55 protein-coding genes and 1 CRISPR repeat array (1 of these 56 cut by a window edge) are annotated in these 57496 nt (G+C 55.9%); of the genes, 21 read left to right on the top strand and 34 right to left on the bottom strand.

Going from position 1 to position 57496, the window contains the following annotated elements:
• Positions 1-15, bottom strand: the beginning of a protein-coding gene (gene macB, locus AB8846_RS00275; RefSeq protein ID WP_370731751.1) for a macrolide ABC transporter ATP-binding protein/permease MacB. 1926 nt of this gene lie to the left of the window's left edge; 15 of the gene's 1941 nt are visible here — the first part of the coding sequence; the start codon lies at positions 13-15; its stop codon lies beyond the left edge, outside the window.
• Positions 12-1127: a macrolide transporter subunit MacA gene (macA, locus tag AB8846_RS00270; protein WP_032658226.1), complete on the bottom strand. Its 1116-nt coding sequence runs from the start codon at positions 1125-1127 to the stop codon at positions 12-14. The genes macB and macA overlap by 4 nt, the downstream gene beginning before the upstream one ends.
• 159 nt (positions 1128-1286) lie before the next feature.
• Here macA and AB8846_RS00265 point away from each other — a divergent pair, with 159 nt between their 5' ends.
• Positions 1287-2243, top strand: a complete 957-nt coding sequence (locus AB8846_RS00265; RefSeq protein ID WP_370731750.1) for a VirK/YbjX family protein — start codon at positions 1287-1289, stop codon at positions 2241-2243.
• Here AB8846_RS00265 and AB8846_RS00260 read toward each other — a convergent pair.
• Entirely contained in the window at positions 2240-3898 is a 1659-nt protein-coding gene (locus AB8846_RS00260; RefSeq protein WP_063144443.1) for an ATP-dependent endonuclease, read from the bottom strand. The genes AB8846_RS00265 and AB8846_RS00260 overlap by 4 nt on opposite strands.
• A gap of 290 nt (positions 3899-4188) precedes the next feature.
• Here AB8846_RS00260 and aqpZ point away from each other — a divergent pair, with 290 nt between their 5' ends.
• The 4 genes from aqpZ (at position 4189) to hcr (ending at position 8685) form a co-directional block, all read left to right on the top strand.
• Entirely contained in the window at positions 4189-4884 is a 696-nt protein-coding gene (gene aqpZ, locus AB8846_RS00255; protein ID WP_014883193.1) for an aquaporin Z, read from the top strand.
• 125 nt (positions 4885-5009) lie between these two features.
• Positions 5010-5909 (top strand): lysine exporter LysO family protein, encoded by a 900-nt coding sequence (locus tag AB8846_RS00250; RefSeq protein ID WP_063144444.1) that lies wholly within the window; start codon positions 5010-5012, stop codon positions 5907-5909.
• 144 nt (positions 5910-6053) lie between these two features.
• The gene (gene hcp, locus AB8846_RS00245; protein WP_033145071.1) at positions 6054-7706 is read left to right on the top strand and encodes a hydroxylamine reductase; all 1653 of its coding nucleotides are present in this window, start codon (positions 6054-6056) and stop codon (positions 7704-7706) included.
• Between the two features lie 10 nt (positions 7707-7716).
• Positions 7717-8685: an NADH oxidoreductase gene (gene hcr / locus AB8846_RS00240; RefSeq protein WP_370731749.1), complete on the top strand. Its 969-nt coding sequence runs from the start codon at positions 7717-7719 to the stop codon at positions 8683-8685.
• A 250-nt stretch (positions 8686-8935) separates the two neighbouring features.
• Positions 8936-9983: direct repeats of the CRISPR family, unit length 28 nt; unit sequence TTTCTAAGCTGCCTGTACGGCAGTGAAC.
• Positions 9984-10146: 163 nt separating this feature from the next.
• Here the strand turns inward: hcr and AB8846_RS00235 are convergent.
• On the bottom strand, positions 10147-10581 hold the full coding sequence (locus AB8846_RS00235) for a DoxX family protein (protein WP_063144446.1): 435 nt from the start codon (positions 10579-10581) through the stop codon (positions 10147-10149).
• A 151-nt stretch (positions 10582-10732) separates the two neighbouring features.
• Here AB8846_RS00235 and poxB point away from each other — a divergent pair, with 151 nt between their 5' ends.
• The 4 genes from poxB to AB8846_RS00215 all read left to right on the top strand — a co-directional run bounded on the left by poxB (position 10733) and on the right by AB8846_RS00215 (position 16044).
• Positions 10733-12451, top strand: coding sequence for a ubiquinone-dependent pyruvate dehydrogenase (poxB, locus tag AB8846_RS00230; RefSeq protein WP_047346936.1), 1719 nt, complete (start codon positions 10733-10735; stop codon positions 12449-12451).
• A gap of 38 nt (positions 12452-12489) precedes the next feature.
• Positions 12490-13491 (top strand): low-specificity L-threonine aldolase, encoded by a 1002-nt coding sequence (gene ltaE, locus AB8846_RS00225; RefSeq protein ID WP_370731748.1) that lies wholly within the window; start codon positions 12490-12492, stop codon positions 13489-13491.
• 10 nt (positions 13492-13501) lie between these two features.
• Positions 13502-14938: a DUF2867 domain-containing protein gene (locus AB8846_RS00220; protein ID WP_370731747.1), complete on the top strand. Its 1437-nt coding sequence runs from the start codon at positions 13502-13504 to the stop codon at positions 14936-14938.
• Positions 14939-15030: 92 nt separating this feature from the next.
• Positions 15031-16044 (top strand): NAD-dependent epimerase/dehydratase family protein, encoded by a 1014-nt coding sequence (locus AB8846_RS00215; protein WP_370731746.1) that lies wholly within the window; start codon positions 15031-15033, stop codon positions 16042-16044.
• A 143-nt stretch (positions 16045-16187) separates the two neighbouring features.
• Here the strand turns inward: AB8846_RS00215 and AB8846_RS00210 are convergent, their stop codons facing one another.
• The 15 genes from AB8846_RS00210 to gspC form a co-directional block, all read right to left on the bottom strand.
• Positions 16188-18002 carry a glycoside hydrolase family 19 protein gene (locus AB8846_RS00210; RefSeq protein ID WP_063144449.1) on the bottom strand — a complete coding sequence of 605 codons (1815 nt, stop codon included), beginning with the start codon at positions 18000-18002 and terminating at the stop codon, positions 16188-16190.
• A gap of 139 nt (positions 18003-18141) precedes the next feature.
• Positions 18142-18588: a type III secretion system invasion protein IagB gene (iagB, locus tag AB8846_RS00205; RefSeq protein ID WP_063144450.1), complete on the bottom strand. Its 447-nt coding sequence runs from the start codon at positions 18586-18588 to the stop codon at positions 18142-18144.
• A 138-nt stretch (positions 18589-18726) separates the two neighbouring features.
• The gene (locus AB8846_RS00200; protein ID WP_370731745.1) at positions 18727-21456 is read right to left on the bottom strand and encodes a glycosyl hydrolase family 18 protein; all 2730 of its coding nucleotides are present in this window, start codon (positions 21454-21456) and stop codon (positions 18727-18729) included.
• 254 nt (positions 21457-21710) lie between these two features.
• Positions 21711-22508: an A24 family peptidase gene (locus AB8846_RS00195; RefSeq protein ID WP_331412862.1), complete on the bottom strand. Its 798-nt coding sequence runs from the start codon at positions 22506-22508 to the stop codon at positions 21711-21713.
• Positions 22505-22990: a type II secretion system protein GspM gene (gene gspM / locus AB8846_RS00190; protein ID WP_063144453.1), complete on the bottom strand. Its 486-nt coding sequence runs from the start codon at positions 22988-22990 to the stop codon at positions 22505-22507. The genes AB8846_RS00195 and gspM overlap by 4 nt, the downstream gene beginning before the upstream one ends.
• Entirely contained in the window at positions 22987-24120 is a 1134-nt protein-coding gene (gspL, locus tag AB8846_RS00185; protein ID WP_370731744.1) for a type II secretion system protein GspL, read from the bottom strand. Before gspL ends, gspM begins: the two co-directional genes overlap by 4 nt.
• Before the next feature lie 15 nt (positions 24121-24135).
• Complete coding sequence (gene gspK / locus AB8846_RS00180) at positions 24136-25146, bottom strand: type II secretion system minor pseudopilin GspK (RefSeq protein WP_370731743.1); 1011 nt, start codon at positions 25144-25146, stop codon at positions 24136-24138.
• Positions 25143-25802: a type II secretion system minor pseudopilin GspJ gene (gene gspJ, locus AB8846_RS00175; RefSeq protein WP_370731742.1), complete on the bottom strand. Its 660-nt coding sequence runs from the start codon at positions 25800-25802 to the stop codon at positions 25143-25145. The genes gspK and gspJ overlap by 4 nt, the downstream gene beginning before the upstream one ends.
• Entirely contained in the window at positions 25799-26179 is a 381-nt protein-coding gene (gspI, locus tag AB8846_RS00170; RefSeq protein WP_370731741.1) for a type II secretion system minor pseudopilin GspI, read from the bottom strand. Before gspI ends, gspJ begins: the two co-directional genes overlap by 4 nt.
• Positions 26172-26657, bottom strand: coding sequence for a type II secretion system minor pseudopilin GspH (gene gspH, locus AB8846_RS00165; RefSeq protein WP_063144458.1), 486 nt, complete (start codon positions 26655-26657; stop codon positions 26172-26174). The genes gspI and gspH overlap by 8 nt, the downstream gene beginning before the upstream one ends.
• The gene (gene gspG / locus AB8846_RS00160; RefSeq protein WP_063144459.1) at positions 26657-27106 is read right to left on the bottom strand and encodes a type II secretion system major pseudopilin GspG; all 450 of its coding nucleotides are present in this window, start codon (positions 27104-27106) and stop codon (positions 26657-26659) included. Before gspG ends, gspH begins: the two co-directional genes overlap by 1 nt.
• Positions 27107-27109: 3 nt before the next feature.
• Complete coding sequence (gene gspF / locus AB8846_RS00155; protein ID WP_370731740.1) at positions 27110-28318, bottom strand: type II secretion system inner membrane protein GspF; 1209 nt, start codon at positions 28316-28318, stop codon at positions 27110-27112.
• The gene (gene gspE / locus AB8846_RS00150) at positions 28318-29796 is read right to left on the bottom strand and encodes a type II secretion system ATPase GspE (RefSeq protein WP_063144461.1); all 1479 of its coding nucleotides are present in this window, start codon (positions 29794-29796) and stop codon (positions 28318-28320) included. The genes gspF and gspE overlap by 1 nt, the downstream gene beginning before the upstream one ends.
• A gap of 15 nt (positions 29797-29811) precedes the next feature.
• Positions 29812-31737, bottom strand: a complete 1926-nt coding sequence (gspD, locus tag AB8846_RS00145; protein ID WP_370731739.1) for a type II secretion system secretin GspD — start codon at positions 31735-31737, stop codon at positions 29812-29814.
• A 13-nt stretch (positions 31738-31750) separates the two neighbouring features.
• Complete coding sequence (gene gspC, locus AB8846_RS00140; RefSeq protein WP_331412873.1) at positions 31751-32482, bottom strand: type II secretion system protein GspC; 732 nt, start codon at positions 32480-32482, stop codon at positions 31751-31753.
• Between the two features lie 300 nt (positions 32483-32782).
• Between gspC and AB8846_RS00135 the strand changes: the two genes are divergently transcribed.
• Both AB8846_RS00135 and AB8846_RS00130 read left to right on the top strand, forming a co-directional pair.
• Positions 32783-34348: a peptidoglycan-binding protein gene (locus tag AB8846_RS00135; protein ID WP_370731738.1), complete on the top strand. Its 1566-nt coding sequence runs from the start codon at positions 32783-32785 to the stop codon at positions 34346-34348.
• Complete coding sequence (locus AB8846_RS00130) at positions 34348-34977, top strand: hypothetical protein (RefSeq protein ID WP_331412876.1); 630 nt, start codon at positions 34348-34350, stop codon at positions 34975-34977. The genes AB8846_RS00135 and AB8846_RS00130 overlap by 1 nt, the downstream gene beginning before the upstream one ends.
• Here AB8846_RS00130 and AB8846_RS00125 read toward each other — a convergent pair whose 3' ends face one another.
• The 3 genes from AB8846_RS00125 to AB8846_RS00115 form a co-directional block, all read right to left on the bottom strand.
• On the bottom strand, positions 34978-35601 hold the full coding sequence (locus tag AB8846_RS00125) for a helix-turn-helix domain-containing protein (RefSeq protein ID WP_063144466.1): 624 nt from the start codon (positions 35599-35601) through the stop codon (positions 34978-34980).
• 272 nt (positions 35602-35873) lie between these two features.
• Complete coding sequence (locus AB8846_RS00120) at positions 35874-36704, bottom strand: N-acetylmuramoyl-L-alanine amidase (protein WP_370731737.1); 831 nt, start codon at positions 36702-36704, stop codon at positions 35874-35876.
• The gene (locus AB8846_RS00115) at positions 36701-37024 is read right to left on the bottom strand and encodes a heavy metal-binding domain-containing protein (protein ID WP_023310944.1); all 324 of its coding nucleotides are present in this window, start codon (positions 37022-37024) and stop codon (positions 36701-36703) included. Before AB8846_RS00115 ends, AB8846_RS00120 begins: the two co-directional genes overlap by 4 nt.
• Before the next feature lie 97 nt (positions 37025-37121).
• Between AB8846_RS00115 and AB8846_RS00110 the strand changes: the two genes are divergently transcribed.
• The 6 genes from AB8846_RS00110 to artJ all read left to right on the top strand — a co-directional run bounded on the left by AB8846_RS00110 (position 37122) and on the right by artJ (position 41642).
• Positions 37122-37640 carry a lipoprotein gene (locus AB8846_RS00110; protein WP_370731736.1) on the top strand — a complete coding sequence of 173 codons (519 nt, stop codon included), beginning with the start codon at positions 37122-37124 and terminating at the stop codon, positions 37638-37640.
• Between the two features lie 226 nt (positions 37641-37866).
• On the top strand, positions 37867-38595 hold the full coding sequence (artP, locus tag AB8846_RS00105; RefSeq protein WP_023310942.1) for an arginine ABC transporter ATP-binding protein ArtP: 729 nt from the start codon (positions 37867-37869) through the stop codon (positions 38593-38595).
• A 19-nt stretch (positions 38596-38614) separates the two neighbouring features.
• On the top strand, positions 38615-39346 hold the full coding sequence (gene artI / locus AB8846_RS00100; protein ID WP_008500032.1) for an arginine ABC transporter substrate-binding protein ArtI: 732 nt from the start codon (positions 38615-38617) through the stop codon (positions 39344-39346).
• A 6-nt stretch (positions 39347-39352) separates the two neighbouring features.
• Positions 39353-40069, top strand: a complete 717-nt coding sequence (gene artQ / locus AB8846_RS00095) for an arginine ABC transporter permease ArtQ (RefSeq protein WP_025756069.1) — start codon at positions 39353-39355, stop codon at positions 40067-40069.
• The gene (gene artM / locus AB8846_RS00090) at positions 40069-40737 is read left to right on the top strand and encodes an arginine ABC transporter permease ArtM (protein WP_063144469.1); all 669 of its coding nucleotides are present in this window, start codon (positions 40069-40071) and stop codon (positions 40735-40737) included. Before artQ ends, artM begins: the two co-directional genes overlap by 1 nt.
• A 173-nt stretch (positions 40738-40910) precedes the next feature.
• On the top strand, positions 40911-41642 hold the full coding sequence (artJ, locus tag AB8846_RS00085; protein ID WP_370731735.1) for an arginine ABC transporter substrate-binding protein ArtJ: 732 nt from the start codon (positions 40911-40913) through the stop codon (positions 41640-41642).
• A 79-nt stretch (positions 41643-41721) separates the two neighbouring features.
• Here the strand turns inward: artJ and AB8846_RS00080 are convergent, their stop codons facing one another.
• The 11 genes from AB8846_RS00080 to nfsA all read right to left on the bottom strand — a co-directional run bounded on the left by AB8846_RS00080 (position 41722) and on the right by nfsA (position 52487).
• Positions 41722-43191 carry a sensor histidine kinase gene (locus tag AB8846_RS00080; RefSeq protein WP_370731734.1) on the bottom strand — a complete coding sequence of 490 codons (1470 nt, stop codon included), beginning with the start codon at positions 43189-43191 and terminating at the stop codon, positions 41722-41724.
• Positions 43175-43882, bottom strand: a complete 708-nt coding sequence (locus tag AB8846_RS00075; RefSeq protein ID WP_063144471.1) for a response regulator transcription factor — start codon at positions 43880-43882, stop codon at positions 43175-43177. The genes AB8846_RS00080 and AB8846_RS00075 overlap by 17 nt, the downstream gene beginning before the upstream one ends.
• 105 nt (positions 43883-43987) lie before the next feature.
• Entirely contained in the window at positions 43988-45127 is a 1140-nt protein-coding gene (gene rlmC / locus AB8846_RS00070) for a 23S rRNA (uracil(747)-C(5))-methyltransferase RlmC (protein WP_370731733.1), read from the bottom strand.
• 40 nt (positions 45128-45167) lie between these two features.
• The gene (locus AB8846_RS00065; protein WP_029739448.1) at positions 45168-45641 is read right to left on the bottom strand and encodes a YbjO family protein; all 474 of its coding nucleotides are present in this window, start codon (positions 45639-45641) and stop codon (positions 45168-45170) included.
• A 65-nt stretch (positions 45642-45706) separates the two neighbouring features.
• Complete coding sequence (gene potI / locus AB8846_RS00060; protein WP_023310934.1) at positions 45707-46552, bottom strand: putrescine ABC transporter permease PotI; 846 nt, start codon at positions 46550-46552, stop codon at positions 45707-45709.
• Entirely contained in the window at positions 46549-47502 is a 954-nt protein-coding gene (potH, locus tag AB8846_RS00055) for a putrescine ABC transporter permease PotH (RefSeq protein WP_331412884.1), read from the bottom strand. The genes potI and potH overlap by 4 nt, the downstream gene beginning before the upstream one ends.
• Before the next feature lie 9 nt (positions 47503-47511).
• Positions 47512-48645 carry a putrescine ABC transporter ATP-binding subunit PotG gene (gene potG / locus AB8846_RS00050; protein ID WP_024907855.1) on the bottom strand — a complete coding sequence of 378 codons (1134 nt, stop codon included), beginning with the start codon at positions 48643-48645 and terminating at the stop codon, positions 47512-47514.
• A gap of 143 nt (positions 48646-48788) precedes the next feature.
• Positions 48789-49901, bottom strand: a complete 1113-nt coding sequence (potF, locus tag AB8846_RS00045; RefSeq protein WP_213328418.1) for a spermidine/putrescine ABC transporter substrate-binding protein PotF — start codon at positions 49899-49901, stop codon at positions 48789-48791.
• Between the two features lie 351 nt (positions 49902-50252).
• Positions 50253-50729 (bottom strand): YbjN domain-containing protein, encoded by a 477-nt coding sequence (locus AB8846_RS00040; protein ID WP_063144476.1) that lies wholly within the window; start codon positions 50727-50729, stop codon positions 50253-50255.
• Positions 50730-50792: 63 nt separating this feature from the next.
• Positions 50793-51695 carry a 30S ribosomal protein S6--L-glutamate ligase gene (rimK, locus tag AB8846_RS00035; protein WP_063144477.1) on the bottom strand — a complete coding sequence of 301 codons (903 nt, stop codon included), beginning with the start codon at positions 51693-51695 and terminating at the stop codon, positions 50793-50795.
• A 69-nt stretch (positions 51696-51764) separates the two neighbouring features.
• Complete coding sequence (gene nfsA / locus AB8846_RS00030; RefSeq protein WP_370731732.1) at positions 51765-52487, bottom strand: nitroreductase NfsA; 723 nt, start codon at positions 52485-52487, stop codon at positions 51765-51767.
• A gap of 184 nt (positions 52488-52671) precedes the next feature.
• Here nfsA and AB8846_RS00025 point away from each other — a divergent pair, with 184 nt between their 5' ends.
• A complete protein-coding gene (locus AB8846_RS00025; RefSeq protein ID WP_006809455.1) occupies positions 52672-52941 on the top strand; it encodes a GrxA family glutaredoxin in 270 nt (89 codons plus the stop codon).
• Between the two features lie 30 nt (positions 52942-52971).
• On the opposite strand, the gene AB8846_RS00020 is transcribed toward AB8846_RS00025, so the two are convergent.
• On the bottom strand, positions 52972-53346 hold the full coding sequence (locus tag AB8846_RS00020) for an inner membrane protein YbjM (protein WP_063144479.1): 375 nt from the start codon (positions 53344-53346) through the stop codon (positions 52972-52974).
• 273 nt (positions 53347-53619) lie between these two features.
• Here AB8846_RS00020 and AB8846_RS00015 point away from each other — a divergent pair, with 273 nt between their 5' ends.
• From AB8846_RS00015 to AB8846_RS00005, 3 genes are all read left to right on the top strand, one after another.
• On the top strand, positions 53620-55305 hold the full coding sequence (locus AB8846_RS00015) for an aspartate:alanine antiporter (RefSeq protein ID WP_014169303.1): 1686 nt from the start codon (positions 53620-53622) through the stop codon (positions 55303-55305).
• Between the two features lie 331 nt (positions 55306-55636).
• A complete protein-coding gene (locus tag AB8846_RS00010; protein WP_370731731.1) occupies positions 55637-56236 on the top strand; it encodes a GIY-YIG nuclease family protein in 600 nt (199 codons plus the stop codon).
• A gap of 98 nt (positions 56237-56334) precedes the next feature.
• Positions 56335-57496 (top strand): P-loop NTPase fold protein (locus AB8846_RS00005; RefSeq protein ID WP_370731730.1); only part of this gene is annotated, 1162 nt, incomplete at its 3' end.

Genomic DNA, 57496 nt, shown 5'->3' with positions numbered 1-57496 from the left:
AAGCAGCGCCGTCATTTGGCGGCTCCGGGCAGGCTTTCGCTGACAACAACCTCCTCGCCCTCTTCCAGCCCTTTCACCACCACCACGTCGGTGTCGTTGCGCGCGCCGATCACGACCTCGCGCTCGCGCGTTTCGCCGTTGCGCAGCACTTTCACTTTATAACGGCTCTCCCCGGCGGATTCGCCGAGCGCAGAGAGCGGAATAGTCAGCACGTTCTTCACGCCGGTCAGCTGAATATGCACCTGCGCGGTCATATCCAGGCGCAGCACGCCCTGCGGGTTTGGCACCTCAAAGCGGGCATAGTAGAAGATAGCGTCGTTCACTTTTTCCGGCGTCGGCAGAATGTCTTTCAGCACGCCTTCGTAGCGCGTCTGCGGGTCGCCCAGCACCGTAAACCAGGCGTTCTGCCCCGGCTTAAGATGGATCACATCCGCCTCGGAGACCTGGGCTTTAACCAGCATGGTGCTCATGTCCGCCAGCGTCAGAATGTTTGGCGCCTGCTGCGCGGCGATCACCGTCTGGCCCTGCAGCGTGGTGATCTGGGTCACTTCGCCCGCCATCGGCGCGACGATTTTGGTGTAGTCGAGGTTGGTTTTCGCCGTATCCAGCGAGGCCTGATTGCGTTTGATTTGCGCGTCAATCGTGCCGATCTGCGCCTGTTTCACCGCCAGTTCAGTGGTGGCAGTATCGAGATCTTGTTTCGAAATAGCCTGGGTTTTGGCCAGCGCCTGCTGACGGGTCAGCGTTACCTGGGCCAGGTTACGTTCTGCCAGCGCCTGCGCACGCTGCGCGCGCAGCTCCATCAGCGTGGCTTCCACCTCGCGGATCTGGTTCTCAGCCTGCTCGGGATCGATAACGCCGAGCAGCTGGCCTTTTTTCACCTTGTCGCCAATCTCAACCGACAGCGTTTTCAGCTGGCCGCTGACCTGAGCGCCGACGTCAACCTTGCGCAGCGCGTCAAGCTTGCCCGTCGCGAGGACGTTTTGCTGCAGTTCGCCCGGGCGAACAATCAGCGTCTGATACTGTGGCACCGGCGCATTCAGCACCTGCCATAGCCAGTATCCACCGGCTAAAACTACGACCGCCAGCAGCAGAAACAGCGTTCTGCGTTTTCCCTTGAGGTTCATAAATATTCCAAATAAATGTTCTGGCAATGATAAGTGTTGATTCTAACTAAACGACTCTTCAACGAAACCCCTGTTCTCCGAAATCGTCCTAATTTGTTTACGAGATGTTGACATTTCCCCTGCTGAAATAGCGATATTCCAAAAGGATCAGGATCTACCATGTCTTCTATCGTCGATACATCACTTTCAAACCTGCCGCAGCCAAAATCCGGCTGGCAGCTCTTCAAAAACCTGGCTTTCGGTGAGATCGCACCCGGGCTGGCATGGGAAAAAACCGCCTACCGACGTAAGTTCATGCTGCGTTCACTGGCGACACCGCTCAGCACCGCGCGTCTGCTGTCTGAGCTTGCAAAACATCCGCACCTGATGCAAATGCTCCAGGTTCAGCCGGGTCTGCCCTGCCGCCTTCATCGTCCGTGGTTGACGGTCAATATGGATCGACAGCGTGCGCTGGAATCGCTGTCCTGGCACTATCAGATGATGTGTCGCCAGCTGCCGGCGACGCTGACTCATGGTTACCTTTCAAAGCAGGGCGTGACTCTGCTGACCTTAACCGGAAAAGATGAACAGCAATTTACCGTCCGTCTGTGTGCCGACGCGTTTATGGATAAAGAGGGAGAAGCTACCCTCGTTTTCTGTGACGGTCAAAATACGGCGCTGGCGGAGATGACCTTTACGCTATGCCCGTTTGAGGGAAAATCGACGCTGTTCATTGGCGGTTTGCAGGGCGCAAAAGCGCATGTTCCCCATGAGCTGATCCAGGGCGCGACGAAAGCCTGCCACGGTCTGTTCCCGAAACGTCTGCTGGTCGAGGCCGCAATGACGCTCGGCGCCGCGTTCCCGGTAGAGCAGATTGTCGCCGTCAGTAACGATACCCATATTTATCGCAGCTGGCGCTACCGCAAGAAAAAAGAGGGCAAACTGTTAGCCGATTACGACAGTTTCTGGCTCTCCATCGGCGGTGAAAAACAGGATAACGGTAACTTTATGCTGCCGCTCGTCATGCCGCGTAAACCGATGGAAGAGATCGCCAGCAAAAAACGCGCCGAATATCGCCGCCGCTACGAACTGCTGGATAGCCTGATTCAGCAGGTGAAACAGGCGACCCAACGCTAATCCGCTTTTCCGCGTGCCAGCCACAGCACGCGGGAGAACATCTTCCGCAGCAGGGTCGGTACCGCCTCCACGCCCCGCCTCCCCGCTTCCGTCGCCACTTCAATGGCTAAATCCGGTTTTGACGAACGATGAATGGCTTTGGCGATCACGCGCCGCATGTTCATCGGGACATCGACCGGCACCATGGCAATGCGGTGAAAGACGTCGTCGAACCCCTGACGATACATAAAGTGTTCCATGTCCATCGCAGGGAGCATGGTTAAATGGTCGCGCTCTTCCTCTCGCTCGTTATTCAGCAGGCTCCGCACGGTCGAGGCATATTTTTTACCCGCCTCATCACCGTCTACCAGCACGTGCCACTCGATCCCCATCCGGCGGGCAAATTTTATCAGCGGCTTTAATCCCGACTGGGCGAATTCAATCACCTTAATGCCTTCCGCATCAAAATGGTGGCCGCACTGGCGCGCCAGCTCGTTGATGACCCAGGTTTCCGTTTCCCCCTCCACCAGCAGCCAGCAGCGGGCAAAGAGCGACGACGCGCGGTTAAAGCGAATATGAAACGCGATGCGCCGTCCGTCTTCCGCGCTCAAACCGCCCGGCCCAAGGCGGAAAGCGGAGACGCGGGAGGATTCACGCACCAGGCGACAGACGTGTTCTACCGGCGTCAGCGATAATAACTCCCCGGAATTGGTGGTCGTAATGCGCTGGAGCGGCAGCAGATTCAGCAGATGCCATGCCACGGAGAGCATGATGGGATGCAGGCGCGTTTCCGGGTCTTCCACCAGCAGCAGCGGCCGGGCGTCCCGGTCAAGACGAACGGTGCCTTTGGCCTGCAGAAGCGTTGAAAACAGCCCCAGCAAAATCACCCGATGGGTACGACCGCCGGGCCGGTCGATCATCCGGTTAATGATGTCGAGATAACGCCAGCTTCGCTGCTCGTCATGAGAACGGCGGCGCATCAGACGATGGCGCGACGCCGAGGTTCCCTGCTCGGAAAAATAGTGCTCCAGGAGTTGCACCATTGCGGACAACCCCTGACGGATTTGACCATCGGTCAGATTCTGCGGGCGCGACACCAGCTCTCTTGCCAGAAAATCCAGCTCGCGGGCGGTGACTTCCACTTCCGGCATATTCGGTACGGTACCGTTACGAATACGCCGCATAAAGCGCGCATCGCGCAGGCGTAACACCGGCGTCAGGCGGATCAGGTGACGGGCCAGATCGTCGATATTGTCCAGCGGGATCGGGTTGGCTTTTTCATCGAGAAAATCACGCAGGGTGAGAACGCCCTCGTTCTCCGCCATCTCCCCTTCCAGCCGATAGAAAATCCGGTGGAAACCGTCATCGCACGGCACCCAGCAAGGTGACAGCGGGCGGAAGCGACGCACGCGATGACGTCCAGGCTCGGATTCGCGGAACGTCAGGATGATATGCAGGTGCTTCTCGCGCCCCGTCACGTCGCCGGGCGGGAACCAGAAATCGTCGCGGACGAAGTGATACAGATCGTCTTCGGGCGAAAGCAGTAGCGTCAGCGCATCCAGCAGGCTGGACTTACCCCACGCGTTCTCGCCGATCAGGACGTTGTTCTGCTCAAGCTGGAGCGACAGACGGTTAATACCGCGAAATCCGACAATTTCCACACGTTCGAGAAGCATAAATCCCCCGACAAATGATCACTTTTTCCTTTAAGTTATCAGCAGTATAGCGGGAGGATGGTGGCGACGACAGTACAACATTCACCCATTCAAAAATGAGCTATGCTCTATTTACCGCCGGCTCGAACAAGGAATGACATCACATTGCCTAAAATCAAACCCATCTAATTTATTTAAGTGGCGAAGGGGTGTGGTTATTTTTTAAAATAGAGACTCTTTGAGTCGTCATCCCTTTTTGACGATATAACCCACACGCAGGAAAGCGTGCGGATAATTATTTTGAGGTGGTTATGTTTAGAAAATTAGCGGCAGAATGCTTTGGTACATTCTGGCTGGTATTTGGTGGCTGCGGTAGCGCCGTTCTGGCAGCAGCATTCCCGGAATTAGGCATTGGTTTTGTCGGCGTCGCGCTGGCGTTTGGTTTAACCGTATTAACCATGGCGTTTGCCGTGGGTCATATTTCCGGCGGTCATTTTAACCCGGCAGTGACATTAGGTTTATGGGCGGGCGGCCGTTTCCCGGCTAAAGACGTGATTGGCTACATTGTGGCGCAGGTGGTTGGCGGTATTATTGCGGCTGGCGTTCTGTACGTGATTGCCAGCGGTAAAGCCGGGTTCGACGCGGCGGCCAGCGGCTTTGCCTCTAACGGCTTCGGCGAACACTCTCCGGGCGGCTACTCCATGCTGTCTGCCATCGTGATTGAAATTGTGCTGACCGCGGGCTTCCTGCTGGTGATCCACGGCGCAACGGACAAGCACGCGCCAGCCGGTTTTGCCCCGATTGCCATTGGTCTGGCGCTGACGCTGATTCACCTGATTTCGATTCCGGTCACCAACACCTCCGTTAACCCGGCACGCAGCACCGCCGTCGCCATCTTCCAGGGCGGCTGGGCGCTTGAACAGCTGTGGCTGTTCTGGGTGATGCCAATTATCGGCGGTATCCTGGGCGGCGTGCTGTACCGCACCCTGCTGGAAAAACGCGATTAATTACGTGCGGCCTGTAATGTCGGGTGGCGCTAGCGCCACCCGGCTTTCTTTTGCCGCTTTACTGAACAGCCTTTATTGGGTAGTGTCTCTGGCGCTCAACAGATACTCAAAAGGACCGGCTGTTCATGTTTTCAGGACTCCTCATTATTCTGCTGCCCCTGATTGCGGGCTACCTTATCCCGCTGCATCAGGAATCCGCATTACGGCTTATCAACCGTTTTCTCAGCTGGATTGTTTACGTCATTCTTTTCTTTATGGGGATAAGCCTGGCTTTCCTGGATAACCTGTCGGCGAATTTACTCTCCATCCTTCATTATTCTGTCGTCACCGTGGTGGTTATTTTGCTGTGCAATATTGCCGCGCTGCTGTGGCTGGAACGCACTATTCCATGGAAAAATCACCATCATCAGGAAAAACTCCCTTCACGAATTGCAATGGCGCTTGAATCATTAAAATTATGCGGCGTCGTGGTGCTCGGTTTTCTTCTTGGGCTGACCGGTTGGGCATTTTTACAGCACGCGACAGAGGCCAGTGAATATACGCTGATCTTCCTGCTGTTCCTGATCGGTATTCAGCTGCGAAATAATGGCATGACGCTGAAACAAATTGTCCTCAACCGTCGGGGAATGATGGTTGCGGTGATTGTTGTCGCCAGTTCAATGGTGGCGGGCGTCATTAACGCCTTTATTCTCGATCTGCCGCTGAAAACCGGCCTGGCGATGGCGTCAGGTTTTGGCTGGTACTCCCTCTCCGGTATTCTGCTGACCGAATCATTCGGCCCGGTGATCGGCAGCGCCGCCTTCTTTAACGATCTGGCGCGCGAGCTGATTGCCATCATGCTGATCCCGAGCCTGGTTCGCCGCAGTCGTTCTACCGCGCTGGGCCTGTGCGGCGCGACGTCGATGGACTTTACCCTGCCGGTACTCCAGCGCTCCGGGGGGCTGGAGATGGTGCCCGCGGCTATCGTTCACGGCTTTATTTTAAGCCTGCTGGTTCCGGTCATGATGGCCTTCTTCTCTGCCTGATACTTCTTTGGCGGTAGGTTTCCTGCCGCCAAAATTGCGCTAAATCAATCTCCCTCTATTTTGTAGCAGAAAGCCCTTTTCTCCGTTCTGGCACAGGCATAACCTTAAACATGTATATCAAATATAACTTTAACAGGTGTGATTATGTTTTGTGTGCAATGTGAACAAACCATCCGTACCCCGGCAGGCAATGGCTGCTCTTACGCACAGGGTATGTGCGGCAAAACCGCAGAAACATCTGACCTGCAGGACCTGCTGATTGCTGCCCTGCAAGGCCTTTCCGCATGGGCGTTCAAAGCCCGCGAATACGGCATTGTCGACCACTACGTCGACAGCTTCGCCCCGCGCGCCTTCTTCTCCACGCTCACCAACGTTAACTTCGACTCTCCGCGCATTGTCGGCTATGCCCGCGAAGCGATTGCCCTGCGTGAAGCGCTGAAAGCACAGTGCCTGAAGGCGGACGCCAGCGCCCGCGTGGAAAACCCGATGTCAGAACTTCAGCTGGTGAGCGACGATCTGGGCGACCTCCAGCGTCAGGCGGCAGAATTCACCCCGAATAAAGACAAAGCGGCGATTGGCGAGAACATTCTCGGCCTGCGCCTGCTGTGCCTGTACGGCCTGAAAGGCGCTGCGGCGTATATGGAGCACGCGCACGTTCTGGGTCAGTACGACAATGAGATTTATGCCCAGTACCACAAAATCATGGCGTGGCTGGGCACCTGGCCTGCCGATATGAACGCCCTGCTGGAGTGCTCAATGGAAATCGGCCAGATGAACTTTCGCGTGATGAGCATTCTGGATGCCGGTGAAACCAGCACCTACGGCCACCCGACGCCGACGCAGGTGAACGTGAAAGCGACCGAAGGCAAGTGCATCCTGATTTCCGGTCACGACCTGAAAGATCTCTACAACCTGCTGAAGCAAACCGAAGGCACCGGCGTTAACGTCTATACCCACGGCGAAATGCTCCCGGCGCACGGCTACCCGGAGCTGCGTAAATTTAAGCATCTGATCGGTAACTACGGCAGCGGCTGGCAGAACCAGCAGGTGGAGTTCGCCCGCTTCCCGGGCCCTATCGTGATGACCTCTAACTGCATCATCGACCCTACCGTAGGCGCGTATGACGACCGCATCTGGACCCGCAGTATCGTCGGCTGGCCGGGCGTGAGCCATCTTGAAGGTGACGATTTCGGTCCGGTTATCGCCCAGGCACAGCAGATGGCGGGCTTCCCGTACAGCGAGATCCCGCACCTGATCACCGTCGGCTTCGGTCGCGAGACCCTGCTCGGCGCCGCTGATTCGCTGATCGATCTCGTCAGCCGTGAAAAGCTGCGCCACATCTTCCTCGTCGGCGGCTGCGACGGCGCGCGCGGCGAGCGTAACTACTTCACCGATTTCGCCACCAGCGTGCCGGAAGACTGCCTGATCCTGACCCTGGCGTGCGGTAAATACCGTTTCAACAAGCTGGACTTCGGCGACATCGAAGGTCTGCCGCGCCTGATCGATGCGGGCCAATGTAACGATGCTTACTCGGCCATTATTCTGGCGGTCACGCTGGCGGAGAAACTGGGCTGCGGCGTCAACGACCTGCCGCTGTCGCTGGTGCTGTCATGGTTTGAGCAGAAAGCGATCGTCATCCTGCTGACCCTGCTCTCTCTCGGCGTCACCAACATCGTGACCGGCCCGACCGCGCCTGGCTTCCTGACGCCGGACCTGCTGGCGGTGCTGAACGAGAAATTCGGTCTGCGTTCCGTGACCAACGTTGAAGATGATATGAAGCAGCTGCTGAGCGCGTAAGGAGTTATTCATGACCATGCCAACCTCACAATGTCCGTGGCGGATGCAGGTTCATCACATCCATCAGGAGACGCCGGATGTGTGGACGCTGTCGCTGCTGTGCCATGACTACTATCCGTACCGTGCAGGTCAGTATGCGCTGGTCAGCGTTCGCAACTCGGCGGACACCCTGCGCGCCTACACGATCTCCTCAACGCCGGGCGTGAGCGAGTACATTACGCTCACCGTCCGCCGCGTTGAAGACGGCGCAGGCTCGCAGTGGCTGACGCGAGACGTGAAGCGCGGGGATTATATCTGGCTGTCTGACGCCCAGGGTGATTTCACCTGTGACGACAAAGCAGACGATAAATTCCTGCTGCTGGCGGCGGGCTGTGGCGTGACGCCGATCATGTCGATGCGCCGCTGGCTGGCGAAGAACCGCCCGCAGGCCGACGTGCAGACGATCTTCAGCGTACGTTCCCCGGACGACGTGATTTTTGCCGGGGAATGGCGTGATTATCCGGTGACGCTGGTGGCTGAGCACAACGCGACCCACGGCTTTGTGCCCGGTCGCCTGAGCCGCGAGCTGCTGCAAAGCGTGCCGGATATGGCGAACCGCACCGTGATGACCTGCGGCCCGGCGCCGTACATGGATATCGTCGAAAAAGAAGTGAAAGCGCTTGGCGTGACCCGCTTCTTCAAAGAGCAGTTCTTCACGCCAGTGGCGGAAGCGGCAGCCAGCGGCGTTAAGTTCACCAAGCTGCAGCCTGCGCAGACCTTCTTTGGCCGCGTGGGGACTACGCTGCTGGAGGCGCTGGAAAGCAACAAGGTGCCGGTCGTGGCTGCCTGTCGTGCGGGGGTGTGCGGCTGCTGTAAGACGAAGGTGGTTTCAGGCGAGTATACCGTCACCAGCACCATGACGCTGTCCGACGCGGAAATTGCCGAGGGTTACGTGCTGGCGTGCTCGTGCCATCCGCAGGGGGACCTGGTGCTGGCGTAATGTGATGCGGTGCCACCATTTTTGCCGGGTGGCACTGCGTTTACCCGGCCTACTTTGTACGTGCTGGCTCTTCGTAGGCCCGGTAAGCGCTAGCGCCACCGGGCTTTTTGTCGGGCGACGTTTCGTTTATCCGCACCCGATGAAGACGGTGCTAATTCAGGCTTATTCGGAAATATTGGCTTGTAGGCCCGGTAAGCGTCAGCGCCACCGGGCTTTTGTCGGGTGGCGCTGACGCTTACCCGACCTACATTGTGCATGCTGCCTGTTCGGCATTGAACCCTAACCACCGACGCTTACCCGGCTGAAGTGCCTTCTAAGCTGCCTGTACGGCAGTGAACTTATCGAGCGCCAACGCGTGACGCTCTGTAATTTTCTAAGCTGCCTGTACGGCAGTGAACGGCATTGCTGCGTTCGCCCTCCGGGGTGTTCATTTCTAAGCTGCCTGTACGGCAGTGAACTCCTGCAGGCTAAGCAAAGAGAACAGGCCCAATTTCTAAGCTGCCTGTACGGCAGTGAACACTTATCACTGGCGACGCCAGAAGAGCAGGATTTTCTAAGCTGCCTGTACGGCAGTGAACGCAGCATAATTGGCTGAGTAGCCAATGCGCCCTTTCTAAGCTGCCTGTACGGCAGTGAACAATATCTTGCGTGCTGAATGCTGAGCCTGGCATTTCTAAGCTGCCTGTACGGCAGTGAACTGCCCCATCAGCTGAAGTGCGACGGCTCGCTCTTTCTAAGCTGCCTGTACGGCAGTGAACTCTGTAACTGTATAGGTTCCATCAGTACACGATTTCTAAGCTGCCTGTACGGCAGTGAACGCGCAAAGGCAACGGGCACCATTCTTGTTGGTTTTCTAAGCTGCCTGTACGGCAGTGAACCGACTTCTCACGATAAAACTTCAGGCGCTCAATTTCTAAGCTGCCTGTACGGCAGTGAACTCACTGTCCGTCCGGCTTGAGTAGCTCGTCACTTTCTAAGCTGCCTGTACGGCAGTGAACTAGTCCCTCTGTTCCGAATGACGCATATCCCATTTCTAAGCTGCCTGTACGGCAGTGAACGGTACTCAGGCATTTCTGACCCGTCCACGCTGTTTCTAAGCTGCCTGTACGGCAGTGAACAGGGTAAACGCAGAGTATGCGCTGGGGGTTGATTTCTAAGCTGCCTGTACGGCAGTGAACCTTGGACAACCCGAACATTTCGCCAAAAGAGGTTTCTAAGCTGCCTGTACGGCAGTGAACCACACCGTGACCAACGCGCCGTTGATGCAGATTTTCTAAGCTGCCTGTACGGCAGTGAACTGGAACAATCTACACCTATCACCTTGTAAGATAAAGAATTCCCCTAAAAAATCCCCCTTAAACCCTTTTTCATGACATACAATTCAGCACAATAAAATCAAAGACTTAAAAAGCTTCGATAAAAAAGGGTCCACAGACCCTTTTGTTATCAGCACACCCGTCTTCATCGCCACGCGGGCGCTTTCCCTACCGCAAACCGCCCTGCCCCTAAAAACGCGACAGCCAGCGAGCCGATAAAGAAGTACACCAGGCTTTCAATCGCCCATGCGCCAACCTTATCGAGCGCGAGCGTTTCCCCCACGCCCACCATCAGCCACGCCACAATCATCGTAAACGCCAGCACCAGCGCGGCCGGGCGCGTAAAGAGTCCAACAATAATCAGGATCGGTGCCACCACTTCGCCAACCAACACGCCGTAGGCGATAAACCCCGGCAGCCCTTTCTCCACCAGCATGCCGCTGATAAAGCCCACGCCGCCAAAAAGCTTGTGCAAGCCGTGAAAAAGCATCAGCCCGCCGACGGCAAGTCGTAACAAGAGTTTGCCAAGATCGTCGCACGATAGCTTTTCATTTACAGCAATTAACAATGATTTAACCATTTGAAGTTATTCCTGTTTTCACCGAGGTATTGCCAGATTATGCCGAATAATTGCGCGTGAAAAGCACCTTTTAATTAGGGGGAGATGACGGGCAATACGGAGACTTTCTTCTAAGCTTGTAAGCGATATCACAAAAAGGAGACGGACAACCATGAAACAAACCGTGGCTGCATATATTGCGAAAACGCTCGAACAGGCTGGCGTGAAACGTATCTGGGGCGTAACCGGCGATTCCCTGAACGGACTTAGCGACAGCCTCAACAAGATGAAGACCATCGAATGGATGCCCACCCGCCATGAAGAGGTTGCCGCCTTCGCCGCAGGCGCGGAAGCACAGCTCACGGGGGAACTGGCCGTGTGTGCGGGCTCGTGCGGTCCCGGCAACCTGCATCTGATCAACGGGCTGTTCGACTGTCACCGTAACCACGTGCCGGTGCTGGCCATTGCCGCCCATATCCCCTCTTCCGAAATCGGCAGCGGCTATTTTCAGGAGACGCATCCACAGGAGCTGTTCCGTGAATGCAGCCACTATTGCGAGCTGGTTTCATCCCCGGAGCAGATCCCGCAGGTGCTGGCGATCGCCATGCGCAAAGCCGTGCTGAACCGCGGCGTTTCTGTGGTCGTCATCCCGGGCGATGTGGCCCTCAAGGCCGCGCCGGAAGGGGCCAGCACCCACTGGTATCACGCCCCGCAGCCCGTGGTGACGCCTGCTGAAGAGGAGCTGAAAAAGCTGGCGCAGCTGCTGCGTTACTCCAGCAATATCGCCCTGATGTGCGGCAGCGGCTGCGCGGGCGCGCACAAGGAGCTGCTTGAATTTGCCGGTAAGCTGAAATCGCCGATTGTCCACGCCCTGCGCGGCAAAGAGCACGTCGAGTACGACAACCCTTACGACGTGGGGATGACCGGGCTGATCGGTTTCTCCAGCGGCTTTCACACCATGATGAACGCCGACACGCTGATCCTGCTCGGCACCCAGTTCCCGTATCGTCCGTTCTACCCGGCGGATGCGAAAATCATTCAGATTGATATCAACCCGGCCAGCATCGGCGCGCACAGCAAGGTCGATATGGCGCTGGTGGGCGACATTAAATCTACCCTTGCCGCCCTGCTGCCGCTGCTGGAAGAGAAAACCGACCGCAAGTTCCTTGATAAGGCCCTGAGCGACTATCGCGATGCCCGCAAGGGGCTGGACGACCTCGCCAAACCGAGCGACAAAGCCATTCACCCGCAGTATCTGGCGCAGCAGATCAGCCATTTCGCCGACGACGATGCCATCTTCACCTGCGACGTGGGCACGCCAACGGTCTGGGCCGCGCGCTACCTGAAGATGAACGGCAAACGCCGCCTGCTCGGCTCGTTCAACCACGGCTCGATGGCTAACGCCATGCCGCAGGCGCTGGGCGCAAAAGCGACGGCGCCGGAGCGTCAGGTGGTGGCAATGTGCGGCGACGGCGGGTTCAGCATGCTGATGGGGGATTTCCTGTCGGTGGTGCAGATGAAGCTCCCGCTGAAAATCGTGGTCTTTAACAACAGCGTGCTGGGCTTTGTGGCGATGGAGATGAAGGCCGGAGGCTACCTGACGGACGGCACCGAGCTGCACGACACCAACTTCGCGCGCATCGCCGAGGCCTGCGGCATCACCGGCATTCGCGTGGAGAAAGCCTCCGAGGTGGATGAAGCCCTGCAGCGCGCCTTCTCCATCGACGGTCCGGTGCTGGTGGATGTCGTCGTCGCCAAAGAGGAGCTGGCGATCCCGCCGCAGATCAAGCTGGAACAGGCCAAAGGCTTTAGCCTGTATATGCTGCGCGCCATCATCAGCGGGCGCGGCGATGAGGTGATCGAACTGGCAAAAACCAACTGGCTCAGGTAAAACATCTGGCATCGCCTTTTTAATAATAAGGACATGCCATGATTGATTTACGCAGTGATACCGTAACCCGCCCGAGCCGCGCCATGCTCGAAGAGATGATGGCCGCCCCGGTCGGGGACGACGTCTACGGCGATGACCCGACGGTCAACGAACTGCAGCGCTACGCGGCTGAACTGAGCGGCAAGGAGGCTGCCCTGTTCCTGCCAACCGGTACGCAGGCTAACCTGGTCGCACTGCTCAGCCACTGCGAGCGCGGTGAAGAGTATATCGTCGGCCAGGGCGCGCATAACTATCTGTACGAAGCAGGCGGCGCGGCGGTGCTCGGCAGCATTCAGCCGCAGCCCATTGACGCCGCGCCGGACGGCTCCCTGCCGCTCGATAAGGTCGCGGCGAAAATCAAGGCTGACGATATTCACTTCGCCCGCACCAGGCTGCTCAGCCTCGAAAACACCCACAACGGCAAGGTGCTGCCGCGCGAGTACCTGAAAGCAGCGTGGGAATTTACCCGCGAGCGCGGGCTCGGCCTGCACGTGGACGGCGCGCGCATCTTTAACGCCGTGGTGGCGTACGGCTGCGAGCTGAAAGAAATTGCGCAATACTGCGACTCGTTCACCATCTGCCTCTCTAAAGGTCTGGGCACGCCGGTGGGTTCCCTGCTTGTCGGTAACGCAGACTACATCAAGCGCGCCAACCGCTGGCGCAAAATGACCGGCGGCGGCATGCGTCAGGCGGGCATTCTGGCGGCGGCCGGGCTGTATGCCCTGAAAAACAACGTGGCGCGCCTGAAGGACGATCACGACAACGCCGCGTGGATGGCTACGCAGCTGCGCGAAATTGGCGCCGACGTGATGCGTCACGACACCAACATGCTGTTTGTTCGCGTGGGCGATGAGCACGCCGCCGCGCTGGGTGAATTTATGAAATCTCGTGGCGTGCTGATCAACGCCTCACCCGTTGTGCGCCTGGTCATGCATCTTGACGTGAGCCGCGAACAGCTGGCGGACGTGGTGAAACACTGGCAGGCGTTTATACAGCGATAAGGAGCATCACGTGCCGCAACGCATTCTGGTGCTCGGCGCCAGCGGGTATATCGGTCAGCATCTCACCGTGGCGTTAAGCCAGCAGGGACACCGGGTGCTGGCTGCGGCACGCAACACGGAACGGCTGCAAAAACTCAGTTTGCCTGGCGTCACCTGCCATAACGTTGACCTCAACTGGCCGAAGGAACTTCCCGCGCTGCTGGAAGGGGTCGACACGCTTTACTACCTGGTGCACAGCATGGGCGAAGGCGGGGATTTTATCGCCCACGAGCGGCAGGTGGCGATGAACGTCCGCGATGCCCTGCTGCAAACGCCGGTGAAGCAGGTGATTTTTTTAAGCTCGCTCCAGGCGCCAGAACACGAGCAGTCCGATCATCTTCGGGCCCGCCAGCTGACGGCTGAAACCCTGCGCGGCGCCGCTATCCCCGTCACCGAACTGCGCGCCGGCATTATCGTCGGCGCGGGCTCCGCCGCCTTCGAAGTGATGCGCGATATGGTCTACAACCTGCCGGTACTCACGCCGCCGCGCTGGGTTCGTTCGCGCACCACGCCGATTGCGCTGGAGAATTTACTGCATTATCTGGTGGCGCTGCTGGATCACCCGGCGGAGCAACACCGCGTGCTGGAAGCCGCAGGTCCCGAAGTCCTGAGCTATCAGGAGCAGTTCGAACATTTCATGCGCGTCAGCGGCCGTCGCCGCTGGCTGATCCCTATCCCCTTTCCAACCCGCTGGATTTCGGTGTGGTTTTTGAATGTGATCACCTCCGTGCCGCCGACGACCGCCAAAGCGCTGATCCAGGGGCTGAAGCACGATTTGCTGGCGGACGACAGCGAACTGCGGGCACTCATTCCCCAGGACCTGATCCGCTTTGACGATGCCGTGCGCAACACGCTGAAGGAAGAAGAGCAGCTGGTGAACTCCAGCGACTGGGGCTATGACGCCCAGGCGTTTGCCCGCTGGCGCCCGGAGTATGGCTATTACCCGAAACAGGCGGGCTGCACGGTGAAGACTTCCGCCAGCCTTGCAGATCTGTGGGAGGTCGTGAACCAGATTGGCGGCAAAGACGGTTATTTCTTCGGTAATATCCTCTGGCAAACGCGCGGGGCAATGGATCTGCTGGTGGGGCACAGGCTGGCAAAAGGCCGCCCGGAACGCCCGTATCTTGAGGTGGGCGATGCGGTCGACAGCTGGAAGGTGATCATCGTCGAGCCGGAAAAACAGCTGGCGCTGCTGTTCGGTATGAAAGCACCGGGGCTGGGCCGGCTCTGCTTTACCCTGAAAGACAAAGGTGATCATCGTGAACTGGACGTCCGCGCCTGGTGGCATCCGCACGGAATGCCGGGTCTGTTCTACTGGTTGTTGATGATCCCTGCGCACCTGTTTATCTTCCGCGGGATGGCGAAACGCATTGCGCAACGGGCAGAACAAAAGACGGAAAAGATCTAAATAAAACTCTCTTTCTTTCACCTTTCCCATTGCATAGCGTCGTAATTCACGAAAGAATGCGCACGAAATTCTTTTCAACACAGTGGATTGATATGAAGGTACTGGTTACCGGGGCGACCAGCGGCTTAGGCCGAAATGCGGTCGAATTTCTGCGCAGCAAGGGCATCAGCGTCAGGGCTACCGGTCGCAACGAAGCGATGGGAAAACTGCTGCAAAAAATGGGCGCAGAGTTCGTCCATGCTGACCTGACGGAGCTGGTCTCCTCTCAGGCGAAAGTGATGCTCGCCGGTATCGACACGCTGTGGCACTGCTCCAGTTTCACCTCCCCGTGGGGCACCCAGGAAGCCTTCGATCTCGCCAACGTGCGGGCAACCCGCCGTCTGGGCGAATGGGCCGTCGCCTGGGGCGTGCGTAACTTTATTCATATCTCGTCACCGTCACTCTATTTCAACTATCACCACCATCGTGACGTGCAGGAAGATTTCCGCCCGGCTCGCTTTGCCTGTGAGTTTGCCCGCAGCAAGGCGGCCAGCGAAGAGGTGATTGACCTGCTGGCGCAGTCGAACCCGCATACCCGCTTTACGGTACTGCGTCCGCAGAGCCTGTTCGGGCCGCACGACAAAGTGTTTATTCCGCGTCTGGCGCAGATGATGCACCACTACGGCAGCGTGCTGCTGCCGCGCGGCGGCGATGCGCTGGTGGATATGACCTATTACGAAAATGCCGTTCACGCCATGTGGCTGGCAAGCCAGCCGGACTGCGATAAGCTGATTTCCGGTCGCGCCTATAACATCACTAACGGCGAACCGTGCACGCTGCGCAGCATTGTGCAGCGGCTGATCGACGAGCTACAGATCGACTGCCGTATCCGTTCCGTGCCCTACCCGATGCTGGATATGATTGCCCGCAGCATGGAGCGTTTTGGCAGTAAATCGGCCAAAGAGCCTGCGCTGACGCATTACGGCGTATCGAAGCTTAACTTTGATTTTACGCTGGATATTTCGCGGGCAGAGAACGAGCTGGGGTATAAACCGATCGTGACGCTGGATGAAGGGATTGTGCGCACGGCGGCGTGGCTGCGGGATCACGGGAAATTGCACCGGTAAGCGCCCTGCCCCATGTAGGCCGGGTAAGCGCAGCGCCACCCGGCAAAAACAGAGTGTGCGGCCTGATGCCCTCACCCCGGCCCTCTCCCACGGGGAGAGGGTGCAAACACTAAAACGGCAACCTTTCGGTTGCCGTTTGCTGTTTATAATGCCGTCCAGGCGTCAGACCATGCCAGGCCTGCGCCTGGTTCATAGTATGCCGGAGCGTTGTTACACCAGCCGCTGTACGGGAACGGTTTGCACTGGAACAGTTTACCGTGGTTGTTCACGATATCACCTGCGTTGTACTTGCTGTTCGCACTCCACGCGGCGTAAGAGCCAGAAGCGCCTTCATCCTTAGATGGTGTAGCCGCTTTTGCCTTCACGTTCAGCAGGTAAGAGGTGGTGCTGCTCAGTTCGCCATCGCTGACGGTGAGGCTGATTTCAATCTGCTGAGCCGTCGCCGCTTCTGGCGCCTTGAAGGTCACAACCGCTTTATCCTGACCGGTGACGGTCTGGCCATCCTGTGAACGCCAGGTATAGGTCAGCTTGTTGCCATCAGCATCGGTAGAACCTTCCGCGCTCAGAGAAACCTGCGCACCGGCATCAACCGCACCGATTGGACCTGCAATATGTGCGACAGGCGCGTGGTTCACGACTGCCGGCGTTTCATCCGGTACTGGCGCTGGTGCTGGCGTTTCCTCTTCAGCTGGCGTTGGCGTAACGGGTTTTTCATCCGGCGTAGTGGCAGAACCGTCGTCGTTGATGATGTTCACGTTATAGAACTTCTTAACGCAGTTGGTGTAGTCCCCCTCTTTGAACGCGCTGAATGGCGTCTGGTAGCCCACCAGCTGGCAAGAGTAGGTCTTACCGTCTGGCGTATCGGCACTCCATCCCCAGTCCTGTTCCCAGTAGATCTTCAGCGCGCCGGCGCCGCCTTCATCGAACTGCTTCATGTTGGCGCAGCCCAGCACTTCATTTGCCGGAACAGGCACTTTCAGGTAGTTCGCGAACTCTTTGTAGTACTTGATACGGTTCTGAGACTGCGCAATTTCAGTCGGGCCGCCGCACTCGACGCCGCCGTTGATGATCTGAGTGGTCACGCCGAAGCCTGGGACCAGTCCGTTAGCTTTGTCGCGATCGTTTGGCTGCCAGGTTCCGTCAATAACCTGCAACATGCTTGGTTTTGGCGGCTGCGGATAGGCGAAGAAGAAGATGGCGCTCGCCAGGTTCAGCCAGGTGTCGGCCACCAGTTCAGGCTTGTCCAACAGGGTACGGACAGTACCAAACATCGCTTCAGAGAACGGACCGTAGTTGTAGTTGTAAGACAGTTGTTTAGCACCGCGGCCGAAGTAGCTTACGAAATCACCATCTTTGTCTTTCCCGCATGGCCAGGTCTGCCCCTGCCAGATGTCCGGATTACATTCGCCGTTATAGCCGCCCTTCTGACCTTCAGTCCAGCCCATTTCGCGGACATGCACCAGCGCCTGACGCCATTCTGCTTCAGGACGCCAGCTTTCGTGGCCGCCGGTTTCCTGCGCAAAGTGGGCAAACATGGTTGCCAGCTCTTTACGACAGATTGCATCGCTGTCTCGGCCGTCGTTATAGGTTTTACACAGTGCCGGGAATTTACCCACCGCTTTCAGGAAGTTGCTATAGGTATAGGACTGCGCACGCATCGGGAACAGGTATTCCCAGTCGCTGGCCTTCACGATCCCTTCAACACGCTTCACGTTATCCGGGTTTGCCGCGCGGCCTGGCTCAATCATTTCAACCTGAGCATTGTCCAGCGTCTGAATAGTCTCTTTTACGGAGGCCATCAGCGGGAAGCTGGTCAGCTCTTTTTCCTTCTTCGCCAGATCGCTGGCTTTCATGGTGTACGGTTCGCTGCTGGTTGCCTGCAGCGTTGCAGCCTGAGCCATAAACGGTGCAATGCATGCACCTGCCACGATAATGCTCAGTAATGTCCTTTTAGTCATTTCAAAAAATCCTGTATATAAGCAATAATGGTTTGTGCAATCCCGGCTTATGTATTACTCCCTTAATAAATAAACCTGAGAATGCGGTTCTTTACACTTTTTGAAGAACACCGACCGGTACTCTTCAAAAAGTAAAAGCTCAATACACGTTCGCTTTTTCCGTTTTGATTTGTTGATATTTATTCCAGACTTTTCGGGCATATATCATTCGCTGCGGATAATTCTCTTTTTTCAACCCTGCGTTATATGCACCGACTGCTTCCCAGTTATAACCATATACTTTTATCATACTGGATAAGATGGATGCCCCCACCATAATCGACGTGCACGGTTCGGAAATAAGTCGAGACTCATCAATCCCCTGACGCTGTAACTCGCTAAAGTGCGTACTATTAATTTGCATTAACCCCACATCTCTTGAACCATCGCGATTCCAACCCACGGCATACGGATTCATGCCTGATTCCACTTTTGCAATTGCGTATAATAAATACGGATCGACGTGATAATAATGCGCTGCGTGATCCCAGCAATTTGCAAAAACACTTTGACTAACGATGAGTAATAAAAGTATGAAACGTTTCATTTCTTTACCTGCTTATTGAATTACATCCCTCTCTTTGCGCACGAATTATTATTGTTTATGATATTGGCCACACCCGAAGTGGGGTGTGGCCAACGTATTGCGGGATGATATCAATCCCGCAATTTCAGGCTACGAAGATTATTTGCAGTCAGTTGACGCGCCTTCTTTCACCCATACATCGCTTTTTGCCGGGTTATCACCACGGGTCCACCACTTCGCACGGTATACAGAACCGTTATACGTGGTGGTTTCACCGCCGTTATAAACCACATCTGAACGCCAGTTCATTTTCACCTGGCTTACCAGTTCCCATGCGTCGACATCGAAGCCTGGCTTGTTGCCCTGAGTCCAGTACTTCGCTTTCCATACCAGGTTTCCGCTGCTGACGGTATCGCCAGTGTTGTAAACCTTGCTGGAAGACCATGCCGCATATTTGCTGGCATTCGCATCAACAGGGGCGTCACAGCTGCCGGTCGTCGCATCACCAGACGGCGGGGTCACTTCATCAGCAGGCGGTGTTACCTCGTCAGCAGGCGGCGTTACCTCGTCAGCAGGTGGTGTAACGTCTTCAGCCGGAGGCGTCACGTCTGCTGGTTTTGGTGTTACCACGACCTGGACGTTGGACTGAACGCTGGTTTTACCATCACTGACCACAACGCTCAGCGTGTAGGAGGTCTCATTGCTCACCTCTGGCGCGGTGATGTTCACGTTCGCCGTATCAGTACCGGTCGCGTGCATATCCGCTGGAACGCTCCAGGCATAGGTCAGCGCATCGCCGTCTGGATCCGCAGCCTGAGCATGCAGGGCGTAAGTATCACCCGCCTGCAGCGTTACCGCTTCCATCTGGTTCACAACCGGCGCCTGGTTGGCTTTCGGTGCTTTGTTCACTACCTGCACATCAATTGCGTTGCTCAGGCCTTTAGCGTCAGTCACCGTCAGGCGGAACACCAGAGTCTGGTCGGAAGTCGCTGCTGCAATGTTAAAGGTCGCTTTCGCTTTGGTGCTATTGGCAATAGTGACCGATGGGCCAGAAACCTGAGTCCATTTATAGGTAATTGCATCACCATCTGGATCGCTGGAAGCAGAACCATCGAGCGTAACGGTTGCCGGGCCAGAGATGTTCTGGTCAGCAGATGAAGCGATTGGCGCGTGGTTGGTTACAACCGGGTCGACCGGAGTAGAACCGCCCATCAGGCTCTCGTTCATCGCGTTCAGGATATCGCCGGTATCAGAATCGATAGACCATGCGAAGAGACCGCCCAGGTTATTCGCCAGCACGTACTTACCTTTTGCGGTAGTAGAACGCGCATCTTCATAAGAGATCAGGTCACCGGTGGATTTGTTGAACACATAAGGCGCTTCAGCCGTTGCGTCGTAACCGGATTCCCAGCCTGGCTTGCCCTTGTATTCGTTAACAATCTGACGATAGTCAACCACGCCCGGTTCCCAGGTGCCTTTCACCATGCCGGTTGCGGTACCGGTGAATGGATTATCGCCTGTGTAGCCATGCACGCCCGTCCAGCCGCGGCCATACATGCCCGCACCCACCACGATCTTGCCTGGCTGTACGCCCTGCTGCAGCAGCGCGTTAACGCCGTTTTCAGTGGTGTAGCTGGTGTCTGGTCTCCAGGACGGCGCACGCAGCGCAGCCTGATGGCCCAGCTCGGTGTTGCTCCAGCCGCCGAAGAAGTCGTAGCTCATCAGGAAGATGTGGTCGAGATCTTTCTGCGCCGTGGTGTAATCCACGTCTTCAATCTTATCTTTACCGGCCCCGATGGCGCTGGTCAGTTCATAAGTACGGCCAGTCTGCGCAGACAGTTCGTTCAGCATGGTACGAAGATCGTGAATCAGCGCGGTATAGGTGGCTTTATCTTGCTGCGGGTTGCCCAGGGTTTCAGTCACGCCGCCGCCGCCCGGGAATTCCCAGTCGATATCTACGCCGTCGAAGAATTTCCAGGTTTGCAGGAAATCTTTAACAGAAGAGACGAAGCGCGCGCGAATAGCAGGGTCGCCCATGTGGTAGAACGGATCGGACAGGGTCCAGCCACCGATGGAAGGCAGCACTTTCAGGTCTGGATGCGCTTTTTTCAGCGCCATCAGCTGGCCAAAGTTACCTTTGTACGGGTCGTCCCAGTTAGAAACGCCAGACTGCGGTTTTTGCAGCGCAGCCCATGGATCGTGGATCGCCACGGTAAAGTCCGGGCGGCCCTGGCAGTCACGCTGAAGCACTTCGAAGCTGTTACCGCCTTCAACGGTTTTCAGACCGTCGTTGATGCCGTCACCGCCACAGATTGGAATGAAGCCGTACAGGATGTGGTTCAGGTTAGCTGCCGGAATTTTATCAACCGGGAAGTTACGACCGTACACGCCCCATTCAGGGAAATAGGCCGCAACCACTTTATCGGTGTGCTTAGCGAAGGTTTTGTTGTTCTCCTGCATTGGCGCATTCAGCGGCAGCAGGTGGCTACCGTCGGTATCTGCAACAATGATCAGCTTGCTGGCGCTCTTCGTGCAGCCGCTGGTATTACAGAGTTCAACCTGCTCCTGATAACGTCCGCCCTTTTTCACCTTGAAGGTCGCAGAGCCGTTCGCGCTGCCCGCCCCTGTCCAGACGGTATTACCATCCAGCAGCACTTTTGCCGAGGTTGGTGCATCACCGCTCCAGACGTTCCACTCGACTTTTACATCCACACCATCGTTGTGCACTTTAACGAGGTTGTTGTAGTCCTGTGCCGCCTGGTCGACTTCAACAAGCGCAAACTTGTCATTGCCATAGCCGATAGTCGGCGTACCTGGTGCCGCTGCAAATACAGAGCTTGTTGCGGCTGCAACAAAAAGCGCCAGATATTTAGGCTTCATAAATTTCATTTATATTTCCTGATAAATTTATTCGTAACGTTAATAACCCATGTCTTCCATGAGAACATGGCGTGTTTTCGCGTAATGCGTATTTAACCAACCTGAAAACCATGACAAAAAAGTGTTGCTGCGTTGTATTCCTCCATAAAAAGATACAAGCCCAAATTCCGTGTAGCTTATATCCCTTACGATACACTGAGCGCAAAGAGACGTCCTTCTCTTCCACCATCGAAAAAATTTATAAAAAAACTTGACCTGAATATTTAAAATATGAAAGCAAACTGCTGCGCAATAAACACCACTATTCCAGCAAATGAGAGATACGGTCCGAAAGAAATAGTTAGGTTATTTTTATTTAAATAAGTTAAAGCGAAATAACCGACAATACCGCTCAACGCGGCGATTAATTCCAGCGAGGGCAATGCCTGCCAACCACACCAGGCGCCCAGGGCCGCCAGCAGCTTAAAATCACCATATCCCAGCCCTTCCCGTCCGGTGGTCAGGCGAAACGCCCAGTACAGCAGCCAGAGAGACAGATAGCCCGCCACGGCGCCGAACAGCGCATCGCACAGCGGCAGCGTATGGTCAAACGCATGGAGCAGTAATCCCGCCCACAACAGGGGTTGGGTCAGGCAGTCCGGCAGCAGCTGGTGCCGCCAGTCGATCATGGCAAGGGGCAATAAAAACGCCGCCAGCAGCCACAGGGAGAACAATGACTGGACGTTCGGCATACTCCAGGCGGTAATGCCAAAAAACAGCGCGGAGAAAAGTTCGATTAAAAATATCCGCAGCGGAATAGCGGTGCCGCAGCGGCTACAGCGTCCGCGTAAAACAAGCCAGCTGACCAGTGGGATATTCTCCCAGGCGGCCAGCGCGTGCCGACACGCCGGGCAGTGCGAGGCCGGGTACAGCAAATTGCCGCCGCCCTCTTCGTCCATCACCATGCCCGGTACGCGCTCGGCGACGACGCCCAGAAAGCTCCCCACAATACCGCCCAGGATCGCGCTCATCACCGGGAACCCCACCGGGTAAACGTCCCGCATCAGCGCGAAGGTATTCATGCGGTTTTGCTCCAGGTGAGCTGCACCTCGGCTTTTACGTCGCTAAGATGATCGACCGGCGTAAGGTTCATTTTTTGCAACCTGACGCCGGAGGTCTGGTTAATTTCCCGAAGCCAGCTTTTTAATTCATACACATTTACGCGATTAACGACGAACGATAAGGTTTGTCCATCCTGACGCACATCCGACAGAGGAAGATTAATTTCCTGCGCGCTGCGCTCCACCACCGTACGTGGATTATCCGTTTTGACGATCTGAACCTGGAGATGATTTTTATCTATTTCACTGCGCATCCAGTTCAGCGTCTCTTTTTGTCTGGTCAGTGTGGCTTTACTATTTTGAATCATATTATCCAGCGGGATTATGCCTGCGTAATAAACGGCAGAGCCCAACAGGGCTATGGCACATATTTTTATGATGACTTTTTCTCTGGCACTGTAATTCTGGTAACGAGACTTAAGCTGCGTGATTCGCTCTTTCATTTATATTTCCCTGCGATCATGGCGGTATAAGGCGCAGTGGTGGAAACAGGCTGTAAGGTGAAATCAAAATTCTCACCGGCCTGATTCACAAACGTCTGCAACGCGGTTTGAGTTTGCGCAGTGACGCTCAGCGTCAGCGTGTTTTGCCCGGCATCATATTCCAGCAGATCGATTTCCATTTCCGGCACGATCTGCCTGGCTTTTTCCAGTTTTTCAAGCTGCAAAAATACCCCTTTGGTCTGCTTCTTCATGTTTTGGCCAAAGTGATATTTGATGTTGGTCTGCTGGTGCATGCTGGGAAAATGGTGCTGGTAAACCTGAACAATCTCCTGCTGAATGGCATTCTCCTGCTGCACCAGCATCCAGGCCATGGCGACGCGCGGGCCCAGCAACAGGCCGAGGGAGATCAGGCCCGCTGCGGCCATCGCCGCTTTGATGCCCTTCGAGGCTTTACCCGAGCCCGCTTTCGCGCTGAATTCACCGTGCAGGAGCGTAACGCGGCAGGCGTGCCACTGCGGCTGGATCAAGACCAGCGGATGCTGCCAGGGGTGCTCGACGTCAACGTCGACGCCAGCAGGCGCGTCACCGTAGCAGCACACGTTGCCCTCGCCGGCTTTCTGCATCAGAAGAGGCAGCAGGCTGGCCTCCATTTCGCTGGCGACATGCGGCGATAAACGCAGCCAGTAGCCGTCGTCCAGGGAGACAAGCGTGCTTCCGCCCGCCGTCACCGGCAGCAGCCAGGCATCCGGCAGCGCCTGAATGACTTTTAATCCGGCATGCTGACAGCGGGTTAACCAGCCGCGCAGGCAATCGGCGTCGATGGCCACCGCGTCAACCTCGGCACCCTTTTTGTTTAGCACCGTCCAGTGAAGGTTATCCACGTCACCAATCAGCGTCTCTTCCGCCATCCACGAGAACGCCGTCGCCTGCGAGGCGACTTTCTTCGGCAGCGTAAAGTGGCGGAAGATCATGCTGCTGGCGGGCAGCAGCAGGCAAACGCGGGCGGCCAGAGGATGGTCCGCCAGCGCGTCCAGGCTCTCCAGCACCTCAACCTGCTGGCTGCCGGAGACACACCACATTATTTTCCCGCCCTCGCGGCTGTCGGGACGAACAAAAAGGACCTGTTTCATAGCGTTCTACTTTTCTTATTCAATCATTCGGTAACGACGTTGCCACGTCACGATCTCACCGGCTTCGTTATTCACCTGAAGCTGGCTCACCACGCGAAGCGTTAATTCATCGGTATTGCCGGTATAATTGACGCGGAAATACCGGCTATTAATGGAGAGAAAGTCGGCCACCTGCGGGAGGTCGTCTTTCAACTGCGGGAAGGTCTGCTCCAGCGCTTTGCTGAAGGTTTCCATATTTTCCCAGCCGGTTTCAGGACGCGATTCAATCAGGCGAACGGCATCATCTTCATTGAGTTTTCCCGGGAACAGGGCGGCCAGTAGGGCGGCCTGCTCCGGTTTCAGAGTGTTCACATCCACCTTGCTGGCGGAGTCCGGCAGCGCGCACAAGAGCTTGCTCACCTTCGGGTAAGCGGCAGCCGGGAACGCAGGCAGCAGCTTGATCTCGGCAACCGTGCGCATCATCTGGTTCGCCGGTTGACGCGCGGGCACTACGCCAGCCCAGGCATCGGTCTCGGCGCCCTCTTTGATCGTCGTCGCGTCGCCATCGAGATAGTCCACCAGTTGCAGATACACCTCTTCCGCGTTGGTCTGGCTCAGGCCGCTCTCCGTCAGAAGCTGTTCAACAATCTGCTCTCTGCGGGGCTTTTCCGGCACCGTTGGGGCATTTTGCCCCTGCGCCATTTTTTCGACCGCCAGCAGGTTGTTGACGTTAAAGCAGTCCTGTGCGTCTTCCACCTGGCTGACCACCGTATAGTCTTCGCCGCGGGTTTCCAGCGGCTGATGCCAGTCGCCGTCGAGGGAGATCGGTTTGTTTTCCCCGCTGGCGTCGGTCTGCAGCCTGTCTTTCACCACCTTTTCCTGCGCCTGCATCGCCCAGCGCAGCTGCTGCTGGCTTACCTGGTAATGCGTTTTTTGCAGGTTGCGGCAGAACTGCTGGCTGATTTTGGCGGCCAGCGCCGACATCATCACCAGCAGGATCAGCACCACCAGCAGCGCCACGCCTTTCTGTTTCTGTAATCGGCTCATGGCTTCACTTCCGGTGCCGGCTGCGGCGCAGGCGCGGCCTCTGGCGCTGCGGCAGGCGCGGCCTCTGGCGCTGCGGCAGGCGCAGGTGTGGCTGCGTCAGGCAGATCGCCCGGGGTCGTAAAGACCCAGCGCCAGGTATCGCCGTTTTCCATGGTCAGCGTCAGCTCCACGCCGTCCGGCAGGTGCGCCGGGTCGCTCCAGCTTTTCTGCCAGCCCTGACGGTAAAAACGCCACTGGAGTGATTTCACCTCGCTGACAATCGGCACCTCGTCGGGTTTGGCGTCCACCGGGCCGTCAATCACCGGCCAGACGTCGCGATACAACCGCCCCGCTTCCAGCCGCCAGCGCACGCGCTCCAGCTGGACCGTTCCGCTCACGCCGTTCAGCGTGGTCAGCTCAATTGCATCGTCCACCTGACGGAACAGGTCCGGCTCGTTGCGCGGCGCGCGCGCCTGCAGCTGGTAGAAATCGCGCTCCATCAGGTTCCAGGCTCGCTGGAGCTGATTGAGCTTCGCCGCGCTGGCATCGGTGGCCGAACTGGTGCGCATCGCCCCGTCCAGAATTTGCCAGGCCAGGGTGCTGATCACCGCAAAGATGGTCAGCGCAATCATGATCTCCAGCAGGGTAAAACCGCGCTGGCGTCGGGTGTTCTTCACTTGCTCTCTCCCGGCCCAACGATCTGCAGCGCGATAACCGGCTGGCTGTCGTCGCCTTCCGCATACACGCGGATGGCGTTAGCCCAGCCGCTGTCGGCGGTTTTGACCCGCTGCTTGCGCCAGTTCCAGCTGCGTCCACCCATGATTTCTGTTCCCTGCTGCTCAGCATCCGGGAAGTCGGCTTTCGCGAGCTGCGCTTCTGCCAGCTGATTCTCAGCTACCCAGCTCGCCTGCAGCGTGTCGGCCAGCCCGTGGGTAAAACGCACGTTCAGGGAGACCGAGTTCATCAGCGCCAGCGCGGCGGTGGAGAAGATCACCAGCGCGACCATCACCTCCAGCAGCGTCATTCCCGTTTGCCTTTTCTTTCCGTTAGCCATCGTTTTCTACCGATACCGGGGCCGCGCCTTGCGACACCACGCGGAAATGGTGCTGTTTGTCATAGCTTTGCAGCGTCAGCGTGAAGCGGCTGATTTCGCCATCCGGCAAAAAGAGTACCTGCGGCTCGGAGGCGACCGTCGCAGCCAGACGCTGCGGCGAGAGCGAAACGTGCATCTCCTCAGGGAAATCGCCTTTGGTGGTAATACGGCCCGCAGATAACGGCACCCAGCGGCGCTCGCCGTTTTTATCCTCGAGCGTCACCAGCTGATAGTTATCCGGGGTTATCACCAGCCCGACAATATTTCCGTCCATCACCGCACGGTCTGAACCATAATCAACGAGGGCTTTTAATTGCTGGCCAAATATATCCGCACCGCTGCGCGAGGGTATTGTTGACACAACCATCATGGCGCAACTGGCAAATATCACCAGCGCCAGAATAATTTCCAGCAACGTAAAGCCGCGTTGATGTTTCATTATTTCTCTTTCTTATCCAGAGACCAGTTCGTAATATCATCGGCGGTATTGGCCTCACCGTCCGGACCGGCTGAGAAGACGTCAACCGCACCGTGTTCGCCCGGGCTCACCAGGATATAATCTCCGCCCCACGGATCCTGCGGCAGGCGGCGAATATAGCCGTCGGCGCGGTAGCCGTTAGGGATAGGCGCGATTTCAGGTTTGGTCACCAGCGCCTGTAAACCCTGCTCGGTTGTCGGGTAACGGTGGTTATCCAGCTTGTACATATCCAGCGAACCTTCGAGCGCGACAATATCGCTGGTTGCTTTTTGCGTATCCGCTTTTTCTTTATTGCCCATTAAGTTTGGCACCACCATACTCGCTAAAACGCCGAGAATAACGATCACCACCATTAATTCGAGCAACGTAAAGCCCGCCTGGCGAGCCAGGCGTTTTCTTTTTATAGCCATGATTTAACCTACCATATTATTAAGTTGCAGAAGCGGTTGTAATATTGACAGCACGATGAATAAAACAATCGTCGCCATAGATACCACCAGCGCCGGTTCAAATACCGACAGCGTTAACGTAATGCGATGCTGTAATGCCGATTCCTGGTTTTCCGCCGCGCGGTCCATTAAATTGCCTAATTCCCCGCTCTCTTCGCCGGAGGCAATCATGTAAAGCATGGTTGGCGGGAATAATTTCGCCTGTTCCAGCGCCGCGTAAAGCGATGCCCCCTGGCGCACGGTATCCGCCGCCTGCTCCAGCACCTGCCGGGCGTAGAGGTTTTCGATACCGTCCATGGCGATATACATCCCCTCCAGCAGCGGCACGCTGCTGGCCTGCAGAATGCTCAGAGTGCGGATATAGCGGGCACTGTTGATGGCGCACACCAGCTTTTTAATCGGCGAGCCGTTCACCAGCCAGCGGTTCCAGCGAAAACGGTTTTTGGCATTCCTGAGCCAGGTTTTAAAACTGACAAACCCACCGCCCAGGATCCCGACAATATAGATGCCGTAGGCCTGCAGGAAATCGCTCACCGCAATCAGCGTGCGGGTGGTGATCGGCAGCTGCTGCTTCATGTGGGTGAACTGTTCGATCACCTGCGGCACCACCGCCACCAGCAGAATGCTGATGACAGCGATGGCCACTACCGTCAGGGTGATCGGGTAGACCATCGCCTGCGTCAGCTTGCTTTTCATCTTCTGGCGCTGCTCGTTGTACTCCGCCAGCTTCTCCAGCACGTCGCCCAGGTGGCCGGTCTTTTCACCGGCCATCACCAGCGTGCAGTAGAGCTTGTCGAAGGTGCGCGGAAACTGGCTGAAGGCGTCAAAAAGCGTGTGCCCTTCCACCACCTTTTCACGAATTTCCACCACCATCGCCGCCAGCTTTTTGTCTTCCGTCTGCTTCGAGATCGCCTTCAGCGCGCTTTCCAGCGGCAGCGCGGCGTTGACCAGCGTGGAGAGCTGACGGGTAAACATCGACAGCACCGGCGTGGAGAGCTTTGCCCCGGTTTTTGCCTTACCAGACGCCGCCGCCTCGCGGGTTTCGGTGATGGTCACGGGCATCAGCTTTTGCTCGCGCAACATCTGGCGAACCTGCTTTTGCCCTTCGGCCTGCAGCGTGCCGCGCCGGGTTTTCCCCGCCGCATCCGTCGCCGTCCAGGCGTAGAAGGCCATTATTCATCCCCCCCGCGCTCGGCGGTGACGCGCATCACCTCTTCCAGGGAGGTTACGCCGCCGATCACCTTCAGCAGCCCGTTTTCGCGCAGGCTGTAGGCCTGCTTAAAGAGCTGCGTTTCGATGGACATCTCGTCCTTATCTTCATGAATGGCCCGGCGCATGGTGCTGTCCACGACGAGGAATTCATGAATACCGGCGCGCCCCTGATAGCCGCTCTGGCGGCAGTGCTCGCACCCCACCGCGCGATAGATCTTTTTAGGCGGCGCGTCCATAAAGCTGAACAGCGCTTTTTCATTGGCGTCCAGCGGACTGGTGGTCCGGCAGTGGGTACACAGCCGACGCACCAGACGCTGGGCAATGACACCGAGCAACGATGAACCAATTAAAAAGGACTCCAGCCCCATATCGCGCAGACGGGTAATCGCCCCTGCGGCGCTGTTGGTGTGCAGCGTAGACATGACCAGGTGACCGGTGAGCGACGCCTGCACCGCAATTTGCGCGGTTTCGCCGTCGCGAATCTCCCCGATCATCACCACGTCCGGGTCCTGACGCAGAATGGCGCGCAGCCCGCGGGCAAAGGTCATGTCCACGCGCGGGTTAACCTGCGTCTGCCCCACCCCTTCCAGCTCGTATTCAATCGGGTCTTCAACGGTCAGGATGTTGCGTTCATGGCCGTTCAGCGCCGAGAGAATGGCGTACAGAGTGGTACTTTTACCGGAGCCCGTTGGCCCGGTGACCAGGATAATGCCGTGCGGGCGGTCAATCAGCCCCTTTAACTTCTCCAGCTCTTCATCAATCAGGCCCAGCTTGTTGATGTCGGGCTTCAGGTTGCTTTTGTCGAGCAGGCGCATGACCACGCGCTCGCCGTACTGGGAGGGAATGGTCGACACGCGCACGTCGATGGCCTTGCGGCCAATGCGCAGGGAGATACGGCCATCCTGCGGCAGGCGCTTCTCGGCGATGTCGAGTTTTGACATGACCTTGATGCGCGACACCAGCAGCGGCGCGAGCTTTCGCGCCGGCTGCAGCACCGGGCGCAGCACGCCGTCGACGCGAAAGCGAATGCTCAGCGTGCGCTCGAAGGTTTCGATATGAATATCCGACGCGCCGTCTTTCACCGCCTCGCCGAGAATGGCGTTGATCAGACGGATCACCGGGGAGTTTTCGTCGTTATCGAGCAGATCTTCGTTATCCGGGATCTCCTCGGTTAACGCCATCAGATCGATATCCGCGTCCATGTCGTCCACCAACTGCTGAGACACACCGCTGCTCTGCTGCCAGATCTTAGCCAGCAGTTCGTCAAAGGCTTCCGGCGTCAGGGTCACCGGGACGAACGCGCGTCCCAGCACCCGGCGCACCTCCAGCAGTGCAAACGCCGGGGTGTCTTCACGGATATAGACGTCGTTGTTGTAAAACAGAACGCCGTTATCTTTTGCGTAGCTGCTGCTACACAGGGTTTTAGTCAGTTCGTCCACGGTGCCCTCTCCGCCTTAGTGTTTAAACGGATTGCGCGGCGCGCTGGCGCTGGTTTTTACCGGTGCAGCGCTGGCGTCAACGGGAAACGCAGGCAGTACCGCGTTATCCGTGGGTTCGATAATGCCGAGCTTTTTCTCTTCCACGCGCTGCTGCTGGCGGGCGCGGATCTGGTCATATTTCTCTTTCGACGCCGCGCTGTAGTTGTCGTCGTCGCGCAGGACGGTGGTATGGATAAACACCATCAGGTTGCGTTTCGACGTATCCTGCGAGGTATAGCGGAACAGCTGGCCGACCAGCGGGATATCGCCCAGCAGCGGCACTTTGGAGACCGACTGCTTGGTAACGTTTTCCATCAGGCCGCCGAGCACCACCGTCTGCCCGCTGTGCACCATCACTTCGTTGTTGATGGTGCGGGTGTTAAAGGTTGGGCCGAGGCTGGCGTCTTCCGTCGCGCTGTTGTCGACGCTGGAGACCTCCTGCTCGATCTTCAGGTGGATCATGTCGCCGTCGTTGATTTGCGGCACAATTTTCAGCTTGGTACCAACCGTCTTACGCTCAACGGAGTTAAAGACGTTGTCGCCGCTGGTGGTCTGCGAACCGGAGAGCACCGGCACATCCTGACCGACGTTGAACGACGCTTCTTTGTTATCCAGCGTGACCACGCTTGGCGTGGAGAGAATGTCGTTTTTGCCGTCGGTGGAGAGCGCGGACATCAGTGCCCCAAAATCACCGTTAAAGAAGCCGGTCGCCAGGCCGGTGAAGCTCGCCCCCTTCATGGTGCCGTTCTTAATCTGGCTGATTGGCAGGCCGGTGGAGCCGAACTGCACGCCGCCGTGCTTGCTGGTCCACTGCACGCCGAGATCCAGGCCGTTACCGTCCTGCACTTCAGCAATGATCGCTTCCACCAGCACCTGCGGACGGCGGATGTCGAGCTTGTCGATCACCTTCTCCAGAGAGTTCATCACGTTAGGCTGGGCGGTGATCACCAGCGAGTTGGTTGACTCGTCGGCGCTGATGTTCAGATCGCTGGACGCGGTGGCGGTTTTCGCCTTCGGCGTGCCGGCCTTGTCTTTCAGCTGTTCGCCAATCCCGGTGAGAACCGGCACCACCTTCGTGGCGCTGGCATATTTGAGGTAGAAGACGCGGGTATTTCCCTCGTTGTTCTGCTCGCGGTCCAGCTGCTGGATCAGGGAGCGGGTACGCATGCGCGCATCTTCCGAGCCGCTGATCACCAGGCTATTGGTTTCGTCATCCGCCACCACTTTGGTCGCCAGCTGCGGCGCGTTCTGCCCCTTCTGCTCTTCGTTGTTGAGGTTGTTCAACATATCCGAGAGCTCTTTGGCGGAGGCAAAGCGCAGCGGCACGATCTCGCGGCGCTGAATACCGTCTTTATCGACGCGCTGCACCAGATCCACCAGGCGGTTCACCACCGAGGCTTTACCGGTTAACAGCAGCACGTTGGACGGCTCGAAGTGCACCACGTTGCCGATGCCGGTGGCATCGTTGAGCTGGCGGAGCAGCGGAGCGAGTTCGCGTACCGGCACGTTTTCCATGCGCACCACGCGGGTGATAATCTCATCGCCTTTGCCCGGGTTTTTGCTGTCCGCCAGCGGCGCGCCGGCGGTGCGGGCTACGCTTGAGCGCACCACTTTCACCATGCCGTTATCCATCGGGATCACCGACAGACCGTACAGGTCCAGCACGCTCAGGAAGAACTGGTAATACTCATCTTCCGTCAGCACGTTGTAGGTTCGCACAGACACCGAGCCCTGAACGGACGGATCGACGAGAATGGTTTTGTTCAGATTGCGGCCTACCGTATCGATAAACTCGCGGATATCGGTATTTTTAAAGCTCGCGCTAAAGTTAGCTGCAAGCAGCGAACTCGAATATAACGACAATGCGGTCAGCGCCACGCACGCCCATGGAAATTTCTTCATGTTTGTACACTTGTTAATTGTTTAGAACATTAACCCGAATATTTTCAAGGTGAGCGTGACGCCTGACGACGACCTCCGCTTCTTTCATTTTCGACCAGTTGGCAATAATACTTTTTGCCTTAGCTTCATCGGTCATATCGACAGCGTTCACTTTTACGGCCACGTCACCCTTTTCCAGCCCTGAATGGCTGTAGAAGGAAGAGGCATTCCTTGGATTAATGTTGTAGCCTTCCAGCTGGCCCTTTTCGATTAACGGCTTTAACACCAGATAATCATTCAGATGCACGCTTTCCGCGCCTGCATCTTTCGTCGATTTGGTCACCGGGCCGCTGTCAACGCCGCCCTTAAAATAATCAGGCTTATTTAACGCCAGTACCTGCGTAGCACCTTCGTAATTAACCACCACATTGTCTTTATTAATTTCCTGAATAAAAGCATCGTTAAAACCGATCAGCGGCTCGCCTTCACGGTAGCTCTTCTGGCCACCCGGCGTTTTGATGACGGCGAACGAAAGCCAGGCGTCATCGCTGCGAACAATGCCTTCTATCTCTGCTGCCAGCGGGGCGCTTACCGCCGTTGCCGTGTTGTCCTGACGTACCGCTGCCGTGAAAAGGGTGAATGTCTTTTCGTCATGACGTTTTTTCAGCGGCTGCGCATCAGAATTAGCCAACTTATTCGTAACTTTTTTATAATCTTTAAACGTCAGATACCCTTGCTGGCCGCAAAAAATTAGCAGCACAAACATAATGCAAGGCGTTATCCACCGTGACAGAAATGAGAACCTCATTTTTCATCTGGCCTTTAACAAAGCGAAAATAAGCAGCGTCGTGCTGCGCCAATATGTGAGCAAAGAGTAATTTCACGCTGTAAAAACGACCACTGACTTTGCCGCTAACTTTCATACAGAAAAATATTGACCGTATAAAATCCAGATGTTAGGCCTCACCGGCAGGATATTTTTACCCTGTGCGCAAATTGACCACTCTATAGCGTTGCTTTAGTTTCTCGTCCTGTTGCTATTCCTAATCAGAGACGGTAAGTCGTTATGTATCAGAGCCACTTTAATTTTAAAAATCCGCCCTTTCGGAAAATAACCCGGTTATCCGGGGATTTTCTGGTGCCTTATCATCAGGACGTGTTCAACCTGCTGAAAGAGAAAACCCAACAGGCGGGGATTACTGGGCTCTTTGCTGACGATGCCCCGCTGCTGGGTCAGTTCAGCGATGCCCTGAAATCCGCTAATCCTGGCGTGCTTGCCATCAACGCGTTTCCAAAACTGAGTGCCAGTAGCCTGCTGTACAAACTCAACCCGGGAACGAAAGAGAGCAAGAACCGGCTTCAGGCAGTGGATGCCGTACTGCACCAGTGGCAAGGGGGGAAAAACCGGACGAAAGTGCTGGTGATTACCCATACCGAGGCCATGAAGGACACCTGTCGGGAGGTGCTGGCGATGCTGCTGACCCGCGCGCAGGAGATGGAGTTTCGCCTGTCCATCGTGCTGATGGGTACTGCGGATCAGGACGCCGTTCTGATGCAGCAACCTGAGCTGCGTGAATATGCTCATACCCGTCACTCCCTGCGCCCCCTTACCTGTCGGGAGTCTCTCAGCTACGTACAGGCGCAGTATGAAGAGCACGGGTGCGAGAATGCGCCGCTCACCCCGGCGCGCGTGCGCAAGATGCATGCGCTAACCAAAGGGAATATCAGCAAGCTCAATGAACTGGCGCACCTGTCGATGCTGGCCGCCTGGACCGAACGTGCAGCCCAGGTCAGCCCGCGTCATTTACGGCTGGCGGCGGGCGAGACGCTGCCCGCGAAAAAACACGGTAAGCGCCTGGCTACCGTCGGTTTATTCGCGTCCGTGCTGTTCGCCGCCTGCGGCTGGTATTTCACCTCTTCGATCGGTGCAAAACTTCCGGTTCAGCTCCCGGTACCTGTGAGCTGGAAACAGCAGACGCCGCACGTTCAGGCGCCGGTGGTGCCGGTTATCGACAACGAGGTGGTGAATCAGCCGGATGCGATGCATCAGCTCTATCTGATGTGGGGGTATGACGCCTCGGCGGACGATGCCCTGTGTCAAAATGCCGCGAAGGTGAACCTGATGTGTAAGCAGGGGAACGCTTCACCGGACGCGCTGGCGCTGGAAGGCTATCCGTGGATAAGTGAGCTGAAAACCGGCAATCACCTCAACTATGCCGTGGTCGCTCGCGTCGGGGATAACTCACTCGACCTGCTGATGAACAACCGCACCTGGCAGGTAAGCCGCAGCTGGTTTAACCAGCATGCCACCGGGAACTATACGCAACTGCACCGCCTGACGCCGGAAGGCAAAGACGCCATCAGCGCCGCCAGCGATGCGAAAGACATGGGTTGGCTTGACCAGCAGCTCAGCGTGGCTCTTAACCAGCCCGAAACCCATGCCCAGACCTGGACGGCGGAGATGATGAAACGCACCCGTGAGTTCCAGCAGCAAATGCATCTGCATGTGGATGGCATTCCAGGGGAAGATACGCTGATGCAGTTAATGCGTGAAACCCATTCCACGCCGAGCGTATTAATACAGGCCTCGCGTTCCACACCGGACGCTAAAAAGCAGGAGAAGCATTCCTGATGTCTACCATCTGTCTTGCTGCCCAGCGCAGCTACACTACCGGGGAGGCGGTCTGGTTTTCGTACCGCCTCCCCAGCCTGAGAAAAGTCTTCGGCAACGCCTTTTTATGGACGTTGGGCCTGTGCGCCATGCTGATGGCGGGCATGTACGCGCATACTTACTGGAGCCTGCGTCATCCTGCGCCGGAACCGGTAAAAAAAGCGAGCGTCGCGAAACCCGAAACGCAGCTTTCCGATATGCACTATGTGTATGTGAGCAAGCCGTTCCCGCATCCTCATCCGAAACCGGCCCCGGTGCAGGCTGACGTTCCCGCCATGCAGGATCTGCCGATTAACAGCGACGATGCCGACTGGCAGCAGGCGCCCGACGGCGCCGAACCGCACGATACGTCGCGGGATACGTTACCCGGCACCGAAGCGCATGAAGTCGCGCCCGCCAGCGCAGGCAGTGAGGATGCTTCTTTAACCGAGTTGTTTAAGCAGGCGTTAAAAGAACAGGAGCAAGATTATTCGCAAGGCAAAATTCCCGCGCCGCCGGTGGACGAAACGCAGGATAATTCACAGTCGAGGGTGCCACATAAGGTGGATGACCGATCGCCTTTGAGTCAGAAAGGCGATCGGCTGGAGTAATTAATATTTTTCCGGCAACGTTGTCAGGTTAAGGAGTCGTCCTTTTTCCACAACAATATATTGACCTTTTTTCAGGTCGGAGAGGATTTTAATAATGGTACTACGCGCCAGGTTAGTGTATTCCTGAATATAATCATAAATATTAATATCACGCTGATGATGAACAATCAGTTCATTAATCTCGTATAAGAATTCACGCACAACGGCGTAAGCGCTGCGGGCAACCAGCACATCGTCACGTTTGCTCAGCATGCAAATGTACCAGGAGAGCACTTTGGTCAGTTCAGGCCATAAATTGTTGTCCGTCATCAGCTGCGCGAAGACCTCTTTCTTGATCGAGCGCACCACGGTGTTGCCGCGAACGAGGCCGTACATATGGGTTGCGTTGTAGTACATAGCAGAAAGACCAAAAATGCACTGGCCCGTGACCGTGAACATACACAGTTCGTCGGATTCGCGTCGGAATTCAACTTCACCGCTGACGATAATATGAATATATTGTGAGTCAGACGTGGATATTTTTTGCCATTTTTTTAAGGTTTTCTCTTCAAATCCTGACGTTGCAGAAATAATGGTTTCCATTTCATGTTGCGGACGTAATTTTTTTGCATAGATGCTTAACATTGTTATACCCGATTTAAGATGTGAAATTTAAAAATGCAGGCGAAAGGCAAAAGAAGCCTTACCCCTAGAATATTTTCCTGGTGAAGTTCTCAAGAAGAAAAATAAAGAATAAGTGCGATATATTTATTTTGCTGAATTACTTAGCAAGCTATGTGTCTATCTTAAATCCGGATAATTTTAAGTCAATTAACTAAAAATGAATTGAGTTTGTACTTAAGATTAATCTGAAGGAATCAAAGAAAAAACTACCCATTCGGGGGTATCCCGAAGGATTACCCCTGCCCGTACTTCTCCAGAAGGGCTTCGGCAATGGCCATCGTTTCGACGTCCGCGACGCCGTTCCACAGGTCAGGCCGGAAATGCATCTGGAACGCCGTGATGATGCGCTTTTGCTGCGCCGGGGTGCTGTCAACCGGCACCTCATAGCCATACCGCGCGAGGAGATCGAGTAATGCCCCGGTATCCACCTGCTGATAGCGCGGACGCCCGTTTATATAGAATGCGACGCGCGCCGGGTCGGGCCATGCGCCAATGCCCTGCAAAGCAAGCTGTCGCCACGGGAACAGCGGACCAGGGTCATCTTTGCGCTGCGGAGCGATGTCCGAATGTGCCACCACGTTTTCAGGCCTGATGTTGTAGCGGGTAATAATATCTTTGGCGAGCGGCACCAGCGCCGCAATTTGCGCAGGCTCAAACGGGGTAAAGTGCTTAACGCCAGACGCTTTTTGCCAGCCGCGGTTCTCCAGCTCAATGCCGACAGACGTATCGTTGATGCGGTTAGTGCCGCGCCAGAAGCTGATGCCCGCATGCCAGGCCAGTTCGCTCTCGGGTACCAGCTGCCAGATGCGCGGCTTACCGTCCGGTGCCGGGGGCTTAGCGGGGATCAAATAGTGAGAGCTGACGTTCTTATCCGTCAGCGTGGCCAGCGAGCTGTCAAAATCATCTGCGGTGTAGTGGATCACCAAGACCTTGATGCGCGGATAAGCCGCCTGCGCCTGATGACGCGTATCCAGCTCGTAGGCGCCTTTGTCGATGATCCCTTTTTCGGTGGCACATCCTGCCAGCAGCAGCGCCAGCAGGAGTGTTGCAAACGAACGCGTCATCGGAGGGTTTTCACCGCCGTACCGCTTACGCTCACCATCAGCATGCTGGCATCTTTCCCGACCGTTTCGTAGTCGATATCAATCCCCACGACCGCATCAGCGCCGAGGGCTTCCGCCTGCTCGCCAAGCTCTTTAAAGGCGATTTCGCGCGCTTTACGCAGCTCTTTTTCGTATGCGCCCGAGCGGCCGCCAACGATATCGCGGATACCGGCAAAAAAGTCACGGAAGATATTGGCGCCGAGAATCGCTTCGCCGGTAACCACACCGCAATACTCGGTTATTGTCTGCCCTTCCAGGGTTGGCGTTGTTGAAAACTGCATGGTTTCTCTCCTTCTTTAGCGTTCAATGCCTTAGGCACAGCATTATCGGTTCGTTACGCTATGATTGAAAGGATAGTTAATAAATAAGGAAATCAACATGCGCTATTCTGCTTTAACACTTTTCGTGCCCTGCGCGCTGGTGCTCAGCGCCTGTACCACCACGGTCACGCCAGCCTTTAAGGATATCGGTACCCGCAGCGGCCCCTGCATCGAGGGCGGCCCGGACACCGTGGCGCAGCAGTTCTATGATTATCGCATTCAGCACCGCAGCAACGATCTCACCGGCCTGCGCCCGTATCTGAGCGACGGCCTGGCGAAACTGCTTAACGACGCCACCCGCGATCCGCAGCATAACGTCTTGCTGAAATCCGATCCGTTCTCCAGCCGCGCCACGCTGCCGGACAGTGCTGAAGTCGCCAGCGCGTCAACCATCCCGAACACGGATGCCCGCAATATTCCGCTGCGCGTGAAGCTGACGCAGGGAACCCAAACCTGGCAGGATGAAGTGCTGATGATCCGTGAAGGACAGTGCTGGGCGGTAGACGACGTGCGCTACGTTGGCGGCAGCGTTCATGCCCCGGCAGGCACGCTTCGCCAATCGATTGAAAATCGCTAAACCCGCCGATACAACCGAGTAACCCCCGTAAAATGTGCGGCATTTCTTGCGGAATGCCGACATTTATACTCGCCGACCTTACCGCTCGCTATTTTGTGCTATGTTTAAGAGGAAACACGGGTTATATTTAACTTTTAACGCAGAAATATTGCATAACTATTCTGTCAACGGTACTATCTGCGGCCTCAATTGCTATAGATTGCCTGGATGAGTAAAGACTGCCCCGATGAGTATTAAACTAAACGGCATTAACTGCTTCTACGGCGCACACCAGGCGCTGTTTGACATCACGCTGAACTGCCCGGAAGGCGAAACGCTGGTTTTGCTTGGCCCAAGCGGTGCAGGCAAAAGCTCCCTTCTGCGTGTCCTTAATCTGCTTGAAATGCCCCGTTCAGGTACGCTGGCGATTGCCGGTAACCATTTTGATTTCGCGAAAACGCCGTCTGATAAAGCGATTCGCGAACTGCGTCAAAACGTCGGCATGGTCTTCCAGCAATACAATCTCTGGCCGCATCTGACCGTCCTGCAAAACCTGATTGAAGCGCCGTGCCGCGTGCTGGGGTTGAGCAAGGATCAGGCGATCGCCCGTGCCGAAAAGCTGCTGGATCGTCTGCGTCTTAAGCCTTACAGCGACCGCTATCCGCTGCACCTTTCCGGCGGTCAGCAGCAGCGCGTAGCCATTGCCCGCGCGCTGATGATGGAGCCTGCGGTACTGCTGTTTGATGAGCCAACCGCGGCGCTGGACCCGGAAATCACCGCCCAGATTGTCAGCATCATTCGCGAGCTGGCGGAAACCAATATTACGCAGGTTATCGTCACCCACGAGGTGGAAGTGGCGCGTAAAACCGCCAGCCGTGTGGTGTACATGGAAAACGGCTATATCGTTGAGCAAGGTGATGCGAGCTGCTTCGCGAACCCGCAAACCGATGCCTTCAAAAACTATTTATCTCATTGATTGTGTCAGGGGAAATATAATGAAAAAAGTATTACTTGCCGTGCTGCTTGCTGGCGTTACCCTTTCCGCTACCGCAGCTCAGACCATTCGTTTCGCCACGGAAGCCTCTTACCCTCCGTTTGAGTCCATTGATGCGAACAACAAAATTGTTGGCTTCGACGTGGACCTGGCTAACGCCCTGTGTAAAGAGATCGACGCGACCTGTACCTTCAGCAACCAGGCGTTCGACAGCCTGATCCCAAGCCTGAAGTTCCGCCGCATCGACGCCGTGATGGCCGGTATGGACATCACCCCGGAGCGTGAAAAGCAGGTGCTGTTCACCACCCCTTATTACGACAACTCCGCCCTGTTCATTGGTCAGAAAGGTAAATTCACCTCTGTCGATCAGCTGAAAGGTAAAAAAGTCGGCGTGCAGAACGGCACCACGCACCAGAAATTCATCATGGATAAACATCCGGAAATCACCACCGTTCCGTATGACAGCTACCAGAACGCGAAGCTGGATCTGCAAAATGGCCGTATCGACGGCGTATTTGGTGATACTGCGGTCGTGACCGAGTGGCTGAAAGCGAACGATAAGCTGGCGCCAGTGGGCGACAAAGTGACCGATAAGGATTACTTCGGTACCGGTCTGGGGATTGCCGTTCGTCAGGGCAACACTGAGCTGCAGCAGAAATTCAACGCTGCGCTGGAAAAAGTGAAGAAAGACGGCACCTACGAAACCATCTACAAAAAATGGTTCCAGAAGTAATTCCTGATGAATGAAATTTTTCCTTTAGCAAGCGCCGCCGGGATGACCGTCGGCCTTGCCGTTTGCGCACTGATTATCGGCCTCGTGCTGGCGATGTTCTTTGCGGTGTGGGAATCCGCGAAATGGTTCCCCGTCGCCTGGACAGGCTCCGCGCTAGTCACCGTGCTGCGTGGGCTACCGGAAATTCTGGTGGTCCTGTTTATCTATTTCGGCTCTTCACAGCTGCTGCTCACGCTGTCTGACGGCTTCACCCTCAATCTCGGCTTTGCGCAGATCCCGGTGCAGATGCAGATTGAAAACTTCGACGTCAGCCCGTTCCTGTGCGGCGTGATTGCCCTCTCCCTGCTCTACTCCGCGTACGCGTCGCAAACCCTGCGTGGTGCGCTGAAGGCCGTGCCGCAGGGTCAGTGGGAGTCGGGTCAGGCGTTAGGCCTGTCGAAGTCAGCCATCTTCTTCCGTCTGGTGATGCCGCAGATGTGGCGCCATGCCCTGCCGGGCCTCGGCAACCAGTGGCTGGTGCTGCTGAAAGATACCGCGCTGGTGAGCCTGATCAGCGTTAACGATTTGATGCTGCAAACCAAAAGCATCGCCACCCGTACCCAGGAGCCCTTTACCTGGTACATTGTGGCGGCGGCTATCTACCTGGTGATCACGTTGCTCAGTCAGTACATCCTCAAGCGTATTGACCTGCGTGCGACGCGCTTTGAACGGAGACCAGGCTGATGCTTGAATATTTTCCCGAGCTAATGAAAGGGCTGCACACCAGCCTGACGCTAACCGTGGCGTCCATTATCGTGGCCCTGATCCTGGCGCTGATTTTCACCATCATCCTGACGCTGAAAACGCCGGTTCTGGTGTGGATTGTGCGCGCATACATCACCCTGTTTACCGGTACGCCGCTGCTGGTGCAGATCTTCCTGATTTACTACGGCCCGGGCCAGTTCCCGTCGCTGCAGGAGTATCCGGTTATCTGGCATCTGCTCTCTGAACCGTGGCTGTGTGCCCTGATTGCCCTTTCGCTGAACAGTGCGGCCTATACCACCCAGCTGTTCTACGGGGCGATCCGCGCCATTCCTGAAGGACAGTGGCAGTCCTGCGGGGCGCTGGGCATGAGCAAGAAAGACACGCTGGCGATCCTGCTGCCGTACGCCTTCAAGCGCGCGCTCTCCTCTTACTCCAACGAAGTGGTGCTGGTGTTCAAGAGTACCTCTCTGGCCTACACCATCACCCTGATGGAGGTGATGGGTCACGGACAGCTGCTCTATGGACGCACCTATGACGTGATGGTGTTCGGTGCGGCAGGCGTGGTTTACCTGGTAGTTAACGGTCTGTTGACGCTGATGATGCGCCTGATCGAGCGTAGAGCGTTAGCGTTTGAGCGCAGAAATTAACCACGCGAATGCATAAAACGGTATTTATGGAGCGGGTAACCTGATGGGTTATCCGCTTTTTTTTTGCCACAACACAATACTTAATCATTTTTATTGCATACAAATTCATTAAATGGCATTGTACATCCATGCCGCAGACACGGCGCATAAATAAGACAGACGGGAGCATTACAATGAAAAAGTTAGTTCTGGCCGCATTACTCGCCACCTTCGCCGCTGGCGCATCCGCAGCTGATAAAATCAATTTTGGCGTGTCCGCCACCTATCCGCCGTTTGAATCGCTGGATGCCAGCAACCAGATCGTGGGTTTCGATATCGATCTGGCGAAGGCGCTGTGCAAACAAATACAGGCCGACTGCACCTTTACCAACCATGCCTTCGACAGCCTGATCCCGTCGCTGAAATTTAAAAAATACGATGCGGTGATCTCCGGGATGGACATCACGCCTGAGCGCAGCAAGCAGGTCGCGTTTACCGACCCGTACTACGCCAACTCGGCGGTAGTGATTGCGAAGAAAGGCGCTTATACCTCTTTCGATCAGTTGAAAGGCAAACGCATCGGGATGGAAAACGGCACCACGCACCAGAAATACCTCCAGGACAAGCATCCTGAAGTGAAGACCGTGGCCTATGACAGCTACCAAAACGCGATTATCGACCTGAAAAATGGCCGTATCGACGGCGTATTCGGCGATACCGCCGTGGTGAACGAATGGCTGAAAACCAATCCGCAGCTGGGCACAGCAACCGAAAAAGTGACCGATCCGCAGTACTTTGGTACGGGCCTCGGTATCGCAGTACGTCCGGATAACAAAGCTCTTCTCGAAAAACTGAACGGCGCGCTGAGAGCGATTAAAGCAGACGGCACGTACCAGAAAATTAGCGAGCAGTGGTTCCCGCAGTAATGTCTTTTGCCGGGTGACTCGGCCTACGGGGGTGGTAGTCTGTAGGCCGGGTAAGGCGAAGCCGCCACCCGGCACTCCCTCACAGCGGCACAAAGAACCTGAACCGTGCCCCGCTCGGCGACTCCATCAGCCTAATCCCACCGCCGTGCAGCTCCAGCATGCGTTTCACGATTAACAGCCCCAACCCGCCGCGGTTCTCCCGCGATGCCTGGGTATTCAACGCCGATGGCCGCTGGAACAGATCGTCGCGCAGCGAGGCATCCACGCCCGTTCCGCTGTCCGCCACTTCGACCTGCAGCCGTTCATTCTCCTGCCAGACAGCCAGACGAATTTCCCCGCCGCCTGGCGTATGGCGCATCGCGTTATCGAGCAGGTTGGTCACCACGCGTTCAATCATCGATACATCGGCGTTAATCAGCGGCAGCGGCCCCGGCACGTCAATATGCAAATTCACCTCGCGCGTGCGGGCGGTGAGCTCAAACTTCTGCGCCACGTCGGAAATCAGCTCCCCCATCGCGAAACGCTCGCGCTGCGGCTTAATGCCGCCGTGCTCAAGGCGCGCCAGCTCAAACAGCTGCTGCGACAGGTGCCGCACCTTTTGCCCCTGACGCAGCGCGGTGGCGAGATACTGCTGGTGCTCCTGCGGCGTCAGCGTGGCGGATTTTAGCGACAGGGTTTCCAGATAGCCCAGCAGCGAGGTCAGCGGCGTACGGAGATCGTGCGAAATGTTGGCGATAAACTCCCGGCGCTGGCGATCGCTGTCGGCCAGCTGGTCCCACTGGCGGGTGATTTTGCGCGCCAGCTCGATAAAGCTGTTGCGCAGGATCGCCACTTCATCCTTTGCCGCCGCGTCCGACGGCAGTGCCGCCAGCCGCCTGATAGCGCTTATGCTGTCCTGCTCCAGCCCGGCGACTTCGACCGTCAGCTGTTTTACCGGGCGCGTAACCCAGTACCAGACCAGTAAACCTGCCAGCAGGCCAAACAGCGCCACCCACAGCAGTGACCACAACACCGTGCTCCACAGCGCCTTATGCCAGGCCATCTCCGCCAGGGCGTTTGACTCCTCGCCCTGCAAAATAATGTACAGGTAGCCTTTTAGCTCGCCGTCCTGCCGCAGCGGCGTGGCGCTAAAGACCTTTTTATTTTGACTGCGCGGGTCGTCGCCCAGGATCGGTATGGCTGTCCCGCTCAGGAAGGTCTGAACCGGCGCCAGGTCGATTTTTTGCCGCTGAATATGCCCCGGCGGTGCGGCATCGGCCAGGATATCGCCGTCCGGGGAGACGACGTACAGCTCAACGCTCGGATTAAAAGTCATCAGCCGATCGAACAGCGGCTTGAGTGCCGTTCGGTCGACCCTGCCCTGCGCGTCCAGAATCGCTTCACGCTGGACTATCTGCTGCGCCAGCCCGCCCGAAAGCCGCTGCACCATCGCGTTACCGTACTGCGTACTGGTGTAGAGCTGTACCGCGCAGGCAACGGTGGCGCAGAGCATCATAAGCAGGATGAACAGCAGCGTCAGGCGCTGGCTCAGGCTAAAGCGGCGCATCATGATTTGGCTCCGCAAATTTATAGCCCTTGCCCCAGACGGTGCGAATAATCTCCGGCTCGGCGGCGTCCTTCTCAATCTTGATGCGCAGGCGGTTGATATGGGTATTAACGGTGTGCTCATAGCCTTCGTGCTGATAGCCCCAGACCTGCTCCAGCAGCGCCAGACGCGAAAAGACCTCGCCCGGATGGCGGGCAAAAAAGTAGAGCAGTTCGAATTCGCGCGGGGTGAGATCCACCACCTGGCCGTGAAGCAGCACGCTGCGCGCCAGCGGATCGATGGTCAGACCGTGGGCCTGAATTTGGCCGTCGGTTTGTGCCTGCCCCATCGCCTGCTGGCGGCGGAACAGCGCTTTGATGCGCGCAATTAATTCCTGCACCGAAAACGGCTTAGCCAGATAATCATCGGCGCCGGTTTCCAGCCCGGTGATGCGGTCGGTTTCGCTGCTGCGGGCGCTGATGATGATCACCGGCAGGTAGCGCGTCATCTGACGGATGCGGCGGCAAATCTCCAGACCGTCAACGTTGGGCAGCATCAGGTCAAGGATCACCGCATCCCACGGCTGTTTTTCAAGACGCAGTAAGGCGTTGCCCCCGTCGGGCTCGTGGGTAATGGCGTAGCCTTCATCTTCTAAATTGAGTCGCAGAAGCGCCGCGATATCGTGGTCGTCTTCCACCAGCAGGATCTGCTTCATGGGTAAGCCTTCAATCATTTCTTATGACGTAAGCTTACCTGATTTCGAGCGGGGGAAGAGTTCACATTTTGTTGAACATTGTGCGGGGTTCATGCCGGGTGGCGGCTACGCCTTACCCGGCCTACGGGTTAACAACGTCAACACTTCATAATGCGCGGTATGCGGGAACATATCGAAAAGCTGCACGCGTTCAATGCGGTAGCCCGGTAGATGAGCGATATCTTTCGCCATGGTCTGTGCATTACAGCTGGAATAGACGATGTACTCCGGCGCCATCTGGCTCAGGTAGTCGCACAGCGCGTTCCCGATGCCGCGGCGCGGCGGGTTGACCAGCACCAGCTCCGGCACGTTGCCCTGGCCGGTGGCAAACTGGGTGGAGTCCAGCGCCTGGAAGTGCAGATTCGTTAACCCCAGCTCGGCGGCGGACTGTTTCGCGCAGGCAATCGCTTCGGCAGAGATTTCAATTCCGGTGAGCTGCATTTCTGGCGTGGCGCAGTGCAGGCCAAAGCCGCCCACGCCGCAGAAGAGATCCCACATATGCTGGACGTTTAACGCACGCACCCAGTCGCGGGCGGTGGCGTAGAGGCTGCTTGCCACCGTCGGGTTAGTCTGGAAGAAGCTTTGCGGGCGGATCCACAGCGGCACGCCGTTGAAGCTTTCGGCCAGCGCATGCTGTTCGGTGAAGAAAATCTCTTTCTCCCCTTCCATGATCGCCATATGCACCGGCTGAATGTTCGCCGTAATGACCTTAAGCTGCGGAAGCTGTTCCTGCAGCCACGGCAGCGCCGCGCGCAGCTGCTCGAGCTTGGCTTCGGATCGCAGCACGAAGCGCAGCATCATGCCGCCGTCGAACTGGCTTTCCGTCAGCAAAAGGTATTTCAGCTCGCCTCGCCTGCGGGCGACGTTGTAAGGCGTTAACCCTGCACGCGCAATAAACGGTTTCAGTGCGGCAAAGACGGGCTCAAATGAGGCGGGATACAGCGGGCAGTCGGTTAAGTCTTCCGGCGTGCCGTCGCGGTGCAGCATCCCCAGCAGCGGTTTTTCAACGCTGCCGCTGACCACCATCTTGGCTTTATTACGAAAGCCCTGCTCCGGGCCGCTGACGGGCGCGCACCACTCGCCCACCGCGTGTGCTGCCAGCAGCTGTTGCAGGTCGGCCATTTTGGCGGTGAGTTGTTGAGAGACCGGCTGTTCTATCCACTGACAGGAGCGGCAGCGTCCGGCGTCATAGAGTGCGCACTGCATATGAAAACCTTAAGGATCACGAGGGCTGCGATTATACACATTATTGCAGGCGGAAGAACCGCCGACTGGAGGCGGGGATAAAAAGCAGGAACAGAACCAGCATGTCCGGGAGTTTTTGCATAAACAGCGCGCGCAGGATCTCGCGTTTGGATTCCCCGGCAATGCTGAACAGCTCCGGATAGCCATAGCCCAGCGAGGCGGCCCACAGATAGCTGGCGGCGGTAATTTGCGTCAGCAGATAGACCCAGCGCGCCCAGTTTCGCCCTTTGACCAGCGAAAACGCGCAGTAGATCTCGATAAACACCAGCACCAGGCTGCTCAAAAAGACCAGCGTCAGATTCCACGTCTGCACGCTGCGGTGAATGAATTCACCGATGCCGCGCACGCCCAGGGTGTTCAGAATCATCAGCACGTCCAGGCAGCGGATCATAATAATGGCGAGCGCCGCCACCTGAACCAGTGCAGGTACGTTAGGTCGCGCGTGCGTAGTACGTGATTTTTTTAATAATCCCAATGTTTTACTTCCCTGAAAAACAGTGCCGCGTCATGCGCGGCACATCACTGGAAATTTTAAATCCTTCAGCCGCGTCTTGCACGCTGGATATCGCGCACGCGCTGCTTTTCCGCGCGCGCCATCAAATACCAGGCGATAAATCCGACAATTCCGACCACGCCGAGGATGATAGAGGCCAGGGCGTTGATCTCCGGGTTGACCCCCATGCGCACGCTGGAGAAGACCAGCATCGGCAGCGTCGTTGCGCCCGGTCCGGAGACAAAGCTGGCGATAACCAGATCGTCCAGCGACAGCGTAAACGCCAGCAGCCAGCCGGAGATCACCGCTGGCATAATCATCGGCAGGGTGATGATGAAAAAGACCTTCAGCGGCGTCGCGCCAAGATCCATCGCCGCCTCCTCAATGGAGCGATCCAGCTCGCGCAGGCGCGAGGAGATCACCACCGCCACGTAGGCCGTACAGAAGGTGACGTGCGCCAGCCAGATGGTGAGCATGCCGCGATCCGCCGGCCAGCCGATGGCGTGCGCCAGGGCCACGAACAGCAGCAGCAGCGCGAGACCGGTGATCACGTCCGGCATAACCAGCGGCGCGGTGATCATAAAGGCGAACCCGTTCGAGCCGCGAAAACGCCCGAAGCGCACCATCACCAGCGCGGCGATCGTGCCCAGCACCGACGCCATTGTCGCCGCCAGGGCGGCAATGGTCAGGCTCAGCCCCACCGCGCTCATCATCGCATCATCGTGGAACAGCTCGCTGTACCAGCGCGTCGACCAGCCCGCCCATACCGTCACCAGCTTGGAGCTGTTGAAGGAGTAGATCACCAGCATCAGCATCGGCGCATACAGGAAGGTAAATCCGATAACCAGGATCGCAATTCGCCACGGGGAGCGCACTACCGGTAAGTTGTTCATCCGTGATCTCCCATCTGTTTCTGCTGATGCTTGTGGAACCACATGATCGGCACGATCAGCAGCAGGAGCATCACAATCGCCACCGCCGAGGCCACCGGCCAGTCGCGGTTATTGAAGAACTCCTGCCACAGCACGCGGCCAATCATGATGCTGTCCGGGCCGCCGAGCAGTTCCGGGATCACAAACTCCCCCACCGCCGGGATAAAGACCAGCATTGACCCGGCGATAATCCCGCCTTTGGTCAGCGGGACAATGACGCTGAAGAAGGTTTTTAACGGGCGGGCGCCGAGATCGAGCGACGCTTCCACCAGCGAGTAATCAATACGCGTCAGCGCCGTGTAGATCGGCAGCACCATAAACGGCAGATAGGCGTACACAATGCCGATATAGACCGCGAGGTTGGTGTGCAGGATCGTCAGCGGCTGATCGATAACCCCGAGCCACATGAGAAAGTTATTCAGCACGCCGTTGTTTTTCAGGATCCCCATCCAGGCGTAAACGCGGATCAGGAACGAGGTCCACGACGGCAGGATCACCAGCAGCAGCAGGATGTTACGCGTCGACGGCTTGCTGTGCGCCACCGCCCACGCCAGCGGATAGCCCATCACCAGGCAGCAGAGCGTCGAAATCGCCGCCACCTGCAGCGACTGCAGATACGCTTCGAAATAGAGCGGATCGTCGGTGAGCTGCAGGAAGTTGCCGAGATTAAGCGTCAGCGTCAGCTGCCCGTCGGCCCAGTCCAGCAGGTTGGTATAGGGCGGGATCGCCCGCGCCATTTCCGCCAGGCTTATCTTGAAAACAATCAGGAACGGCAGCAGGAACAGCAGGATCAGCCACACGTACGGCATGGCGATCACCAGCTTGCGGCCGTGTTTCATCTGCATGCGCGTCAGTAAACCGGCAAAGCCGCCCGACTTTTCTACGCGGGCTGGAGGTTCAAGTGTGCTCATGATCGCTCCTTATACCGTCAGTACGACGCAGCTGTCAGCATCCCAGCACAGGCGCACTTCGTCACCCCAGGTCGGCTGCCCCTTGCGATAGCGATGTTCGTTCTGTAGCTGCGCGCTAAGCATCTGCCCGCTTTTCAGGCGCACGTGGTAGATGGACAGATCGCCCAGATAGGCAATGTGCACCACTTCGCCCACGGCAAAGTTGTAGCCATCGGCAGGCGGATCCTCACAGAGCATGATCTTCTCCGGACGCAGCGCGACGTAGACCGGCACGTTATCCACCACGGAGTTATCAGGATCGACCTTAAGCGGATGCTGCAGCCCCGGCGATTCGATGACCAGGCCATCTTCCTGACGATCTTTCAGCAGCCCTTCGAAGACGTTAACCGAGCCGATGAACTCCGCGCTGTAGCGGGTGGTCGGGTGCTCATAAATCTCCTCCGGCTCGCCAATCTGCACGAACTTCCCGCGGTTCATGATCGCGATACGCCCGGCCATGGTCATCGCCTCTTCCTGGTCGTGGGTCACCATCACGCAGGTCACGCCCACGCGCTCGAGGATATCCACCACTTCGAGCTGCATACGGTCGCGCAGCTTTTTATCCAGGGCACCCATCGGCTCATCGAGCAGCAATAATTTCGGGCGTTTCGCCAGGCTTCTTGCCAGGGCCACGCGCTGGCGCTGGCCGCCGGAGAGCTGGTGCGGCTTACGCTTCGCGAACTCCTGCATGTGCACCAGGCTCAGCATCTCGGCCACGCGCGCGGTAATTTCGGCCTTCGGCAGCTTGTCCTGCTTCAGGCCAAAGGCGATGTTCTGCTCCACCGTCATGTGCGGAAACAACGCGTAGGACTGGAACATCATGTTAATCGGGCGCTGATACGGCGGCACGCTGGAGAGATCCACGCCATCGAGCATGATTTGCCCGGCGGTGGGCTGTTCAAAACCGGCCAGCATACGCAGCAGGGTCGATTTACCGCAGCCAGAAGCCCCCAGAAGGGCAAAAATTTCGCCTTTATAGATAGTCAGGCTGACGTCGTCCACGGCATGCTGGCCATCGAAAGATTTGGTGAGGTTACGAATTTCAAGAAGCGGGGTCAGCGCTTTACGGACTTTCGCCTGCGGGCGGGGGATCGCGTCATTCACGGGGTGTTCTCCGGCATAGATCAATACTGGTGCAAACGCACCGTCAGGGTGCGCATCGCCGGGCGGCGCTAACGCCTGCCCGGCCTACGGGTTGTAGAAGCCCGGTAAGCGTTAGCGCCACCGGGCAACAATACCCAACGCCGTTATTTACCGCTTTTCACCTTGGTCCACGCGCGGGTACGCACGCGGTCAATTTTTGGATCCTGAACTTTCAGGGTGAAGAGCTTGGCGAACACATCCGCTGGCGGATAGATAGCCGGGTTGTTACGGATTTCTTCGCTTACCAGCGGCACGGAGGCCTTGTTACCGTTCGCGTAGTAAACGTGGTCGCTGATGTGGGCGATCACGTCAGGACGCATCAGGTAGTTGAGGAACTGATACGCTTCGTCTTTGTTTTTGGCGTCAGCCGGCATCGCGAAGACGTCGAAGAAGGCCAGCGCCCCCTCTTTCGGAATGAAGTAAGAGACGTTCACGCCGTTTTTCGCCTCTTTCGCGCGGTTAGCCGCCTGCCATACGTCCCCTGCCCAGCCGATCGCGACGCAGATGTCGCCGTTCGCCAGGTCGTTGATGTACTGAGACGAGTGGAAGTAACGAATGTTTGGACGCAGCTTCAGCAGCAGATCGGTTGCCGGGCCGGTGTAATCATCGGCTTTACTGCTGTTCGGGTCTTTGCCCAGGTAGTTCAGCACGGTCGCGAAAATCTCTTCCGGCGCATCGAGGAAGGAGACGCCGCAGCTTTTAAGCTTCTCAAGGTTTTCCGGCTTCAGCACCACGTCCCAGCTGTCCAGCTTGACGTCCGGGCCCAGCACCGCTTTGACTTTATCAACGTTGTAGCCGATACCGGTAGTCGCCCACAGGTAAGGCATGGCGTATTTGTTGTCCGGGTCATGCTTAGCCACCAGCTTCAGCACTTCTGGATCGAGGTTTTTCCAGTTCGGTAGCTTGCTTTTATCCAGCGGTTGGAAGACGCCTGCCGTCAGCTGACGCTCCAGGAAGCTTGCAGAAGGCACCACGAGATCAAACCCGGTGCTGCCCGCCATCAGTTTGCCTTCCAGCACTTCGTTGGAATCGAAAACGTCGTAGACCACTTTAATGCCGGTCTCTTTCTCAAAATTTGCCACCGTGTCCGGCGCAATATAGTCAGACCAGTTGTAAACGTGCAGCGTTTTTTGTTCCGCAGCGAGCGTGCCGGCAGAGACGGCCATCAGAGCACCCGCAACCAGACCCGATAACCATTTTTTATTCAAGGCGATCATATCTTTATTCCTTCTGAAAGCTCGTTAACAAACGAACTAAAACTGTGCAATCTGAAGATATGCAATAATCATGCATAGTTTGTCGCTCTGCCCAAAATAAAAAGAAACCTCTTTACCCGGCAGTTTCCGCTCGCTTTTTTAAGCACCGCAAGAATAACTGTAGCCCGTGTCTCCGGCTATAGCCCAGACGAAAAAACGCCTTTTATCAATTTTTTATGCAGGTTATGTCTACGTGATAAGCCGAAACGGCCTTCAGGGAGGTGAAAAATTCTTTAAAGAAAGGTTAAAAGCAGCAGAAAAAATGGCCTTCTGCAGCCGCTATGGCAGCGACTGCGCAAAAGTCAGACAGGCTTAGTGAAGAAAATTGGGAGATGCATCATTATTCTCTGCATCATCTTCCGCGCTATACAGCAGATGGTGTGCATTGGCTTCCATCATGACCATGGAAATTTGCTCTTCACTCAAGTGCATAAACGCGGAGAACTGCTTGAACGACAGCCCGGCACCGGAGAATAAAGACTGGCAAACGACCAGTTTTGGCAGATTATCATCCTGTATGTCGAGAAATGCTTTCACCGTCAAAGAACTGGCGTTGATCGCTGACAGGTCGGAGGCCAGCGCCAGCAGCGCAGACGGCTTCACTTCGGCCAGCGCGGAGAAAAGGATCACGTCGTTAATGAGATCGATTTTAGCATCGAAAATGCCGTCGAAATTCTGCATATGAGGCAGATGCAGCGCCTGGCAGGAATCGCATTCGAAGAACGTAATTCCGGCATCATCAAGCCATTGACGTAACGTATCCAGTGTAGGTACGACCTGTAAATCCATCGCTGTGCAGCCTCTTAATTAAAAACTTTGCTTAGATTACGCAAAAAGCGTGCTCAATACCATTTAACCGCCCGTTTTCAGACAGTAACCCGGCGTGGCATGACGCTCGATCCATGAGATCATTTTACCCGCAATATCGACACCTGTGGTTTTTTCCACGCCTTCCAGCCCCGGCGAGGCATTCACCTCCATGACCAGCGGCCCGCGCGTCGCCCGCAGAAGGTCTACGCCCGCGACGTCCAGCCCCAGGGTTTGCGCCGCTTTGACGGCAATTTCCCGCTCCCGATCGCTGATATCAGCGATTCTTGCAACGCCGCCGCGGTGAAGGTTAGAGCGGAAGTCGCCCTCTTTCGCCTGGCGCTCAATGGCCGCCACCACTTCATTGCCGACCACGAAGCAGCGAATATCGCGCCCTTTCGCCTCTTCGATGTACTCCTGCACCAGAATGTGGGCATTCAGTCCCCGAAAGGCGTCAACTACGCTCTCGGCCGCCTGACGCGTCTCCGCCAGCACCACGCCAATGCCCTGCGTGCCTTCCACCAGCTTGATGACCAGCGGCGCACCGCCCACCATATCAATAAGATCGCTGGTGTCGTCCGGTGAATGGGCAATCCCCGTGACGGGGAGATCGATCCCCTGACGGGCGAGCAGCTGCAGCGAGCGCAGCTTGTCGCGGGCGCGGGATATGGCGACGGATTCGTTGAGCGGATAGCTGCCCAGCATCTCGAACTGGCGCAGCGCGGCGGTGCCGTAATAGGTGATCTGAGAGCCGATGCGCGGGATCACCGCATCAAAGTGCGGCAGCTTGCGGCCTTTGTAGTGAATCGACGAGGCGGCCGGATCGATGTTCATATAGCAGGACATCGGGTCGAGGATCTCAACCTGATGCCCGCGTTTCGCCGCCGCGTCTCGCAGGCGTTTACATGAATAGAGCGTTCCATCCCGGGACAATATGGCAATTTTCACCCTGCACCTCTCTGAAGACATGGAAAAAGCCTGCATATCATATACGCAGGCAGGCGCAGGAGGAATGGACTATCGCGTCGCCCAGCCCTGTTTGTGGAGGTAATCAAGAATAAACGGGCGGTTTTCTTTAATGATGGTGCGACGAATATGGTCAGTCCAGGTATCACGGCGGTTATTGCTGCCGCGCGTCATGTAGTAGTTCGCCAGTTCTTCGTCATAGTGATTCAGGACGTCCTGATCGACCGGCTGGTAGTAGTTTTCGTGCACCAGCATCGCGGCAGGAATGCGCGGCTTCAGATCCGGGTTATCCGCAGGCCAGCCGAGGCACAGGCCAAACAGCGGCAGCACGTGTTTTGGCAGCTTCAGCAGCTCGGTCACGCTTTCGATGTTGTTACGCAGGCCGCCGATGTAAACGCCGCCTAACCCCAGCGACTCCGCCGCCGTGAAGGCGTTTTGCGCCATCAGCGCGGTATCCACCACGCCCAGCAGCAGCTGTTCGGCCAGCCCCAGCTCGGCCTCAGGGCAGATTTGCAGGTGGCGGTTAAAGTCGGCGCAGAACACCCAGAACTCCGCCGCCTGAGCCACATGCTTCTGCCCGCCAGTCAGCGTGACCAGCTGTTCACGCATGGCCTTGTCGGTGATGCGGATAATGGAACTGCACTGCAGAAAGCTGGAGCTGGAGGTCGCCCTGGCGCTGTCGATAATCGCGGCACGCTGCGCCTCGGTAATCGGCTCATCGGTGAAGTGGCGAATGGAACGGTGAGAACGGAGCAGGTCAATCGTTGGTGTCATCTTGTCTCTCTTTGTCTTGCTTAAACCTTATGCCAGCCAGTATAGGCAATGAATTACGTGATGTAATTGGCGAAACATAGCCTGACTGTATCAAAGCGACAGGCGAAACCTTCTTTAATGGCGGCAGGTTATCGGGCACTATATGTCCTATTCGCCGTCAGGCTTGTTTTTTGAGGAGAGAGAAATGTTTGCAGTAATTTTTGGTCGTCCAGGGTGCCCTTACTGTGTGCGCGCGAAAGAGCTGGCTGAGAAACTGACCGAAGAGCGCGATGACTTCAACTTCCGCTACGTGGATATCCACGCGGAAGGCATCACCAAAGCGGATCTCGAAAAAACCGTCGGCAAGCCGGTTGAAACCGTACCGCAGATCTTCCTCGATCAGAAACACATCGGCGGCTGCACTGACTTTGAAGCTTACGCCAAAGAGCATCTGGGCCTGTTTGCTGCCCAGTAATGAAAGGACGCCCTCACCGAGAGGGCGTTTTTATTTGTGGTGCCGTCGGTGTAGAAGCAGACTGCGCACAAATAAGTAGCAGAGCGCGCCAAGAGCGCACCAGAATACGGCGCTCATCAACCACGCCAGCTCCTGCCAGAAACTTCTCGTCGATATATACAGCAAGCGCATCAGCAGCAGACACAGCGGCGCGGCCAGCATGGCACCCAGCAGCGGTTTCACCACCTCGCCTTTACGGGAGAGAAAACTAGCTGCGGCACCCGGCAGCGTAAAAAAGAGCAGCCCCAGCTCCGGATGGCCCGACGCCCTGAATGCCCCTTTCACATTAAAAGCGAGCGACATGCACACGACGGTGAACAGCAAAAAGCAGCTGATCACCCCCGCCCAGTTTCGTTTAATGTTCAAACTATCCTCCTGACTTATCTCTATCAAATATACCTTCGTCGGGTAGACGCCCAGTCAGATAAAGCAGTGCGGCAATCCTTGCCAAAGTACGCACAGGGTGATGCGATAATCAGTAGCTGTCAGTAGCTAATGCGATTAAACTACACGCCAGCTAATGTTTTAGGGAATAAAGCAGGAAACAGGGAGCGTTAACGCCTTTCCCTGACCCAGAAAACAGTAGCCCAAAAAGTCCTTTCATTCAACAACTTACTGGTAAACAAGAAGTTAGCCTCCGTGAATATAAACGTCGCAGACTTGTTAAATGGGAATTACATCCTGTTATTATTTGTGGTACTGGCGCTAGGCCTTTGCCTGGGTAAATTGCGCCTGGGTTCAGTTCAACTTGGTAATTCCATTGGCGTTTTAGTCGTCTCCTTATTATTAGGCCAGCAGCACTTCAGCATTAACACGGACGCGCTCAACTTAGGTTTTATGCTGTTTATTTTTTGTGTTGGCGTGGAAGCGGGGCCGAACTTTTTTTCTATTTTCTTCCGCGACGGCAAAAATTATCTGATGCTGGCGCTGGTGATGGTCGGCAGCGCGCTGCTGATCGCGTTAGGGCTGGGTAAACTGTTTGGCTGGGATATCGGGTTAACGGCCGGTATGCTGGCAGGCTCCATGACCTCCACCCCCGTGCTGGTGGGTGCCGGTGATACTCTTCGCCATTCCGGCATGGCCGGCGCGCAGCTCTCTACCGCGCTCGACCACCTGAGCCTGGGCTATGCCCTGACCTATCTGATTGGTCTGGTGAGCCTGATCGTTGGCGCACGCTACCTGCCAAAACTGCAGCACCAGGATTTGCAGACCAGCGCCCAGCAAATCGCGCGCGAGCGCGGTCTCGATACCGATTCCAAACGTAAAGTCTATCTCCCGGTGATCCGCGCCTATCGTGTCGGGCCAGAGCTGGTGGCATGGGCAGACGGCAAAAACCTGCGCGAGCTGGGGATTTACCGCCAGACGGGCTGCTACATCGAACGTATCCGCCGTAACGGCATTCTGGCGAACCCGGACGGCGACGCGGTGCTGCAGATGGGCGACGACATCGCGCTGGTGGGTTACCCGGACGCCCACGCCCGTCTCGACCCGAGCTTCCGTAACGGCAAAGAGGTGTTCGACCGCGACCTGCTCGACATGCGTATCGTTACCGAAGAGATTGTGGTGAAAAACCATAACGCCGTTGGCCGCCGTCTGGCACAGCTGAAGCTGACCGACCACGGCTGCTTCCTCAACCGCGTGATCCGCAGCCAGATTGAGATGCCTATCGACGATAACGTCGTGCTCAACAAAGGCGACGTTCTGCAGGTCAGCGGCGACGCGCGACGCGTGAAAACCGTTGCCGACCGCATCGGCTTTATCTCCATTCACAGCCAGGTCACCGACCTGCTGGCCTTCTGCGCCTTCTTTATTGTTGGCCTGATGATCGGGATGATCACCTTCCAGTTCAGCAACTTCAGTTTCGGCATCGGTAACGCCGCCGGGCTGCTGTTTGCCGGGATCATGCTGGGCTTCCTGCGAGCGAACCACCCGACCTTCGGCTACATTCCGCAGGGCGCGCTGAACATGGTGAAAGAGTTCGGTCTGATGGTCTTTATGGCAGGCGTGGGCTTAAGCGCGGGCAGCGGTATCGGCCACAGCCTGGGTGCCGTCGGCTGGCAGATGCTGGTGTCCGGACTTATCGTCAGCCTGGTGCCGGTCGTTATCTGTTTCCTGTTCGGCGCCTACGTGCTGCGCATGAACCGTGCCCTGCTCTTCGGAGCAATGATGGGCGCGCGTACCTGTGCACCTGCGATGGAAATCATCAGCGATACCGCACGCAGCAATATCCCGGCGCTGGGGTATGCGGGCACGTACGCTATCGCTAACGTGCTGCTGACGCTGGCCGGTACGTTGATCATCATCATCTGGCCTGGACTCGGATAACTCCTAAGTTTGCGCGCGGGGAAAATATTTTCGTTACGCGCAGAACTTTTTTATCAGGGGGCAGTCATAACTAGTGCCACTGCTTTTCTTTGATGTCCCCAATTTGTGGAGCCCATCAACCCCGCCGTTTTGGTTCAAGGTTGATGGGTTTTTTGTTGTCTGAAATTCCTCACACACAAAATCAATCTCTTACAGCCACGCTTTCTGATGCTGGGCGTCAGCACCAGACAAAAACCCTATCCCCTTACTTTTTCCTTCCTGCCTTCAGAAAACTATCGCTCCCTGACAGCAAAAGAATAAAATCAGAAAAAACGTCAGCAAGGAAAGCCGCATGTTCGATTTTTATCCCGAGAAAACCTACAGCAGAACGGAAGTAATGAGCAAGCCATCGCCAGTTCCGCCAGTAAATGGCGTCTACTTCTGGTGGTTTAAGGAGATCCCTCCAGGCGTGCCGACCGAGGGCTGCATAACCTCTGACGGCTACACGCTGCTGTACGTTGGTATTTCACCCGACCAGCGCGGGAAACCTAACAGCCGTTCGAACTTAAGGAAACGCATCAAAACGCATTACAGCGGCAATGCAGCTGGTTCGACACTCAGGCGCACGCTGGGTGTGTTATTGAGTGGTTTAAGTGGTTTTCCCCTGCGCCGCGTGGGTTCTGGATCCAGAATGACATTTACTCACCCTGGCGAGCAGTGGCTGGATGTGTGGATGGAAAAGAATGCTAAAGTTCACTGGCTTCCTGTCGAAGCGCCCTGGGAACTTGAAGACACACTGATCGCATCGCTTTCCTTACCACTAAACATTCAGGGAAATGCTCATGGCTTTAAAATGACGCTTTCAGGAATGCGAAGTCAGGCTGCTGCGGAGGCAAGATTGATGGAGATTGCTGATGAGCGAGGCTTTAAAAGAAGATTGGCTGCGCAGTGACATTACAGCAGTAATTTTTCCAAGAGTTTTGATTTCATGGTAGCTATAAATGATAATGAATCCTCTCCTGAAATTACAGTATTATAAGTGAGGCATTAATGAACATTGCATGGGAATGGGATAATGATGATGAATTTTTTGGTGAAAAACTACCACCCGATACCTTAGATAGAAAAAAATATGCCAAATATCTTTACGAAATATGTTCAGCTAGAGGTAACTCATCTAATCTAGTAATTAATATTAATGCAGAATGGGGCGCTGGTAAAACTTACTTCACAAAACGTCTTGCCAAGACGATTACCAACAACCATCCTACAATATATATAGACGCCTGGAAAGAAGACTTTTCAGACGATCCACTCTTAACAGTTTTCAGTTCAATAAAAAGCCAGTTAACTGGCCAATCAGATAAGTTCACTACTCTTATTAATAAGACAGTAGATAATATAGGGCCTTTACTTAAAACAGCCACTCCAGTAATCATTGATAGTTTAATAAAAAAAATAACGGGTATTGATTCAGCATCTGATCTTACAAAAGACTTATCTGCACAGTTATTAGAATTGCACGCAGAAAAAGCCTCAAAAATAGAAATAATAAGAAAAGGGATAGATAAATGGGTTAAGTTTATTGAACGTAAGGATTGTATAGAAAAAGAACTACCAATATTTATTATTATTGATGAATTAGATAGATGCAGACCAAGTTTTGCTATCAACCTTCTGGAAATAGTAAAACATATATTTAACATACCTGGTGTTGTTTTTGTAATTGCAACCGATACCGAACAACTTCAGCACTCAATAAAAGTAGTATATGGAAATGATTTTTCTGCCAGTCACTATCTGAGTAGATTTTTCGACCGTCGCTTTTTGTTACCCTCCCCAAACCTCAATAATTTATTACTAACAAAAACAGGTGATAATATCATTGGGCAATTCGCATCCGTGCAAGTAATTTGCACGCCATGTGCTCCCAATTTCACAAGTTTTATATCCAACTGTGCTTCTATACTTCAATCTTTTAAAGTAAACCTCAGAGACTCAATAAAAATATATGAAAGGTTAATTGACATCATTATTACCAGCTCGAAGAAATTCGACCCAAACTTAATGTTGATTTTGTTGTCATTGAACTTTAAAAACAGCGAAATATATTCAAAAATAAAACAAGGCGCTAACATAGATCATTCTCATAACTTATATTTAATTGAGCTTTCCTTTAACTTATCTTACAACATTACAAGTGTTAGAACTT

Origin of the sequence: Enterobacter sp. KB-221C9 (assembly GCF_041320715.1) — a bacterium.
Classification (GTDB): Bacteria; Pseudomonadota; Gammaproteobacteria; order Enterobacterales; family Enterobacteriaceae; genus Enterobacter; species Enterobacter asburiae_D.
Note: the sequence above shows the minus strand (reverse complement) of the source record. Positions and strands in the feature narration are given on the sequence as shown.

Excerpts from the sequence above, each read along its gene's own strand:
- hcr (WP_370731749.1), top strand. The coding sequence starts at position 7,717 with ATGACCATGCCAACCTCACAATGTCCGTGGCGGATGCAGGTTCATCAC.
- AB8846_RS00260 (WP_063144443.1), bottom strand. The coding sequence starts at position 3,898 with ATGCTTCTCGAACGTGTGGAAATTGTCGGATTTCGCGGTATTAACCGT.
- AB8846_RS00215 (WP_370731746.1), top strand. The coding sequence starts at position 15,031 with ATGAAGGTACTGGTTACCGGGGCGACCAGCGGCTTAGGCCGAAATGCG.
- artJ (WP_370731735.1), top strand. The coding sequence starts at position 40,911 with ATGAAAAAGTTAGTTCTGGCCGCATTACTCGCCACCTTCGCCGCTGGC.
- AB8846_RS00125 (WP_063144466.1), bottom strand. The coding sequence starts at position 35,601 with ATGTTAAGCATCTATGCAAAAAAATTACGTCCGCAACATGAAATGGAA.
- macA (WP_032658226.1), bottom strand. The coding sequence starts at position 1,127 with ATGAACCTCAAGGGAAAACGCAGAACGCTGTTTCTGCTGCTGGCGGTC.
- hcp (WP_033145071.1), top strand. The coding sequence starts at position 6,054 with ATGTTTTGTGTGCAATGTGAACAAACCATCCGTACCCCGGCAGGCAAT.
- artM (WP_063144469.1), top strand. The coding sequence starts at position 40,069 with ATGCTTGAATATTTTCCCGAGCTAATGAAAGGGCTGCACACCAGCCTG.
- artI (WP_008500032.1), top strand. The coding sequence starts at position 38,615 with ATGAAAAAAGTATTACTTGCCGTGCTGCTTGCTGGCGTTACCCTTTCC.
- AB8846_RS00130 (WP_331412876.1), top strand. The coding sequence starts at position 34,348 with ATGTCTACCATCTGTCTTGCTGCCCAGCGCAGCTACACTACCGGGGAG.
- gspK (WP_370731743.1), bottom strand. The coding sequence starts at position 25,146 with ATGAGCCGATTACAGAAACAGAAAGGCGTGGCGCTGCTGGTGGTGCTG.
- AB8846_RS00010 (WP_370731731.1), top strand. The coding sequence starts at position 55,637 with ATGTTCGATTTTTATCCCGAGAAAACCTACAGCAGAACGGAAGTAATG.
- AB8846_RS00025 (WP_006809455.1), top strand. The coding sequence starts at position 52,672 with ATGTTTGCAGTAATTTTTGGTCGTCCAGGGTGCCCTTACTGTGTGCGC.
- gspD (WP_370731739.1), bottom strand. The coding sequence starts at position 31,737 with ATGAAGAAATTTCCATGGGCGTGCGTGGCGCTGACCGCATTGTCGTTA.
- rlmC (WP_370731733.1), bottom strand. The coding sequence starts at position 45,127 with ATGCAGTGCGCACTCTATGACGCCGGACGCTGCCGCTCCTGTCAGTGG.
- aqpZ (WP_014883193.1), top strand. The coding sequence starts at position 4,189 with ATGTTTAGAAAATTAGCGGCAGAATGCTTTGGTACATTCTGGCTGGTA.
- gspM (WP_063144453.1), bottom strand. The coding sequence starts at position 22,990 with ATGAAAGAGCGAATCACGCAGCTTAAGTCTCGTTACCAGAATTACAGT.
- AB8846_RS00135 (WP_370731738.1), top strand. The coding sequence starts at position 32,783 with ATGTATCAGAGCCACTTTAATTTTAAAAATCCGCCCTTTCGGAAAATA.
- nfsA (WP_370731732.1), bottom strand. The coding sequence starts at position 52,487 with ATGACACCAACGATTGACCTGCTCCGTTCTCACCGTTCCATTCGCCAC.
- AB8846_RS00250 (WP_063144444.1), top strand. The coding sequence starts at position 5,010 with ATGTTTTCAGGACTCCTCATTATTCTGCTGCCCCTGATTGCGGGCTAC.
- AB8846_RS00210 (WP_063144449.1), bottom strand. The coding sequence starts at position 18,002 with ATGACTAAAAGGACATTACTGAGCATTATCGTGGCAGGTGCATGCATT.
- artQ (WP_025756069.1), top strand. The coding sequence starts at position 39,353 with ATGAATGAAATTTTTCCTTTAGCAAGCGCCGCCGGGATGACCGTCGGC.
- potF (WP_213328418.1), bottom strand. The coding sequence starts at position 49,901 with ATGATCGCCTTGAATAAAAAATGGTTATCGGGTCTGGTTGCGGGTGCT.
- AB8846_RS00080 (WP_370731734.1), bottom strand. The coding sequence starts at position 43,191 with ATGATGCGCCGCTTTAGCCTGAGCCAGCGCCTGACGCTGCTGTTCATC.
- AB8846_RS00110 (WP_370731736.1), top strand. The coding sequence starts at position 37,122 with ATGCGCTATTCTGCTTTAACACTTTTCGTGCCCTGCGCGCTGGTGCTC.
- gspG (WP_063144459.1), bottom strand. The coding sequence starts at position 27,106 with ATGGCTATAAAAAGAAAACGCCTGGCTCGCCAGGCGGGCTTTACGTTG.
- AB8846_RS00075 (WP_063144471.1), bottom strand. The coding sequence starts at position 43,882 with ATGAAGCAGATCCTGCTGGTGGAAGACGACCACGATATCGCGGCGCTT.
- AB8846_RS00115 (WP_023310944.1), bottom strand. The coding sequence starts at position 37,024 with ATGCAGTTTTCAACAACGCCAACCCTGGAAGGGCAGACAATAACCGAG.
- AB8846_RS00195 (WP_331412862.1), bottom strand. The coding sequence starts at position 22,508 with ATGAATACCTTCGCGCTGATGCGGGACGTTTACCCGGTGGGGTTCCCG.
- AB8846_RS00265 (WP_370731750.1), top strand. The coding sequence starts at position 1,287 with ATGTCTTCTATCGTCGATACATCACTTTCAAACCTGCCGCAGCCAAAA.
- gspC (WP_331412873.1), bottom strand. The coding sequence starts at position 32,482 with ATGTTTGTGCTGCTAATTTTTTGCGGCCAGCAAGGGTATCTGACGTTT.
- ltaE (WP_370731748.1), top strand. The coding sequence starts at position 12,490 with ATGATTGATTTACGCAGTGATACCGTAACCCGCCCGAGCCGCGCCATG.
- potH (WP_331412884.1), bottom strand. The coding sequence starts at position 47,502 with ATGAGCACACTTGAACCTCCAGCCCGCGTAGAAAAGTCGGGCGGCTTT.
- artP (WP_023310942.1), top strand. The coding sequence starts at position 37,867 with ATGAGTATTAAACTAAACGGCATTAACTGCTTCTACGGCGCACACCAG.
- gspH (WP_063144458.1), bottom strand. The coding sequence starts at position 26,657 with ATGAAACATCAACGCGGCTTTACGTTGCTGGAAATTATTCTGGCGCTG.
- AB8846_RS00235 (WP_063144446.1), bottom strand. The coding sequence starts at position 10,581 with ATGGTTAAATCATTGTTAATTGCTGTAAATGAAAAGCTATCGTGCGAC.
- poxB (WP_047346936.1), top strand. The coding sequence starts at position 10,733 with ATGAAACAAACCGTGGCTGCATATATTGCGAAAACGCTCGAACAGGCT.
- iagB (WP_063144450.1), bottom strand. The coding sequence starts at position 18,588 with ATGAAACGTTTCATACTTTTATTACTCATCGTTAGTCAAAGTGTTTTT.
- AB8846_RS00120 (WP_370731737.1), bottom strand. The coding sequence starts at position 36,704 with ATGACGCGTTCGTTTGCAACACTCCTGCTGGCGCTGCTGCTGGCAGGA.
- AB8846_RS00040 (WP_063144476.1), bottom strand. The coding sequence starts at position 50,729 with ATGGATTTACAGGTCGTACCTACACTGGATACGTTACGTCAATGGCTT.
- gspL (WP_370731744.1), bottom strand. The coding sequence starts at position 24,120 with ATGAAACAGGTCCTTTTTGTTCGTCCCGACAGCCGCGAGGGCGGGAAA.
- AB8846_RS00200 (WP_370731745.1), bottom strand. The coding sequence starts at position 21,456 with ATGAAATTTATGAAGCCTAAATATCTGGCGCTTTTTGTTGCAGCCGCA.
- potI (WP_023310934.1), bottom strand. The coding sequence starts at position 46,552 with ATGAACAACTTACCGGTAGTGCGCTCCCCGTGGCGAATTGCGATCCTG.
- gspF (WP_370731740.1), bottom strand. The coding sequence starts at position 28,318 with ATGGCCTTCTACGCCTGGACGGCGACGGATGCGGCGGGGAAAACCCGG.
- gspI (WP_370731741.1), bottom strand. The coding sequence starts at position 26,179 with ATGGCTAACGGAAAGAAAAGGCAAACGGGAATGACGCTGCTGGAGGTG.